This is a genomic window from Streptomyces goshikiensis, assembly GCF_014650555.1.
Lineage (GTDB): Bacteria > Actinomycetota > Actinomycetes > Streptomycetales > Streptomycetaceae > Streptomyces > Streptomyces goshikiensis.
The window spans coordinates 1,025,848-1,081,051 of sequence record NZ_BMVE01000001.1 but is presented as its reverse complement, the minus strand read 5'-3'; the positions used below and the strand labels follow the sequence as shown (position 1 = coordinate 1,081,051).

Genomic DNA, 55,204 nt, shown 5'->3' with positions numbered 1-55,204 from the left:
GCGACTCAGCCGGCGGCGCGGGGGATGCGGCGTTCCCAGGTGCGGTGGAAGACCACCTCCTCGCCCTCCCGGCAGACGAGTTCGTTCGAGGTCAGGAAGCCGCCCTCGTCGCAGGTGATCTCCGACCGGGTCTCCACCCGGGTGTCCCAGGACAGGTCGGGGCGGTGCAGCCGGATCCGCCACCGCGAGCCGGTCCGGGCCGACAGCGGGTCGGCCTCCTGGATCTCGTAGACCTCCGCCACGTCCTCGCCGCACTCCAGCCCGTCCGGGTACACCCGCGTGCCCCCGTACCGGGGGTCCACCTCCAGCCGCCAGGTCCCGCGCGCGACGTCCCGTACGACGAGCCGCTCCGGGCGCGGCTCGTCCAGGGTCGCCGGGAGCACCACGCCCGGCGGGGCCGACTGCTCCGGGGGCCCGAAGGCGATCTTCGCTCCGGCGGTGGCCGTGCGGACCGGGAGCGTCAGCGCGCTGCCCGCCGGTTCCAGCGTCCAGCCGGCCCCGGATCCGGCCCGCGGCCAGATCCACGGCCAGTAGGCGGAGGACAGCGCCAGCCGGATCCGGTGGCCGGGCGGGAAGGAGTGGCCGATGGCGTTCAGCTCGAACGTCACGTCCTCGTACGCGCCCACCGGCCACCGGGCGGCCCTGTCCCGCCCCAGCCGCGCGGAGAGGTTCAGGGCGCCCCGGGTGACCAGCGTGGAGGCCCCGTCCGGCGCCACGTCGCAGAGCCGCGCCACCACCTGGCCGTACGGGACGTCCATCCGCAGCCGCAGGGTGACCGAAGGGCGCCCCAGGATCTCCACCGCCTCCCCGCCGGCCGCGACCGGGAACTCGAAGCACGCCGACTTCGCGTCCTCCTCCCGCTGGTCCGGCGGCAGGTCCGCCTCGTTGCCGGAGGGGAGGAACCGCCCCGCGTCCAGCCCCGTGTGCTGCGGCGAGGCCACCGGCACCGGCGCCCCCTGGAGCTCGTACGAGAGGGGTACGACCGAGGGCGGGGGCCAGGCCCGGTCGCCGACCCAGCGGCCCTCCATCCGCTCGTACACCGGCGCCGGGCGGTGCGACTCGCAGATCCAGGACCGCAGCAGCGGCTCGGCCATGACCCCGTTGTCCACGCCCTTCAGCCAGTGGTCCCACCAGCGCAGCGTCTCCTGGAGGAAGCCGATCGCCGGGCCCGGCGCGAGCCCGCGGTCCGGGTACTGGTGCGACCAGGGCCCGATCAGCCCGCGCACCCGGTCGGGGGGCAGGTGGGACACCAGCCGCAGCACCGTGTCCCGGTACGGGTCGTGCCAGCCGCCCACCGCCAGCACGGCCGCGCCGATCGCCCCGTAGTCCTCGCTGACGCTGCCGCGGCGCCAGTAGTCGTCCCGCGTCTGGTGCGACAGCCAGGTGTGGACGAGGGGCTCCACCGACTCCAGCCGCGCCAGCCACTGCTCCCGCCAGCCGTCGCCGGCGAACAGCGGGTCCGGCGGCCGCGCGGCGAAGGCCAGCATGGCGGCCGCCCGCGCGTGCATGTCCACGGCCAGCACCGAGCCGCCCATGTAGTGCCCGGCGTTGTCGTACCGGTCGTCCGTCGAGCAGACGGTGACCACGGCCTTCAGCGGCTCCGGCGCGAGCGCCGCGATCTGGAGGGCGTTGCAGCCGCCCCACGCGATGCCGAACATCCCCACCGACCCCGTGCACCACGGCCGCGCCGCCAGCCACTCCACCACCGCCGTGCCGTCGGCGAGTTCCCGCGCGTCGCACTCGTCGCCCGGCGTGCCCCCGCTGCACCCGTGGCCGCGCACGTCCACCCGTACGGAGGCGTAGCCGTGGCCCGCGTACCAGGGGTGGCGCTGCCCGTCGCGCGGCGCGGTCCAGTCCGTCAGCCGGTACGGGAGGTACTCCAGCAGCGCCGGAACGGGTTCGTCCGTCACCGGGCGCCAGATCCGCGCGTACAGCTCGACTCCGTCGGGCAGCGGAATCCGGACATCCTCGTGCGTCGTCGCGTACGGGAAAGCGGTGCGGACGATCATGCGGAAGCCCTCGCGCGGCCCGGGAGGGCGTGGCCGTCGCGGCGGGGCGGCCGGCCGGCCGCCGGATCCGCGGGCAGCTCGTCCATGTCGGTCACAGTTCTGGGCAAAACGCATTCTCCGGTCGATTCGGCTACCGCCGAACATACCGGGGTGGTTCGGGCGCTGCGCGCGTGACGAGGCCGCCGTGGCCGGGAAGGCGCTCTCCGTGATCGAAAACGGACGGGATACGCTGGCTTGAGTGATGGCAGCGACACATCGACAATCCATGTGATCGTCAGCGTGATCGTCAGCAGACAGGAGTACCCCTCGTGACCGTCGTCGGGCCGTTCGGACTGAGCGTGCGGGACCAGGCTCTTGAAACCGATGTCCAGGCCGGACTGGCCGCCGTCGAGGCGGGTCTGCTGGAAGCCACCAAGAGCGAAGTCCCCTTCATCACCGAGGCAGCGCAGCACCTGGTGCGCGCCGGAGGAAAGCGGTTCCGCCCGCTGCTGGTCATGCTCGCCTCGCGCTTCGGTGATCCCTACGCGCCGGGCATCGTGCCGTCCGCCGTGGTCGTGGAGCTCACCCACCTGGCGACGCTCTACCACGACGACGTCATGGACGAGGCGGACGTGCGCCGCGGCGTGGCCAGCGCCAACGCCCGCTGGGGCAACTCGGTGGCCGTCCTGACGGGTGACTTCCTGTTCGCCCGCGCCTCGCACATCCTGGCGGACCTCGGGCCCGAGGCCGTCCGGATCCAGGCCGAGGCCTTCGAGCGGCTCGTGACCGGCCAGATCCTGGAGACGGCCGGTCCGCGCGACGGGCGCGACCCCGTCGAGCACTACCTGGACGTCATCGCCGGCAAGACCGGCTCGCTGATCGCGGTCTCCGGCCGCTTCGGCGCGCTGATGTCCGGCGCCGACGAGTCCGTCGTGGACATCCTGACCCAGTACGGCGAGCGCCTCGGCACCGCCTTCCAGCTCGCGGACGACGTCCTCGACATCGCCTCCGACTCGCACGAGTCCGGCAAGACCCCGGGCACCGACCTGCGCGAGGGCATCCCGACGCTGCCCGTGCTGCGGCTGCGCGAGACGGCCGCCCGCGACGGGAACCCGGACGACCTGGAACTCGTACGGCTCCTGGACGGCGACCTGACGGACGACGCCGTGCTCGCCGACGTGCTGGCCCGGCTGCGGGTGCACCCCGCGCTGGAGCAGGCCCGCCGCGACACGATCCGGTACGCGCAGGACGCGCGGGCCACGCTCGCGCCGCTGCCGGAGTGCTTCGCGAAGTCGGCGCTGGAGGAGCTGTGCGACGCGGTGGTGCACCGCGCCGGATAGCGGCGCCCGCGGGGCGCCGCGCAAAGACGACAGCAGGGGCCCGGGCCCGGCATCCCCTACGGGTGGGGGAGGCCGGGCCCGGGTTTTGTCATCCCTGGGGCGTACGCGGAGTTGATTCCGGGGAGTGACGCCTTACCCCCCTCTCCTTTGGTCAGATAGAGGCACATCCCCACCAGATCGGGTGAGATTGGCGCCGCGGGGTGGACGTGACGCATCTACGGAGGCAGGGCATACAGATGGCAACGAACTCGAAGACCCGCAAGGCCGCTCGGTACGCCGTACCGGTGGCGGTGCTCGGCGTCGCCGCGGCGACCATCGCGATTCCGGCGTTCGCCAACGGCGGCGGCCCGGACCTGCCGAAGGTCACCGCACAGCAGCTCGTCGAGAAGATCGCGGCTTCGGACGTGGAGCAGCTGTCCGGCACCGCGAAGATCACCACGGACCTGGGCCTGCCGACCGTGGCGAGCGGCCTCCTCGGCGGCGGCGGTGTCGCGGGCGGCTCGGCCGACCCGCAGGACAAGGTCGCCCAGCTGGCGAACGGGACGCACACCTTCCGCGTCGCGGCCGACGGCGAGGACCGCCAGAAGCTGACCTTCCTCGACGGCAAGGACGAGTACACCCTCGTCCACAACGGCGCCGACGTGTGGGGATACGACTCCCAGTCGAACGAGGCCTTCCACGAGAAGGACGCCGACGCGGCCGAGGGCGGCCAGCGCAAGGGCGAGCGCCTTCCCGCCTCGCCCCAGCAGATCGCCCAGGACGTCCTGAAGGCCGCCGGCCCGACCACGGACGTCACCGTCGGCGAAACCGCCCAGGTCGCCGGCCGGGACGCCTACCAGCTGGTGCTGAAGCCCAAGCAGAGCGGCTCGACGATCGGCTCCGTCCAGATCGCCGTGGACGCCAAGAACGGCGTGCCGCTGCGCGTGCAGGTGCTGTCCAGCCAGGGCGGCAAGCCCATCGTGGACGCGGGCTTCACCAAGGTGGACTTCGCCAAGCCGGCCGCCGACACCTTCACCTTCACCCCGCCCAAGGGCGCGAAGGTGACCGAGGGCGCTCCCGGCAAGGGCGAGGGCCCCGGCGGTCACGACAAGGGCTTCAAGGCCCTGGAGTCCTTCCCGGGCCTGGAGGGCCTGACCGGCGGCGGTGAGCACGGCGAGCCGAAGGTGCTCGGCGAGGGCTGGTCGACGGTCGCGCGCATCGACACCGGCGCCGGCCAGGGGCTCAAGGCGCTGGAGAGCGACAAGAACGCGCCCAAGGAGGCCAAGCAGCTCCTCGACTCGCTCGGCGACAAGGTCAAGGGCGGCTTTGGCGAGGGCCGGATTCTCTCGACCCGCGTGGTCAACGCCCTGATCACCGACGACGGCAAGGTCTACGTCGGAGCGGTCACCAAGGACGCGCTGGTGAAGACGGCGAACGCCGACAAGTAACCACCGCAGGCTGCCACATGGTGCGAAGGGTGGGCGGGGACTGTGTCCCCGCCCACCCTTCGGCCGTTCCGGTCCCCGGTACAGCGGCCCCGCTGTACGGTGAAAAGCATGTCGAGACACGTCACCATCCGCCTGAACGAAGAGTTCCACGAACGCCTCAAGGCGCGCGCGGCGGCACTGGGGACGACGGTCACCGCGTTGATCACCGAGGTCACCGAACGCGAACTGGACGAGGACCGGAGCAACTTCCTCTCCGGCATCGAGGAGTTCGCCGACCACTGGGGCTACTTCCAGGAGCGGTTCGGCAATTGAAAATCACCATGGAGTGGGCCTGGACCGCGCTGGCCCATCATCTGCCCTCGGATCCCGCCGTGTGGGATCCCTCCGGCGTGGCCGCGGCCGTCGCCCGCCACCAGAACGACCTCGTCCTGGTCCCCGAACAGCCCGCCCCGGACACCGCGTGGCGGGCCGCCGCGTTTCTGCACACCCTCGCGGTGTGCCCGGCGCTGGAATCGCCGATGAACGAGTTCTACGCGGCCGCCGCCACCCGCTCGTACCTGCGGGTGGCGGGGGCCGGGCAGCTGCCCTCGCCCGAGGAGCTGGGCGACCTGGTCGAGGCGGCGAAGCTGGGGCTCGCGGACGTCGCCGCGGTCGCCCGGGAGCTGCGGGCCCGGATCCAGGCGCCGCAGCCCTCCTCCTTACGGGCGGGGCCGGAGGACTAGAAGGTGATCTTCCAGCTGTTGATGTAGCCGACGTCCTGCGCGGCCGCGTCCTTGACCTGGAGCTTCCAGACCCCGTTGGCGACCTCGCTGGAGGCGTTGACGGTGTACGTCTGGACGAGGTTGTCCGCGCTGCCGCCGCTGCGGTTGTGGAGGTTGTAGACCGTGCCGTCGGGGGCGACCAGGTCGACCACCAGGTCACCGCGGTAGGTGTGGACGATGTTCACGTCCACCTTGGTGGTGGCCGGGGCGTTGCCCGTGACGCCCGAGACCGTGATCGGCGAGTTCACCGCGGCCCCCGGGGAGTCCGGGATGCTGACGTCCGCGGTGTTCTCGAAGGACTGGCCGGGCGGCACCGGGGTGGCCGCGCCGAGGGTCCAGACCGCGTAGGCGATGGCGTCGGCGTTGCGGTCGAGGGCGGTGTCGTTGATGTTCGCCGAGGTGTCGCAGGAGGAGTGGTAGCAGCGGTCGAAGGCCTGACCGGAGGTGCCGCCCCACTTCTGCGCCTGGGCCGCCGTCTTGGTGTAGTCGGCGCCGGAGAACAGGCCGCCGACGGGTATGCCCGCGCTCTTGAACGGCGCGTGGTCGGAGCGGCCGTCGCCCTCGGTCTCTATCTCCGTCGGGACGCCGAGCCCGGCGTAGTAGTTCTTGAAGGTCTGCTCGATGGTCGGGTCGTCGTCGTAGACGAAGTAGCCCGGGTTCGGCGAGCCGATCATGTCGAAGTTCAGGTAGCCGGAGATCTTCGTCTTCTCGGCGGCCGGCAGGTTGTTGACGTAGTACTTCGAGCCGACCATGCCCAGTTCCTCGGCGCCCCACCAGCCGAAGCGCAGGTGCTTCGTCGGCTGGAGCCCGGCCCGCGAGACCGCCAGCGCGGTTTCCAGGATGGCGGCCGAACCGGAGCCGTTGTCGTTGATGCCGGGGCCCGCGGTCACCGAGTCCAGGTGGGAGCCGGACATCAGGACCGAGTTCGGGTCGCCGCCCGGCCAGTCGGCGATCAGGTTGTAGCCGGTGGCTCCGCTGGAGGTGAAGGTCTGCAGCGTGGTCGTGAAGCCCGCCGCGTCCAGCTTGGCCTTCACGTAGTCGATCGAGGCCTTGTAGCCGGCCCGGCCGTGGGCGCGGTTGCCGCCGTTGGCGGTGGCGATGGACTGCAGCTGCGTCAGGTGCGCCTTGACGTTGGCCAGCGGGATGTCGGGCGGCGTCGGCGCCGCGGCGTGGGCCGGGGGCGCGGCGAGCGCGGCGGGAGCGGTGGAGGCGAACAGCCCCGCGACCGCGATCGCGGTCACGGCGGCGAGGCGCCGGGAGACGGACATGCTCATGTGGGGGCTCCGGGATTCCGTTTGGGGATGTGAACGGAACGTGCGGGGATGGCGCGGGTGAGCGTTCGTGCGTCAGTGCGAGCCCGATGGTCAGCGAGCGGGTGACTATCCGTCAAGACCAGAAATTGGACAGGGGAGTTCGGAAAACGGACGATCCCCGCCGCGGAAGTTCCGCAGCGGGGATCGAGGGGTTCGTGGGTGGGGTGTTACGCGGGCCCGCGCGCCGGGGTGGCGACCGTGGGGGGCGGCTCAGGAGCACCGTGGACCGCTCCGGCCACCTCGGCCCCTCCGGCAACTTCGGCGGCCACGGCCACGGCCGCTTCGCTCGCGGTGGTCGCGGGGGCGGTCGCGGCGGTGGTGGTGGCGGCGGTCGCGGCGCTCGCCCCGGCCTCGGCCAGCCGGGCCCGGGAGCGGCGCGCCGTCCGCAGCGCGTCCCAGGTCAGCAGCGCGAGCGCGACCCAGACCAGGGAGAAGCCGGCCCAGCGCTCCGGCGGCATCGCCTCGTGGAAGTAGACGACGCCCAGCCCGAACTGGAACACCGGCGCCAGGTACTGGAGCAGCCCCAGCGTGGACAGCGGGACCCGGATCGCGGCCGCCCCGAAGCAGATCAGCGGGATCGCCGTGACCAGCCCGGTCGCGGCCAGCAGCCAGGAGTGCCCGGGGTCGTCGAGGGCGAAGGTGGACCGCCCCTGGGCGCCCAGCCGCAGCAGGTAGCCGAGGGCCGGCAGGAACAGCAGCGCGGTCTCGGCGGCCAGCGACTCCACCCCGCCCATGTTGAGCTTCTTCTTGATCAGCCCGTAGGCGGCGAAGGAGAAGGCCAGCACCAGCGAGATCCACGGCGGCCGCCCGTACCCGATGGCGAGCACCAGGACGGCGGCGACACCGATGCCGACCGCCGCCCACTGCGCGCGGCGCAGCCGCTCGCCGAGCACCAGCACCCCGATCGCGATGGTGACCAGGGGATTGATGAAGTAGCCGAGGCTGGCCTCGACCACCGCGCCGTTGTTGACGGCCCAGATGTACAGGCCCCAGTTCACGGAGATCACCGAGGCGGCCAGCGTGGTCAGGGCGAGCTTGCGGGGCTGCCGGAGCAGCTCCCGTATCCAGCCCCAGCGGCGCATGGCCAGCAGTGCCACGCCGACCACGGCCAGCGACCACACCATGCGGTGCGCGAGGATCTCGATGGCGCCGGAGGGCTTGAGGAGCGGCCAGAACAGGGGCACGAGGCCCCACATTCCGTACGCGCCGAATCCGTAGAGCAAACCCGTGCGCTGCTCGGTCTGTGCCTTCACGGGGCCTCCAGTGCGAAATCCAGCCAACCTCTCGACGACGGTAGCGTCGCGCGGTCCGGATGTCATGCCCGTTACCGCGAGATACTCATGACATCGCCGGTGGCTTGCGCACCGGGGGCTCCGGAGGCGGTCAGGCCAGGGCGCCCGCGATCGCCTCGGACACCGGGGTCGTCGGCCGGCCGATCAGCCGGGACAGGTCGCCGCCCGTGGCGGCGAGGCGGCCGCGCGAGATCGCCGCGTCCACGTCGACCAGGAGCGCCGCGAAGCCCTCCGGGAGGCCGGCTCCCGTCAGGATCGACAGGTGCGCCTCGGCCGGGACCTCGGTGTACTCGACCGCGCGGCCCGCCTGCGCGGCGACCTCGGCGGCGTACTCCGCCAGGCTCCAGGCGGTGTCGCCGGACAGCTCGTAGACCCGGCCGAGGTGGCCCTCCCCGGTCAGCACCACGGCCGCGGCGGCCGCGTAGTCCGCCCGCGCCGCCGAGGCGACCCGGCCCGCGCCCGCGCTGCCCACGACCGCGCCGTGCTCCAGGACGGTGCCCAGGTTGCCGGTGTAGTTCTCGTGGTACCAGCCGTTGCGCAGGAAGGTGTACGGCAGCCCGGAGTCGAGGATCGCCTGCTCGGTGACCTTGTGCTCGGCGGCCAGCTCGAAGTCCGCCTCGGGGCCGCCCAGGATGCCGGTGTACGCCAGCTGCGCCACGCCCGCCGACTTCGCGGCCTCGATCACGGCGGTGTGCTGCGGCACGCGGCGCCCGACCTCGCTGCCGGAGATCAGCAGGACGCGGTCGCCCGCGCGGAAGGCGCCGGCCAGGCTCTCCGCGTCGTCGTAGTCGGCGATCCGTACGTCGATGCCGCGCTCGGCGAGGTCGGCGGCCTTCTCCTTGTTCCGGACGACGACGGCGAGGCGGTCGGCGGGGACCCGGCCCAGCAGCTCTTCGACGACGAGTCGGCCGAGGGCTCCGGTGGCTCCGGTGACGACGATGCTCATGGTGCTCTCCTGCTTTCCTTGCGGGGTGATGTCACTACCGTAGGGAGAGCGCTAACTTTTCGGTAGTACCCACTTCAAAGTAAGGTACTGGTATGGGAGTAAGCAGCGAAGTCACCGTGAAGGCCCCGATGTGCCCCTCCCGGGGGGTGCTGGAACACGTCACCAGCCGCTGGGGCGTGCTGGTCCTGGCCGCCCTCGTCGAGCGCTCGTACCGCTTCAGCGAACTGCGCCGGGAGGTGGGCGGCGTCAGCGAGAAGATGCTGGCCCAGACCCTCCAGACGCTGGAGCGCGACGGGTTCGTGCTCCGCGACGCCAAGCCGGTCATCCCGCCGAGGGTGGACTACTCGCTCACCGGGCTGGGGCGCGAGGCCGCCGATCAGGTGTGGGCCCTGGCGCGCTGGACCGAGCGGCGCACCGCCGACGTACAGGCGGCGCGGCTCGCCTACGACGCGGCCCGGACCCCCTAGACGAGGGTCCGGGCCGGCCGGGAGATCGCGCCGGCTCAGCCGACGACGGTCCAGGTGTCGTTCCCGGTGAGCAGCGAGGCGAGGTCCCCCTTGCCGTGCTGGTCGACGGCCGTCTCCAGCTGCTCGGCCATGAGGGTGTCGTACACCGGCCGCCCGACGCTGCGGAACACCCCGATCGGGGTCTGGTGCAGGGTGTCGGGGTCGGCGAGCCGGGAGAGCGCGAAGGCGGTGGTCGGGGAGGCGCCGTTCGCGTCGTGGACCAGGATCCGCGACTCGTTCTCCGGCGTCACCGTCACCACCTCCAGGTCGCCGGTGCGCTGGTTGCGCACCACGCCCTTGCTGCCCTCGGCGCCGAAGCGGATCGGCTGCCCGTGCTCCAGCCGGATCACCGCCTCCTGCGCCTGGTCCTTGTCCTTGAGGACCTCGAAGGCGCCGTCGTTGAAGATGTTGCAGTTCTGGTAGATCTCCACCAGCGCGGTGCCCTGGTGGTCGGCGGCCGCCCGCAGCACCTCGGTGAGGTGCTTGCGGTCGGAGTCCACCGTGCGCGCCACGAAGCCGGCTTCGGCGCCCAGCGCCAGGGACACCGGGTTGAACGGCGCGTCCAGCGAACCCATCGGGGTGGACTTGGTGACCTTGCCCAGCTCGGAGGTGGGCGAGTACTGGCCCTTGGTGAGCCCGTAGATCCGGTTGTTGAACAGCAGGATCTTGAGGTTGACGTTCCGGCGCAGCGCGTGGATCAGGTGGTTGCCGCCGATGGACAGCGCGTCGCCGTCCCCGGTCACCACCCACACCGACAGATCGCGCCGCGAGGTGGCGAGCCCGGTCGCGATCGCCGGGGCGCGGCCGTGGATGGAGTGCATCCCGTAGGTGTTCATGTAGTAGGGGAAGCGGGAGGAGCAGCCGATTCCGGAGACGAAGACGATGTTCTCCTTCGCCAGGCCGAGCTCGGGCATGAAGCCCTGTACGGCGGCGAGGACGGCGTAGTCGCCGCAGCCGGGGCACCAGCGCACTTCCTGGTCGGACTTGAAGTCCTTCATGGACTGCTTGGCCTCGGCCTTGGGCACCAGGGACAGCAGGGTGGGTGCCTCAGTCATCGGTGGCCTCCTTGAGAACCGTGGCGAGCTGCTCGGCCTTGAACGGCATTCCGTTCACCTGGTTGTACGACTGCGCGTCGACCAGGTACTTCGCCCGGATCAGGGTGGCGAGCTGCCCGAGGTTCATCTCCGGCACCACTACCTTGTCGTAACGCTTCAGGACCTCACCCAGATTCCCCGGGAAGGGGTTGAGGTGGCGCAGATGGGCCTGCGCGATCGGGACCCCGGCGAGCCGCAGCCGGCGCACGGCGGCGGTGATCGGTCCGTACGTGGAGCCCCAGCCGATGACGAGCGTGCGGGCCCCGCACGGGTCGTCGACCGTCAGCTCCGGCACGGTGATGTTGTCGATCTTGGCTTGCCGGGTGCGGACCATCAGGTCGTGGTTGGCCGGGTCGTACGAGATGTTGCCCGAGCCGTCCTGCTTCTCGATGCCGCCGATCCGGTGCTCCAGACCCGGGGTGCCCGGGACCGCCCACGGCCGGGCCAGCGTCCGCGGATCGCGCTTGTACGGCCAGAAGACCTCGGTGCCGTCGGCCAGCTCGTGGTTCGGGCCCGCCGCGAACGGGGTCTTCAGGTCCGGGAGGTCCGCCACGTCCGGGATCCGCCACGGCTCGGAGCCGTTCGCGAGGTACCCGTCGGAGAGCAGGAACACCGGAGTCCGGTACGTCAGCGCGATCCGGGCGGCGTCCAGGGCCGCATCGAAGCAGTCCGCCGGGGTCCGCGGCGCCACGATCGGGACCGGGGCCTCGCCGTTGCGCCCGTACATGGCCTGGAGCAGGTCCGCCTGCTCCGTCTTGGTCGGCAGCCCCGTGGAGGGCCCGCCGCGCTGGATGTCGACGATCAGCAGCGGCAGCTCCAGGGAGACCGCGAGGCCGATCGTCTCCGACTTCAGCGCCACGCCCGGCCCGGAGGTGGTGGTCACCGCGAGGGACCCGCCGAAGGCCGCGCCCAGCGCCGCCCCGATGCCGGCGATCTCGTCCTCGGCCTGGAAGGTCCGTACGCCGAAGTTCTTGTGCTTGCTCAGCTCGTGCAGGATGTCGGAGGCCGGGGTGATCGGGTACGAGCCCAGGTAGAGCGGCAGCTCGGCCTGCCGGCCCGCCGCGATCAGCCCGTACGACAGCGCCAGGTTCCCCGAGATGTTGCGGTAGGTCCCGGTGGGGAAGTCGCGGGTGGCGGGGGCGACCTCGTAGGAGACGGCGAAGTCCTCGGTCGTCTCGCCGAAGTTCCAGCCCGCCCGGAACGCGGCGACGTTCGCCTCGGCGATCTGCGGCTTCTTCGCGAACTTCTGTCGCAGGAAGGCCTCCGTCCCCTCGGTGGGCCGGTGGTACATCCAGGACAGCAGGCCCAGCGCGAACATGTTCTTGCTGCGCTCGGCCTCCTTGCGCGGCAGCCCGAAGTCCTTCAGGGCCTCGACGGTGAGCGTCGTCAGCGGGACCGGGTGGATGCTGTAGGCGTCCAGCGTGCCGTCTTCCAGCGGCGAGGTCGCGTAGCCGACCTTCGCCATCGGGCGCTTGGTGAACTCGTCGGTGTTGATGATGATCTCCGCGCCGCGCGGCACGTCCCCGATGTTCGCCTTCAGCGCCGCCGGGTTCATCGCCACCAGGACGTTCGGGGCGTCGCCCGGCGTCAGGATGTCGTGATCGGCGAAGTGCAGCTGGAAGGAGGAGACGCCCGGCAGGGTGCCGGCGGGTGCCCGGATCTCGGCGGGGAAGTTCGGCAGGGTCGAGAGGTCGTTCCCGAACGACGCCGTTTCCGAGGTGAACCGGTCACCGGTCAACTGCATGCCGTCACCCGAGTCACCCGCGAACCGGATGATCACCCGATCGAGACGGCGGACCTCCTTGCCGTTCCCGTTCCCACCCGGATGGCCGGCCGTCCGTTGCTCGCCGACCACAGTCCCTTCGGCCCCTTCGGCCCCGTCGGCCTGCTCGGCTGGGCTACTGACCTGGCTGGTCACTGAACTGGACCTCCTTCGAGGCGGGCGCTCGCTCCCGAGGTCAACCCTACGTCCGTGAGGGTTTGCATCCTCGGGGCGCCCGAATTCTGGACCGCCCCGGAGGGCGGCCTGTCCGACAGACGCCGTGCTGCATACCTGACAGAGTGTCAGTTGATCAAGACCGGAGATAGGTGAGAACCGCCAGGACGCGCCGGTGATCCCCGTCACTCGGGGACAGGCCGAGCTTCATGAAGATATTGCTGACGTGCTTCTCCACCGCCCCGTCGCTCACCACGAGCTGCTTCGCGACCGCCGAATTCGTGCGGCCCTCGGCCATCAGGCCCAGCACCTCGCGCTCGCGGGGCGTCAGGCCCGCCAGCACGTCCTGCTTGCGGCTGCGGCCCAGCAGCTGGGCGACGACCTCCGGGTCCAGGGCCGTACCGCCCCTGGCCACCCGGACCACCGCGTCCAGGAACTCCCGGACCTCGGCCACCCGGTCCTTCAGCAGGTACCCCACCCCGGTGCTGGAACCGGCCAGCAGTTCGGTGGCGTACTGCTCCTCCACGTACTGCGACAGCACGAGCACGCCTATGCCCGGGTGATCGCGCCGCAGCCGCACCGCCGCCCGGACGCCCTCGTCGGTGTGGGTCGGCGGCATCCGTACGTCCGCCACCACCACGTCGGGCAGCGCGTCCTCCGCGGCGAGCTCCGAAACCGTCTTGATCAGGGCCTCCGCGTCACCGACGCCCGCGACGACGTCATGCCCCCGGTCGGTCAGCAACCGGGTCAGGCCCTCGCGCAGCAGCACTGAGTCCTCGGCGATGACCACACGCACCCTGTCTTCCACGATTCAGCAGCTCCCGCATCCACAACGCGTCCGGTAATGCCTGGCACAGCCAAGCATCCCAGCCTTGAGGCTCGATCAAGGGCGGTTCCGGGCCAACACGTCGCGCACGGACGGCGATTTCCGCTACGGGGCGGCAGGGGGCGGGGCGTTTCGAGGGGCTCGCGGGCCCGGCGCGGGGGCTCGCGCGGGCCCGGCGCGGGGGCTCGTGCGGTGCTCGGCGCGTGGGCCCGTGCGGGGGCCCGGCGCCGTTCGGCCTACGCCCGCCAGGGGAGCTCGGCGGTGACGGTCGTGCCGCCCGCGTCGGGGGAGTCGACCACCAGCACCCCGTCCACGGCGTCCAGCCGCTCGGTGAGCCCGGCCAGCCCGCCGCCCTGCCGGGCATCGGCCCCGCCGCGGCCGTCGTCGGTGACCTGTATCAGCAGCCGGTCCCCGGACTTCCAGACGTCCACGCTCGCGCTCCGGGCCCCCGCGTGCTTGCTGATGTTCTGCAGCAGCTCCGAGACGGTGAAGTACGCGATCCCCTCGATCGCCGCCGCCGGGCGGCCCGGCAGCTCCACCGCCACCCGTACCGGCACGGCGCACCGGGAAGCCACCGACGACAGCGCCGCGTCCAGCCCCCGGTCCGTGAGCACCGCCGGGTGGATGCCGCGGGCCAGGTCGCGCAGCTCCTGGAGGGCGATCTTCACCTCGCCGTGCGCCTCGTCGACCATCCGGGCGGCCGCCCGCGGGTCCTCGGTCAGCTTCTCCTTCGCCAGCCCCAGGTCCATGGCCAGCGCCACCAGCCGGGCCTGCGCCCCGTCGTGCAGGTCCCGCTCGATGCGCCGCAGGTCGGCCGCCGCGGTGTCGACGACGACGCCCCGGTCGGACTCCAGCTCGCTGACGCGGTGGGCGAGCCGGGAGGGCCCGAGCAGCCCCGCGACGAGCACCCGGTCGACGGTGGTCAGCGCCCGCACCACCCACGGCGTGATCAGCGTGAACGCCAGTCCGATCAGGCAGGCCGCGGCGATCTCGGCGGGGCCGTCGAGGTAGAAGGAGCGGTCGTCGTTCTCGAAGAGCTCCAGCCCCGGCTGGTCGGTGTAGGTGGGGAAGACCCAGTACCAGAGCGGGTACAGGAGCATGGCCCACCCGTACACCCAGAACACCAGCGCCAGCGAGAAGGTGAACACCGCCCACGGGAAGTGGATCACCGAGTACAGCGCGTGCCGCCAGGCGCTCCCGCTCTTCAGTACCGCCCCCATCGCGGCGAGCGGCCCCGGCTTGACGGCCCGGACCGGCTCCGGATCCGCCACCTCCACGCGCAGCAGCCCGCGCACCCGGGCCCGCTCCAGGTGACCGAAGCCGCGGCACATCGCGAGTACGCCGGCCAGCACCGGGATCCCGAGGAAGGTGACCAGCAGCCCGGCGCCGAGGCTGATCCCCGTGATGGCGAGCGAGAAGTACACCGTGCTCAGCGGCAGCCCGAGCATCAGGTACCCGAACTCCCGCCAGGCCCAACCCGACACCGGCGCCCGCAGCACCCGGCCGATACCCGTCCCGTTCGCCATGACCCCGCCCCGTCCTTCCACGATCCTGTCCACCCCCCAACCCTCGCCGCCGCCGGCCCCACCAACCATCCGGCCCGTAGGCGTCCCCACCCGGGGGATAACCCCACCCCGATCGCCCCGGCCGCCTGATTCCAGCCCCGCCGACTACATCCCCCGGTCACGCCACGGCAGCTCCGCCGTGACCACCGTCCCCGCCCCCTCCGGGGAATCCACCAGGAACACCCCGTCCACCGCCCCCAGCCGCTCCGCGAGCCCCGCCATCCCCGACCCGGCCAGGGCACTGGCTCCGCCCCGCCCGTCGTCCGACACCCGGATCAGCAGCCGCGCCCCCGACCGCCACACCTCGACCCCCGCACCCCGGGCCTGCGCGTGCTTGCTGACGTTCTGCAGCAGCTCCGACACCACGAAGTACGCGATCCCCTCGATCGCGGCCGCCGGCCGCGCCGGCAGATCCACCGCCACCTTCACCGGCACCACGCACCGCGACGCCACCGACGACAGCGCCGCGTCCAGCCCCCGGTCCGTCAACACGGCCGGGTGGATCCCCCGCGCCAGGTCCCGCAGCTCCTGGAGGGCAAGCTTCACCTCGCCGTGCGCCTCGTCCACCATCGCCGCCGCCCCCTCGGGGTCCTCCAGCAGCTTCTCCTTGGCCAGGCCCAGCCCCATCGCCAGCGCCACCAGCCGCGCCTGCGCCCCGTCGTGCAGGTCCCGCTCGATGCGCCGCAGGTCGGCGGCCGCGGTGTCGACGACGACCCCCCGGTCGGACTCCAGCTCCGCGATCCGCCGCTCCAGCTCGTCCGACGGGGACAGCAGGCCCCGTACCATCGCCCGGTCCACGTTGGTCAGCCCGCGCGCCACGTACGGCAGTACCGGCCACAGCACGAACAGCCCGGTCAGCGTCACCGTGAAGGTCAGCACCCCCCACGGCAGCCGCACCAGCTCGAACAGCACGTTCCGCCAGGCCACCGGGTCCTTGACCGTCGCCCACAGCCACGGGAAGAACCCGCCGGCCCGCGTCGGCCCCGGCAGCGGAGTCGGCTCGTCCACCCGGACGCCCAGCAGCGCCCGTGCCCGCGCCCGCTCCAGCCGTCCCAGCCGGCGGGACACGAAGAGACCGCAGGCGAGCAACGGAATGCCGATCGCGGTAACGGACAAACCGCCCGCCGTCACTACCATGGTGAGGGTGTAGACGAAGCCGATCAGAGCCGCCGGCAGATTGGCCAGCAGGTACGCGATTTCCTTCCAGGTACCGGCACTCAGGGCCGGACGTACCCGGGGCGGCCGGTCTTGGTCGGAGGCTTGAACGATCACGGTCATGCGGCACAGCCTGCCAAGCGCGGGCCGCCGATGCCATGGGGTGGCCGGGTGCTGTGAACGGGGGATAACCCCACCCCGTGAGAGGCAGGCCCTAGACTCCCGTCCGTACCAGATCATGCGACAGCGCAGCATCAACAGCGTCAACGATGTCGACAGTGGCCGAGGAGCGAGGAACGGACGTGCCAAACCCGACGGTATCGACCGGGGCCGTGCTCGCGGCGGACTACTTCCGGAGTTATTCGGTCGTCGGCCTGCTCGCCGTCCTCGGTGTGCTCTTCGTCGCCGTGGCCTTCGGCGCCGGCCGTCTGCTGCGGCCCGTCGTCCCGACGCCCGAGAAGCTGCTGACGTACGAATGCGGAGTGGACCCGGTCGGCGAGGGCTGGGCCCACACCCAGGTCCGCTACTACGTCTACGCGTTCCTCTACGTCATCTTCGCCGTCGACTCGATCTTCCTCTTCCCGTGGGCGACGGTGTTCGCCGCCGCCGGTTACGGCGCCACGACGCTCGTGGAGATGTTCATCTTCCTGGGCTTCCTGGCCGTCGGCCTGCTCTACGCGTACAAGAAGGGCGTCCTCGAATGGACGTGACACCGGTGGGGACACCGGCCGAGCCCCAGCTGCTTCCGGAGCCCAAGCGCCTGGGAGTCCTCTCCCGGCTGGCCCCGGAACCCATGAAGGTGGTCCTGAACTGGGGCCGCCGGTACAGCCTGTGGGTCTTCAACTTCGGCCTCGCCTGCTGTGCGATCGAGTTCATCGCCGCGTCGATGGCCCGCCACGACTTCATCCGCCTCGGGGTGATCCCGTTCGCGCCCGGCCCGCGCCAGGCCGACCTGATGATCGTCTCGGGTACCGTCACCGACAAGATGGCCCCGGCCGTCAAGCGGCTGTACGAGCAGATGCCGGAGCCGAAGTACGTCATCTCCTTCGGCGCCTGCTCCAACTGCGGCGGCCCGTACTGGGACTCGTACTCGGTGACGAAGGGCGTCGACCAGATCATCCCGGTCGACGTCTACGTCCCCGGCTGCCCGCCCCGCCCGGAGGCCCTCCTCCAGGGCATCCTCAAGCTCCAGGAGAAGATCGCCCGGGAGTCCCTCGCGGAGCGCTACGCCACGGATCCGTCGGTCGCCCAGCTCACCAGCGGCCTGGTCAGCCCGCCGCCCGCACCGGGGGCCGGCGCATGAACCTGTACGACACCCTTCCCGACGCGGCGGCCACGGTCTTCGGCGCGGAGGCCACCGGCTCCTCCGCCTACGACGTCCTGACCGTGGACGTGCCCGTCGGCTCCTGGATCCCCTCCCTCGAAATCGCCCGCGACAAGCTGGGCTGCACCTACTTCGACTGGCTGAGCGCGGTCGACGAGCCGGGCACCGGCTTCCGGATCTGCGCGCATGTGGTCTCCCTCGAAAACCACCGCGTACGCCGTCTCCTGCTGCGCACGACGGTCCCGCACTCGGCGCCCTCGCTGCCGTCCGCCATCGCGGTGTACGCGGGCGCGGAATGGCACGAGCGCGAGACGTTCGAGATGTTCGGCGTGACCTTCACCGACCACCCGCACCTGGTCCCCCTGCTCCTCCCGGAGAACTTCGAGGGCCACCCGCTGCGCAAGGACTTCGTCCTGGCGGCGCGCGTAGCGAAGGCCTGGCCGGGCGCGAAGGAGCCGGGCGAGACCCACGACCCGGACGCCCCGAAGCGCCGCCAGATGCTCCCGCCGGGCGTCCCGGACCCCAACGACTGGGGCCCCCTCAAGGGACAGCTCCCCCCGGCCCCCACCCGCCCCACCCGAGCCCCCCGCCGCGACGGCGCGACCCCTCCGCCCCGCCGCACCCGCTCGGCAGCGACCGACCCCACCGCCCCGGCGACCGCCCCGGACACCACCGCCCCGGCGGAGGCCCCGTCCCGCCCGCCGCGCCGCACCCGCTCGGTCACCGAAGGCTCCGCCAGTCAGGCGCCCGCGCCCGGTGTAGACGTCGCCCCGGTCCCCGGCGAAGCCGAGCCCCCGGCCCGGCCGCCGCGCCGTACCCGCTCCGCGTCGGACGGCTCGGCCAGCCAGGCGCCCGCGCCCGAGCCGGCCCCCGGCGAAGCCGAGCCCCCGGCCCGGCCCCCGCGCCGTACCCGCTCGGCGGCCGACGGCTCGGCCAGCCAGGCGGCGGCCGGGGCCGGCCCGGACGCCGAGGGGGGTCCCGGTCAACCCGGCGGAGCCGACCGGCGACGGGCCGCGCCCCGGAGCGCGGACGCGCCCTGGCACCACGCGAAGCCCGCCTTCGAGGAGCCGACGGCAGAGCCGAAGGCCAAGCCCGACACCGACACCGACACCGAAAACGGAGGCGACGCGTGAACGACGTCCTCGACGTCGCCCTGCGACTGATCGTCGTCTTCGCCGTGTTCCTCGTGCTCCCGCTCGTCGTCGGGCAGACGGAGCACAAGGTCATGGCCCACATGCAGGGCCGTCTCGGCCCCATGTACGCCGGCGGCTTCCACGGCTGGGCCCAGCTCGTCGCCGACGGAGTCAAGTTCGCGCAGAAGGAAGACATCGTCCCGGCGGGCGCCGACCGGCGGATCTTCCAGCTCGCGCCCGCCGTCGCCCTGCTCCCGTACCTGCTCGTCCTCGTCGCCGTCCCCATCGGCCCCGGCGAAGGCGCCGTCGGGCAGGTCATCGACGCCGGGCTGTTCTTCGTACTCGCCGTCATGGGCGTCGGAGTCCTCGGCTCCCTCATGGCCGGCTGGGCCTCGGCCAACAAGTTCTCCCTCCTCGGAGGCCTCCGCACCGCCGCACAGCTGCTCGCCTACGAGCTCCCCATGCTGCTCGCGGCCGCCTCGGTCGCCATGGCCGCCGGGACCGTGTCCCTCCCCGGCATCGTCGAGGCCTTCGAGTGGTGGTGGCTGCCCTGGCAGATCGTCGGCGGGCTCGTCTTCTTCACCGCCGGCCTCGCAGAACTCCAGCGGCCCCCCTTCGACATGCCCGTCGCCGACTCCGAGATCATCTTCGGCGCGTACACCGAGTACACCGGACTCCGCTTCGCGCTGTTCCTGCTCGCCGAGTACGCCGGCATCGTCGTCCTGTGCGCCCTCACCACCGTCCTCTTCCTCGGCGGCTGGCACGGCCCCTTCGGCGCCGACGGCCTCGGCTGGGTCTGGACCCTGCTCAAGACCGCGATCCTCGCCTTCGTCGTGATCTGGCTCCGCGTGAGCTACCCGCGGCTGCGCGAGGACCAGCTCCAGAAGCTCGCCTGGACCACGCTCATCCCGCTCGCGCTCGCCCAGATCGCGCTCACCGGCATCGTGAAGGTGGCGATCCAGTAATGCCCATCCCCGGATCCGGCCTCGCCAAGGGCCTGGCCGTCACGCTGCGCACGATGACGAAGCGCTCGCACACCGCCCAGTACCCCGAGGTGCAGCCCGAACTCCCGCCGCGCTCGCGCGGGGTGATCGGCCTGTTCGAGGAGAACTGCACGGTCTGCATGCTCTGCGCGCGCGAGTGCCCCGACTGGTGCATCTACATCGACTCCCACAAGGAGACCGTCCCCGCCGCCGCCCCCGGCGGCCGCGAGCGCAGCCGGAACGTCCTCGACCGCTTCGCCATCGACTTCTCCCTCTGCATGTACTGCGGCATCTGCATCGAGGTGTGCCCCTTCGACGCCCTCTTCTGGTCGCCGGAGTTCGAGTACGCGGAGACCGACATCCACGAACTCACCCACGAGCGCGACAAGCTGCGCGAGTGGATGTGGACCGTGCCGGCCCCGCCCGCGCTGGACCCGGCCGCCGAGGAGCCGAAGGAGATCGCCGCCGCCCGCAAGGCCGTCGAGAAGGCCGAAGCCGCCGCGGCGGCCCGGGCGGCGGCCGCGGCCGCCCCGGCCGCCGACGCGGAACCGGGCACCGGCCCGGGCGCGCCCGGCCCCGGCAGCGGTACCCCCGACACCCCGGCCGGAGGCCCCGCCTGATGCTCACCGCCCACCTCGCGGCCGCCGCCCAGGGCCCCGGATTCCTCTCCCCGACCGGCGTCGAGATCGCGTTCGTCCTCGTCGGCCTCGCCACCCTCGGCGCGGCCGTCATCACCGTCAACACCAAGCAGCTCGTGCACGCCGCCCTGTGGCTGGTCGTCGCGCTCGGCGGCATCGCCGTCGAGTACCTGCTGCTGACGGCCGAGTTCATCGCCTGGGTGCAGGTCCTGATCTACCTCGGTTCCGTGGTCGTCCTCCTCCTCTTCGGGCTGATGCTCACCAAGGCCCCCATCGGCCGCTCCCCGGATGCCGACTCGAACAACCGCTGGGTCGCGCTCGGCGTCGCCTCCGTCGCGGCCGCCGCGCTCGTCTGGGTCGTCGTCGACGCCTTCCGCACCACCTGGATCGACCTCGACGGCCCCGCCCAGGGCTCCACCAAGGTCTCCGGCGAGATCCTCTTCCAGCACTGGGTGCTGCCCTTCGAGGCGCTCTCCGTCCTCCTCCTCGCGGCCCTGATCGGCGCCATCGTGCTGTCCCGCAAGGACGACGCGCCCACCGCCGACGGGGCTGCCCCGGCCGGCCAGGCCGCCACCGCCGCCACCGCCGCCCCCGACGAAAGCAAGGGGCAGCGCTGATGCACCTCGCCTACCCCGCCGTGCTCGCGGCGCTGCTCTTCTGCACGGGCCTGTACGGAGTACTGGCCCGCCGCAACGCCATCCTGGTCCTGATGTCCGTCGAGCTGATGCTCAACGCCGTCAACCTCAACCTGGTGGCCTTCGACGTCTGGCTGCGCGACACCCTGCACGCCGGCCAGGCCCTCACCCTCTTCACCATCGCCATCGCCGCCGCCGAGATCGGCATCGGCCTCGCGATCGTGCTGATGGTGTACCGCAACCGGGGCACCTCGGACGTCGACCGGCTCCGCGACACCGCCGAGGGCCACGAACCCGACCAGAACGCAGCCCGGCCGGAGGTCGCCGCGTGAGCACCACGACCCTCGCCGTCCTCGTCCCCCTCCTCCCCTTCCTGGGCGCGCTGGCGGGACTCCTCCTGGGCCGCACCGCACCCGGGTTCGTCCGCCCCCTCGCGGTACTGCCGACGCTGGCCGCCGCCGTACTGGCCGTGGTCGTCGCCGTCCGCCAGGGCGGCGGCAAGCCCATCAGCGCGGCGACCGAGCTGACCCCGACCGGCTCCGTGCCGATCGACCTGTCGCTGTACCTGGACGGCTTCGCCGTCCTGGTCGCCGTCCTGGTCGGAGTCGTCGCCACCTGCGTACAGGTCTACTCGACGGCGTACCTCCGCGAGGACCCGCGCTACCCGTCGTACGCCGCTCTGGTCTCACTGTTCACCTCCGCCATGCTGCTCGTCGTCTACTCCGGCGACCTGATGGTGCTGCTGGTCGGCTGGGAGATCATGGGCATCTGCTCGTACTTCCTGGTCGGCCACTACTGGGAGACCGAGGCGGCCCGCTCCGCCTCCCTGAAGGCCTTCCTCGTCACCAAGCTCGGCGACGTCCCCTTCCTGTTCGGCCTGTTCGCGCTCGCCGCCGACGCAGGCTCCTTCCAGATCACCAAGATCCTCGGCACCGTCGCCGCCGGCGGACTCGACCACCCGACGCTGATCGCCCTGCTCCTGCTCGCCGGCGTCGCGGGCAAGTCCGCACAGTTCCCCCTGCACACCTGGCTCCCGGACGCCATGGCGGGCCCCACCCCGGTCTCCGCCCTGATCCACGCCGCGACGATGGTCGCCGCCGGTGTCTACTTCGTCGCCCGCCTCCTCCCCGTCTTCGCCGCCTCCCAGGCAGCGCTGGTGGTCATGGCCGTCATGGCGGCCGTCACGATGATCGGCTCGGGCCTGGCCGCCCTGGCCCAGGACGACATCAAGCGCGTGCTCGCCTACTCCACGATCGGCCAGCTCGGCTACATGACCGGGGCCCTGGCCGTCGGCGACCGCGAGGCCGCCGTCTTCCACCTCCTGTCCCACGGCGCCTTCAAGGCGCTCCTGTTCCTCGGCGCGGGCGTGATCATCCACGCCGCCGGCACGAACTCCCTGGCCGCCATGTCCCGCATGGACGGCCTGGCCAAGCGCATCCCCGACGCCTTCTGGACGATGACGATCGCGCTGCTCGCGCTCGCCGCGATCCCGCCGTTCGCCGGCTTCTTCTCCAAGGAAGCCGTCCTCGTCGCCGCCGAGCAGACCGCGACCGGCCACTCCGACCTCGCCCCCGCCACCGCCGGCTGGGTCGTCCTGGTCGCCGGCGTGCTGACCGCCCTGCTCACCGCCGCCTACGCCGCCCGACTGTGGCTGATGGCCTTCCGCGGCCACGGCGCCGCCGCCCCCGACCACGGCAAGGAGCCCCTCGCCATGACCGGCGTGCTGTGGCTGCTCGCCGTCCCGTCGATCGCGTTCGGCCTCGCCTTCGGCCCCCTCACCGACTGGCTCGACGGCAGCGGGCTCACCCCGACACTAGCCACCTCGCTCCTCGGCACCGGCGCCGCCGTCATCGGCGGACTGCTCACCTACGGCCTCTGGCAGCGCGCCACCGCGAAGGCCGCCGCGGCTCCCGCCGCGATCGGCGCCGCGGCCGCGGCTGCCGCCGGAGCCGCCACCGAGCAGCCCGCCGCCATGGCCGCCTCCACGTCCGCCGCCACCGCCGCCGCGGTATCCGCCGCCGAGACCCCCGAGGTGGACGAGGTGACCCACGAGCACCCCGCCGTCCCGGCCGGACCCGCCCCCGACCCCGGGCGCGCGCTCCTCGGCCCCCTGCACCGCCACGCGGCCGCCGGATTCCACCTCGACGCCGTCTACGACCGGCTGTTCGTCCGCCCCGTCCAGGCCTCGGCCGGCCTCGTCCGCTTCCTCGACCGCGAGGTCGTCGACACGTACGTCCGCGGCGCCGGCCTCGGCCCCCGGCTGCTCGGCGCCCTCGTCCGCCGCGCCCAGACCGGCAACGTACAGACCTACCTGAGCGCCCTGCTCGCCGGAGCCGTGGTCCTGGCGATCGCCACCGCCGTCCTCGCCAACGTCAACGCCGGATCGTGAGCCGTGAGTCAGCCGTGATTGATATCAGCCCGTCCGTGATGCAGTTCCTTCTGGCGTTCATCCTGGCCGCACCGCTCATCGGCGCCGCCGCGGCCCTCCTGCCGGCCCCGCCCGGACTGAAGGGCAAGAGCCCCGAACAGGCCGTGCTCCGCCACGGCGTGACCGTCACCGCAGTGATCCTCGCCGCGGCGATCGCCCTCACCCTGGGCTTCGACCACGACACCCCCGCCCGCTTCCAGGCGACGACGGACATCAGCTGGATCCAGGCGCTGAACGTCCGCATCCACCTCGGCATCGACGGCATCTCGCTCCCCCTCCTCCTGATGACCGCGCTGCTGTTCTTCCTCTGCGCGCTCTACAGCTACTACAAGCTCCCCCAAGGCCCCTCCCCGAAGGCCTTCGTCGCGCTGCTCCTCGTCCTCGAAGCCGGCACCCTCGCGACCTTCGCCGTCCTCGACCTGCTGCTGTTCTTCCTCGCCTTCGAGATGGTCCTCATCCCGATGTACTTCCTCATCGCCCGCTGGGGCGGTGCTCAGCGGCAGGCCGCCGCCTGGAAGTTCATCCTCTTCACGGTCCTCGGCTCCGTGGTCATGCTGCTCGGTCTGCTGCTGATCGGACTGAACAGCGGCACTTTCGACATGGTGGCACTCGCCTCTGACAACGGCCGCGAACTGACCCACACCACCCAGATCCTGGCCGTCCTGGCCATCGGCATCGGCCTCGCCGTGAAGACTCCGATGTGGCCCCTGCACAGCTGGCTCCCCGACGCCCACACCGCCGCCCCCACCGTCGGCTCCGTCCTCCTCGCGGGCGTCCTGCTGAAGATGGGCACGTACGGGTTCGTGCGCATCCTGCTCCCCATCACCCCCGGCGGGATGCAGACCTTCGCCCCCTACCTGGGCGCCTTCGCCGCCATCGGCATCGTCTACGGATCCCTCGCCTGCCTCGCCCTCGCGCGCAAGGGCAACAAGGGCGACCTCAAGCGCCTCATCGCGTACTCCTCCGTCGGCCACATGGGCTTCGTCCTCCTCGGCATCGCGACCATGACGCCCACCGGCGTCAACGGCGCGCTCTTCGCCAACATCGCCCACGGCCTGATCACCGGCCTCCTCTTCTTCCTGGTCGGCGCCCTCAAGGACCGCTACGGCACCGCCGACCTCGACACCCTCGCCGGGGCCACCGGCGCGGCCCTCTACGGCCGCGCCCCCCGCCTCGGCGCGTTCCTCGCCTTCGCCGCCGTCGCCTCCCTCGGCCTGCCCGGACTCGCCGGCTTCTGGGGCGAGATGCTCGCCCTGTTCGGCGCGTTCGACCCGGCCGAGGGCCTGTCCCGGCCCGCGTTCCTCACGTACATGGCCATCGGCGGCCTCGGCACCCTGCTCACCGCCGGCTACCTGCTGATCGTCGTACGGCGCGTCTGCATGGGCGACCCGAAGGCCAAGAGCGCCGCCCCCGCGGCCCTCCCGGACATCCAGCACTACGAGTTCGCGGCCTGGACCCCGCTCGTCGCCCTCACCGTCCTCGCCGGCCTGTGGCCCGCCGTCCTCCTCGGCCTCACCGACCCGGCCGTCCAGAAGCTCCTCGCCGGAGGCAACTCATGACGGTCCTGTCCGCCCTTCCCGCCCTCGCCGCGGGCCCCGCGCAGACCCCCAGCCTGGTCCAGTCCGTCGACTGGCTCGCCCTGGCGCCCGTGGTGATCACCGCCGCCGTCGGCCTCGTCGTACTCGTCGCCGACCTCTTCACGGGCGAGGAGCGGGGGCCGCTGCTCGGCTGGATCTCCGTGGCCGGCCTGGCCGCCGCCATCCTCACCCTGCTGCCGCTGCGCGCCGGGGACCGCACCACCTTCTGCCTGACCGGCGACCCCGACGCCTGCAGTTACACCGCCGACCACTTCACGCTGGTCATCCAGTTCCTGGTGCTGGCCGGCGCGCTCGTCACGGCCCTGCTGTCGGTGACCGCCGTCCGCGACGCGCGGATGCCGGCCGGCGAGTACTGGTTCCTGCTGCTCTCCTCGGCGGCCGGTGCGGCCCTGCTGCCCGCCTCGCGCGACCTCGCCACCCTGATCGTCGCCCTCGAAGTCGCCTCGCTGCCCGCCTTCGCCCTCGTCGGCATGCGCCGCGGCGACCGGCTCTCCTCCGAAGCCGCCCTGAAGTTCTTCCTGTCCTCCGTCACCGCCACCGCCGTGTCGCTGATGGGCGTCAGCTTCGTCTACGCCGCCACCGGCTCCCTGCACCTCACCCAGGTCGCCGACCGCCTCGAACACGTCCCCGGACAGCTCGACACCCTCGCCATGGCGGGCGTCGCGCTCACCCTCGTCGGCTTCGCCTTCAAGACCGCGGCCGTCCCCTTCCACTTCTGGGTCCCGGACACCTACGTCGGCGCGCCCCTGCCCATCGCCGGTTACCTGTCCGTGGTCGGCAAGGCCGTCGGCTTCACCGGCCTCATCCTCGTCACGGTGATCGCCTTCCCGGCGTACTCCGACATCTGGGGCCCGGCCCTCGCCGTCCTCGCCGCGCTCACCATGACGCTCGGCAACGCCGCCGCCCTGCGCCAGTCCGCGGACCGCGTGAACGGCGCCGTCCGGCTGCTCGCCTGGTCCTCGGTCGGCCAGGCCGGCTACCTGCTGGTCCCGATCGCGGCCGCCGCGTACTCCGACCGCGACCAGATCGGCTCCACCGTCGCCTACGCGCTGATGTACGCCGCCGTGAACCTCGGCGCCTTCGCCGTGGCCGCGCTGGTCGCCCGTACGAAGCCGCTCCAGCGCCTCGCCGACTACCGGGGCCTGTACGCGCGGCGCCCGCTCGCCGCCCTCTCGCTGGCCTTCTTCCTGCTCTGCCTGGCCGGACTGCCGCCGGGCATCATCGGGCTCTTCGCCAAGGTCACCGTCTTCCAGTCCGCCGTAGACGCGGGCCTGGGCTGGCTGGCCGTGGTCATGGCGGTCAACGTCGTGATCGCCCTGTACTACTACCTGCGCTGGACGGCGCTGCTCTTCCGCACCCCGGAGGAGGGCGGGGCCGCCCCGGACCCGGCCGCCGCCGCCCGTACGAGGGCTCCGCTGCCGGTCACGGCCGCGATCGTGCTCACCGTCGTCACCGCTCTGGTGCTCTCGGGCGCCCCGCAGCTGGTGCTGCGCTTCGCCTCGGGCAGCCTCTTCCCGCAGTAGGCCGCGCCGGGCCCGTACGCGGCCGTACGAGGCTCCGTACGCGGTCGTGGCGGCTCCCGTACGCGCCCGGGCCGGGGGCCTCACCCGTACGGCCCAACCCGCGCCACCGCCCCCGCCGCCCCGCTCCGGGGGCGGCGGGCGCCGGCCTGCCCTGGGAACCTGCCGCGCTCACCTCGCGTTGTCCATGAAGGGAGGGTCCACTGGACCGTAGACCCTCAAATCCATGACGGGGCTCCCCTGCCGCACCATTTGGAGGGCGTACCGTGCACCGCCGGCACAACGGGCTGAAGACCGCCGTACTCCTCGGCGGGCTGTCCGCACTCATCATCGTCATCGGGAGCTTCTTCGGACGGACCGGCCTCATCGTGGCCGTCCTGATCGCCCTCGGGACCAACGCCTACGCGTACTGGAACAGCGACAAGCTGGCTCTACGCGCGATGCGCGCCCGTCCCGTCAGCGAGTTCGAGGCCCCCGCCCTCTACCGCATGGTGCGCGAACTCTCCACCTCCGCGCGCCAGCCCATGCCCCGGCTCTACATCTCGCCGACCGAAGCCCCCAACGCCTTCGCCACCGGCCGCAACCCGCGCAACGCCGCGGTCTGCTGCACCGAGGGGATCCTGCGCATCCTCGACGAACGCGAGCTGCGCGGGGTCATCGGACACGAGCTGAGCCACGTCTACAACCGGGACATCCTCATCTCGTCCGTCGCCGGAGCGCTCGCCTCCGTGATCATGTTCCTGGTGAACTTCGCCTGGCTGATCCCGGTCGGCCGCTCCAGCGACGACGAGGGCCCGGGCCTCCTGGGTATGCTCCTGATCATGATCCTGGGGCCCATCGCGGCGTCCGTGATCCAGCTCGCGATCAGCCGCTCGCGCGAGTACGAGGCCGACGCGTCCGGCGCCCAGCTCACGGGCGACCCGCTCGCCCTGGCCAGCGCCCTGCGGAAGCTGGACGCGGGCACCAAGCAGCTCCCGCTGCCGCCGGAGCCCCGTCTGGAGACCGCGAGCCACATGATGATCGCGAACCCGTTCCGGCCGGGCGAGGGCCTCTCCCGGATGTTCGCGACCCACCCCCCGATGGCCGAGCGGATCGCCCGGCTCGAACAGATGGCAGGACACCGGCAGTGAAGACAATCCTGAACGTCATTTGGCTCGTACTCAGCGGAGTCTGGCTGTTCCTGGCGTACTGCCTGGCGGGCGTGCTCCTCTGCATCACCATCATCGGCATCCCCTTCGGGATCGCCGCCTTCCGCATCGCCGTGTACGCGCTCTGGCCCTTCGGCTACACCACGGTCGAGCGCCACGACGCGGGCGCCGCGTCCTGCGTCGGCAACGTCCTGTGGCTGGTCCTGGCCGGCTGGTGGCTCGCCCTGAGCCACATCGTCACCGGCATCGCCCTCTGCGTCACGATCATCGGCATCCCGTTCGGCATCGCCAACTTCAAGATGGTCCCGCTGTCCCTGCTCCCGCTGGGCCGCGAAATCGTCCCCACGGACGCCCCGTTCGCCGCCCGCTGACCGGGAGAGGCGCAGGTCAGGGCGATTGTCAGTGGCGTCGGTCACACTGAACGCATGACCGAGACCGAGCAGTTGCCGAAGCAAGCCGCCCGCCGCCTGCGCAACTCCGCGCGCCACCAGGCGAACCGGCCGCCGGGACCACCCGGCGCCGGTACGCCGAGGGCGGCCGAAGAGATATCCGGCCGGGCGTCCGCGCCCCGCGCCTGAGACCCGCCCTTACCTCGCAGGTCACCGCCCCCGCCCCCGCCGAGGCGGCCGACAGCGCGCAAGCCGTCACCACACGGCCGGACAGCCCGACCGCTGCCACGGCCCGCTCCGAACCGAGAGTCCACGCGGAGGCGTTCGCGATCGCGCATGAGGGCGGCCCGCCCGGCGCGGTCAGGCGACGCCCTCGCGGCCGGGCAGCGGGGCCGCCCGCTTGCGCTCCCACCCGTCGAGCGCGGTCAGGCAGGCGTGGTCGAGGTGGCGCAGCCCGCTCAGGTCGAGCCGCACCGACGGCGCGGGCGGCAGTGCGTCCAGGGCGTCGAGCAGCTTCGGCAACCGCAGGAAGCTGGCGTTCCCCAGGATCCGGACGCAGAGCTCGTCGCCCTCCCACACCTCCTCGACGTGTACGTGGGAGGTCTCCCAGGCGGCCTTGGCGACCGCCAGCCCCAGGCCGACGAGCACCCCCTCGAAGAGATTGGTGGCCACGATCGCGGCGGCCGTCGCCACCAGCACCACAGCCTCGCCCCGGTGCGTGCGCCACAGCGCGGCCACCGCCCGGGCCGGCAGGAGCTTCCAGCCGGCGTGCAGCAGCACCCCGGCGAGCGCGGCGAGCGGCACCACCTCCAGCGCCCGGGGGAGTGCCACGGCGAACAGCAGCAGCCAGCCGCCATGCATGATCCGGGCCGCCCGAGTGCGCGCCCCGGCCTCCACGTTGGCGGCGCTGCGCACGATGACGGCGGTCATCGGCAGCGCCCCGAGCAGCCCGCAGACGGTGTTGCCGAAGCCTTGGGCGACGAGTTCCCGGTCGTAGTCGGTGCGGTCCCCGTCATGCATCCGGTCCACGGCGGCCGCGCTGAACAGCGTCTCGGCCGAAGCGATCAGCGCGAGCGCGACCACGGTCCCGGCGACCCCGAAGGAGGCCAGCACCCCGAAGTCCCCCCAGGCGGGCGGGGACACCGCGTCCAGGACCCCCGTGACCCGCACCTTCGCCACCGACAGCTCCAGCAGCGCGGTCGCGGCGGTCGCGGCCGCCACCCCGACCAGCGCGCCCGGTACGAGCCGCATCCGGGCCGGCAGCCGCCGCCACGCCACCAGGACGGCCACGGTCCCGGCGCCCAGCGCCACCGCGGCCCAGTCGGCCCGCCCGCCGAGCTCGGCCATGCCGCCGAGCTTCCCCAGGGTGTCCCCGGGCGCCGGGACACCGCCCAGCGCGTACAACTGCCCGGCGATCAGGACGAGCCCGATCCCGGCCAGCATCCCGTGCACGACGGCGACGGAGATCGCCCGGAACCACCGCCCGAGCCCGAGCGCCCCCATGCCCAGCTGGAGCACTCCGGCGGCCAGCACCAGCATCCCGAGCGCGGCCAGGCCGTACGCCGACACCGCCTCGTAGACGAGTACGGTCAGCCCCGCCGCCGGGCCGCTGACCTGGAGCGAGCTGCCCCGGAACCAGCCGGTGACCAGCCCGCCGACCACCCCGGTGACGATCCCCAGCTCGGCCGGCACCCCGGATGCGACGGCGATGCCCACACAGAGCGGGAGCGCCACCAGGGCGACGACCACGGACGCCCCGAAGTCTTCGCGGAAACTGCCGGCCCCAGGCATGCGAGAACCCCCTGCCACACGGTGATGGATGCCACCCAGCGTGCTGGGCGCAACCGCCCACGCCTAGTGACCACAGGGGGTCCACAAAGGGGCGTGCGCCGCGCACGCCCCGCACACGCCCTTCCGAGCGCCGATCCTTAGCGGTAGTTCACGAACTGGATCGCGAAGTCCAGGTCCTTGCCCTTGAGGAGCTGCTGGATGGCCTGGAGGTCGTCGCGGCTCTTGGAGCTGACGCGCAGCTCCTCGCCCTGGACCTGGGCCTTGACGCCCTTGGGACCCTCGTCACGGATGATCTTCGCGACCTTCTTGGCGTTCTCCTGGGAGATGCCCTCCTCGATGGTGGCGAAGATCTTGTACTCCTTGCCGGACAGCTGCGGCTCACCGGCGTCGAGCGCCTTCAGCGAGATCCCGCGCTTGACCAGCTTGGTCTCGAAGACGTCGAGAACGGCCTTCACGCGCTCCTCGGAGTTCGCCTCCATCAGGATCTTCTCGCCGGACCAGGCGATCGACGCGCCGGTGCCCTTGAAGTCGTAGCGCTGGGAGAGTTCCTTGGCGGCCTGGTTGAGGGCGTTGTCGACCTCCTGCCGCTCGACCTTCGAGACGATGTCGAAACTGGAGTCGGCCATGTGCTGTGGCTCCTTGAAGTCGGCTGTGATGTGCCCCGTGGGGCGCGGCCGGACATCCCCGGCCCGCTCGGCAAAGCCTAGCCACCGCGCCCGCCGGGAGCGCTGATCAATCAGGTGGCGGAGCACCCCCGCACATCAGGTATCGTTTACGTCGTTGCCACGGAGCGCCGCCGAAAGGCGGAAAGACGGCAACGATCTTGGCGGTGTGCCCGAGTGGCCAAAGGGAGCAGACTGTAAATCTGCCGGCTCAGCCTACCCAGGTTCGAACCCTGGCGCCGCCACGCGAGTGGAACCCCCGTTCATCTGCGGAAATGCAGTGAGCGGGGGTTCTTTCGTTTTCGAACACGGACAGTCGACTGTCTCGCTCTGTCTCGTTGACGCACGCTCTCTACCAGCCTCTGTGGACGGAGCGTGGACGGGAATCCGGGATCTGACCTGCGGTTTGGCCGTGTTGCTACCTGCGGTCCAGACGGGCGGAGATCTTGGCGTTCGCTGCCTCCTCCCCGTCCTTCAGGAACTTCGCGTACACGCGGAAGAGCACCGCCAGGCTGTGACCGGCGCGCTCGGCGACGATCTGCGGCTCTACCCCCGCGCTCAGCCAGGTTGACACCGCTGTGTGGCGAAGGTCATACGGGCGTTTCGCCAGTTTGGAGGCCTGATCCTGCGGGCTGAGAACCTTGGCCCTGGCCTCCGCCCACACCTCCCCGTACCCGCTCTCCTGCACCATGCCGCCGCGAGCCGTTCGGAAGAGCCGCCCGTCCGCCGCGACACCGTGGACCGTGATGTGCCACCGCAGCAGTGACACGAGCTGCGGCGGGATCGGGACCTGCCGTACGGCCCTGCGCGGCCGGTGCTTGAGCCCCTTCCGATCGTGCGCCTCGCCGGAGTCCGTCCAGGACCGGCCGGCACGCGGCCGGCTTTCCCGCAGCCACACCGTCCCCCATCCGCGCCGGGGCAAGTGGAAGTCCGACGCCTGCAGTCCGACCGTTTCCCCGGGGCGCGCGGCGGCGTAGAGGATGCAGGCAAAGAACGCCTCCAGGTGGCGCCCCCGCGGCCCCTGCGATCGAACCCCTGCCAGTAGCTGCTCGGCTAGCTCCGGACCGGGCACACACGCGCGGTCCAGTTCATCGTCGACTTTCTCGGGAGAGGTCCACTGGAGGGAGTGGAGGGGGTTTTCCGAGAGCAGCTCCGCGTCCACGGCGTACTCGAGCGCCTGGTGGAAGATGGCCCGCTTCCGGGTGATGACGGTCCCCGCGGACATCGTCCCGTCCAACTTCTTGGTGCAGGCGTTAAGGGCCTTCCGCGCAACCATCCGTTCGGAGAGGGCTGACACCGGCAGGGACTTCCGCTCGAACCATGCCAGCACGGCCTTCACCTCGTCCGGCTGCTCCTCGTCCCACCGGTGCACATTGAACGCCCAGCTGTAGAGCACTCGCCGCGCGACTTTCGTTTCGGCCATGCCCTTTGTGTCCTTCACCAAGGCCATGGTGACCGTGGCCATCGCCTCGGCCAGCGTCTTCCGCGTGGTGGCGGGGGAGGGATCCCATTTCAGCTCGATGTAGTTCCGGGCGTGCTGGTACCACGGGATGTCTTTATCCCGCTGCATCAGCGACCGGGGGAGCCCGCTGTCGACGTCGAAGGGCTCCCCGGCCCGGGCGGCGGTAATCAGCTGCGCGCGCCGACTCTCCGCGAGCCCGAGAGTCAGGAACGACTCGGAGTGCGGCCGAATCCCTACCTGCCAACGGAGTTGGTACGGCTTGCGGTAGGGCCGCTTACGGATAGCCCACATCTTGACCGTGTAACTCCACTCGGTCACGCGGCCTCCAGGCCGTTGTTGAAGGCGTCCAGAGTGCTGCGGCGAACCCTCAGATGGCCGTTGGGAAGGCGGTGTGCCTCGGGGCCGTACCCGCGATTCCGCCAGCGGTACCAGGTGGCTCGGGTGATGCCGAGTTCTTCAAGTACTTCGGTCAGGGGCAGCCATTCGTCGACCGGCGGTCGCCGGCGTCGAGACGTAGCCAAGGTCTAGCTCCTCATCGGTGGCGTTGGCCGACAGCGCAGATGCCTCTCATGAGGCGGTGCCTGTCCGAGGCTGGGATTTCTGCGTCACCGCGTCACTTGTGTCATCCGTGCGTCTGACCTGCGGTTTTGGGTGACACAGGGGGTGGGCGTGCGTCACCGTCCTGCGTCACCTGTGTCATTGGGTGACGCAGGACGGTGACGCAGGTGACGCCGGGTGACGCAGGCGTGGGCCGTCTGCGTCACCCGTATATCGGCAGGTCAGCGGTGCTTTTCAGGGCGTCAGTGACGCGGGTGACGCAACATCTCCTCTCTTAGGAAAGAGAGAGGGGTTTCTGTTGTGGTGCGGTGCGTCTTCAAGCGAAGTGAGGGGCCGCTGCGCGGCGCGTCCTTTGCAGCGGCGGCAAGCCGCCGGACAGGCAAGAGGAGCACGGCGTTGCCCCGGGGGCGGGGTGCTCTTTTTGCTTGTGCAGGGGCTGGGTGGTCGCTTGGGTTAGAACGCTGCTTCCTGCTCGTGGGGCGTCGGGGCGCCGGGGCGGGTCATCTCGATGTAGCGGGCGGCTTTGGTGCGGCCCCAGTCGACGATGACGCCGCGGGCGGCGAGGGTGGGCTGTAGGCGCTTGAGGCGGTCGGAGAGGACTTTCCCGGTGGTGGGCCACCCCTTGGGCAGGGGCCGGAAGTCCTCGCCGGCGTAGAGCTGGGTGAGGGCGTGGAGCCACTCCGCGGAGGCCATCCGCACTTCCTCGCCCGCTTCGAGGGTGGCGGCGTGCTTGAGGACGGTCTGGGCGAGGAGGTCGCCTTCGATGACGTCGTCGTTGAGGTCGTCGAGGCTGGCCCGGTAGGCGGTCAGCGCGCTGAGGCCGGTGGCGGTGTCGAGTTGGGCGCAGAGGTGGGCGAAGTCGGCCATACGCAGGTCGGTGGGGGTGTCGGCTTCGGTGGCTCGGACCTTGACGGTGAGGTCGAGGAGTGAGCCAAGGATGACGGGCAGGGCCGGCTTGTACTCCGCCCACAGCTCAGCCTCTGTCCGGCGCACCTGGGGCCGCACGAGGCGCAGGGGCAGGAGTCGTTCGGCGAGGTCGGGGCGGATGACGCCCACGTCGATGCCGGTCAGGAGCAGCGGGCGGCGGTAGCGGGAGCGGACGACGTCGCCGTCGGTGAACAGGGCGCGTTTGATGCTTTCGGCGCCAGTGACGATGCAGCACATCAGGTCGGACAGATCCGGCGGCAGGTGGGAGAGGTTGTCCAGGGCGGTGACCCATCCTGCGGCCACGGCCGTGATCAGGTTCTCCTCGTCCTTCGGCGCCCGGCGAAGGTCACCGGTCATGCCCTCGATGATCCGCACCAGCATCCGCCCGGCGGTCGACTTCCCCGCGCCCTGGGGGCCGGTGAGGAAAGGTGCGGGGACGGGTACTGACGGCTCCAGGCAGCCGATCAGCCACGCGATGGCGAGGCACTCGCTCTCGGCGTTGGCGAAGTTGCACAGCCGCAGCAGAGCGTCGATGCCCTTGCCGTTGGTGTCCTTCTCGGGGAGGGGGAGTTCGCCGGTGAGTTGGGTGCGCCGCCAGCACACCTCTTGCGGGTCAGGGACGCGGATGTCCCAGCCGGTGGGGTGGATGCGTACGGACTGGCCGTCGTCGCGGCCGAGGTCGAGCCAGGTGGCGCCGTCGAATCCGGGGGCTACGCGGATGTGGGTGGGCTGTACGTCCTGGCTGAGGGCGAGTGCTTCGATCAAGTCGAGTGCCTCCTTGAGTGCGCTGCCGTTGAATGAGCCGCGGCCGTCGTTGTAGAGGCCGACCATGAGTTCCTGCCGGTGGCTGCCGGTCGTGCCCTGGGAGCGGATCGGGCGGGCGACGGGGTGGCCGTTCTTCTGCGCGTAGACGGTGCCTTCGGTGGTGCGGAAGTACCGAAAATGGTCCTGCGCGTATTCGGTGATGATCTGGCGGGCCGGGTTCTTCTCTTCCTCAGGCATCGCTACATCCCCAGCGTCATGAGGGCATTGGTCCAGGCGTCCTCGCAGTTGCGCAGGGATTCGCCCTTGGCCTGCGCAGCGGTGAACAGCCGCTTGATGTGAGCCTCGGTGAGGCAGCCGCACCGACCGTGGGTGGACAGCACCGCGAGGAACGTCCGGTACACGGTCGTGTGGATGACTTCGGCTGCCTCTTCGATGCGCTGCTCGGCCATGGCGATACCGCGCTCCAGATAGGCGGGTGACCGGTGGCGGCACTCCCCACCCCCGGCCGGCGCGGACGCGGTGACGATGCCGGGCGCGGGCCGGGCTGTGGTGGGCTCCTTCACGGCGAGCGCGCGCACGACGTCGGGGAGGAGCTGCATCGTGCCGGTTCCGGGGCCGAGCCAGCGGGCGTAGGACATCGTGGACTTGATGTCCACACCGGGTCGTACGCCGTTGGGGGAGGCCATGGTGCCGAGGTAAAGCCAGTGCTCCCCGCGCGTCGTGGGCACGGTCTTGGTCTCCGGGAGGGTCTGGCGGGCCCACGCGACGGCCTCTTCATTGTCGAGGTCGACGACGGTGAGCGCTGCGCCGCCGGGGTGGTAGGCGACGGCCTGAGCCTGCCTCCAGGCCCTAGCCCACGCGGGTGAGGTGAGGATATTCAGGTCGATGGTGGCGGCGGCCCAGGCATGGCAGGGCGCCGGGCACTCGCAGGGGCCGGGGGTCTTCATGTTCGGTCGGCCCCCGCAGGCGTTCTTGCGGCAGGCATGGCAGTTACCCATGGGGCCCTTGCCTTCCCGGAGCGGCATTACGGGGAGTCCGAAGTCGGCGAGCCAGAGCGCGGTGCGGAGGTGTTCGGGTAAGGCCGGGCGGGCGGGGTCTCGCGGGAAGTCGGTCGGGTGGGTCATGCTGGTCTCTCCAGTTCTTGAGGGTTCTGGACGAGAGCGGCCCCGCTTCATTGGCGTGAGAGGGGGCCGCTCTCGGCGTCTCGGACGGGTGATGCGGAATCCCTGCCGCAGGCGGGGCAGGGAGGCTTGGGCACCCCCTGTCGGGGTGCGCGTGGAGGGGGTTTCGGGGGTCTGACCTGCGGCGCCTCCCTGCCTCCCTGGCAGAACATTTCCGCAGGTCAGGGTGAGGGATGCGGGTCAGGGAGGCGGTCAGGGAGTTCTCCCTGCCTCCCTGACCGTTCGGGGCTCGGCTCCCTCTACTCGGCGGCGGAAGCGGAACCGGCATCCGGGCGGTTGGTGAGGGCGCGGGCGACGCGGTCGCGGCCGATGACCATGCGGCCGTCGGACTTGTACGGCTCGGCGCCGGTGCCGTCCAGGACACGCTTGAGGTCGATGAAAGACCAGCCGCCGTAGGCCTTCTCGTTCAGCGCGGTCAGCCGCTTGAGGACGTCCTGGGTGAGCACGCGCGCGTCGGTGCCGAGGACGGTGAGGATGTCGGCGAGCGGGTCGCGCTGCTCCTGCGGCTCGGCGGCAGAGGTGGTGGTGATGCCGGCGCGCAGGGCCTTGGCTCGCTGGGCGACCTCGGCGGCCTGGTCTGTGTCGATGTAGTGCGTGCGGACCGTGATGGAGGCCTGGCCGGCGGGGATGGTGATGCCGTCGGAGGCGACCACGACGGTGCCCTTGTCGAGGCCCTGCCGCAGCAGGTGCGGGGCGGCGCCGCCGTCGACGGCCTTGTCGCCCAGGGCCATGCGGGCCTGGGACTCGGTGCCGAGCACGAGGGAGATGCGGGTGTGGGCACCCTCCCGAACGAGCTTGGGGAGGTTCTGATCGGTGGGGTCCTGCGTGCCCTCCCACAGCAGCACGTCCACGGCCCGGCCCTGGTTGTGGATCTTCCGGACCGCCATGAAGTACCGCGATGTCGCTTTGGATCCGCCGTAGGGCCGCTTCTTGTCGTCGATGGCCGGGCACATGAACGCGACCTGCGCTTCGTCGACGATCCCGATGAGCGGGGTGAAGACGGTGCCGGGCGGGGCCTGGATCCGGCGTTCCATCTCCGCGACGAGGCCTTCGACCATTTCGGTCGCCTTGATGACGTGGTCGTCGGTCGGGCCTTGGATGAGGGTGGTGGCGAGGCCACCATCGAACATGTCCCAGTCGCCAACGCCCTTGAGGTCGGCGATGCGGAACTCGACGGTGCGGTCGAGGGCCAGCCACAGGGCCAGCGCGCGCAGGGCGGCGGTCTTGCCCTGGTTGGACAGACCCGTGATCAGCAGCATGCGCTGGAACACGCTCAGCGTCGCGGCGTCGCCGCGCAGGTCCTGGCCCCACGGGGCCTTGCCGGTCTTGTAGTTCGCGGTCATCGTCGCGTCGGTGACCAGCGGGGACGGCCCGATCGGCTCATCCAGCGCGCCGGAATCGGCGATCCACAGCCGCACGGTGCGGGCGGCGGTCGGGATGGTGATGAACACCTCGTGCTCATGGCGGGCGAGGTTTTCGGCGAGCTTGCGGCGCCGACCCTGAACCTCGGCGGTCGAGACGCCGGAAGGCAAGGTGACGTCGACTTCCACGCCGCATCCGGCGATGCGGATCGGGCCGAGCATGGCCGCGCCGACGTCGCCCATCTCCTTGATGGCCTTGCGGAGCGGGGCGATACCGAGGTCGCGCAGGGCGGTGACGACGATCGAGGGGGTGATCGGGGCGCCGGCGTCGTCGCGCTGCTGAGCGGGGAGCGTCCACTGGGGTGCGGTCTGCTGGTGGCGTCCGACTCCCCACAGAGCCAGTAAGCCCAGCCACGGCCCGAGGATGACGGCCGGTCCCCACACGACGGAGGCGATGTAGACGATCCAGCCGATCGCGTCGATCACTGCCGCGATCGGGGCGATCACGTCGGTGATGTCCTTGTTAGCGATGGCCAGCACGATCCCCAACGCCAGCAGACTCCCGACCGTGAGCCCGGTGCCGACGGCGGCGCTCTTGGCGAGGTCGAGGGGGGCCTTGAGGAGATCCATGCGGCGGTGATGGCGGGCCGCGCGGAAGCGGGTGAGGCGGTCCTCCCACTCCTTGGCTTCCTCCCAGTTCCCGGCCGCTTCGGCGGCGCGGAGCATCCGCTCGTAGCGGGATCCGGTCCGCCCGTCCCACGTCCGCTTGGCCATGACGCGGGTGCCACCGATGACATACATGCCGTGCCGGGCCACCAGCCGGACCGCCGTGCGGGTCCGCTCGTGAGCCACGACCGCCCGAAGTTCCCGGACGGTCCGTCGCCACACGCGCACCCGCTCCGCAGGCGCGCTGGGGGCCGGCGGGGAAGCCGCGGGGGCCGTGTCGGGGGGACTCTGGGGGTTTTTGAACAGGGGGACGACGTTGTCAGTCATGCTGGAAACTCCTGCTCTCGCTGACAAGCGGGTGGGTAGGGCCCGGGGCGGCCGGCGTTCTTTGGCGAGAGAGGCGGCCGCCCCGGGGCACAGCTACGGCTTGGCGTTCTTGGCGCGGGCCTTGCGGGCGGCCTTCTCGGCCGCCACCGCGTCCAGGGCCTCGCGCTCCTCGCGCTCACGGGCACCGTCCACGATCTTGGTGAACTTCTTCTCCAGGTCGCCCTGGTAGACGGTCTCGCTGGCGATCCCGCGCTTGGCCATGCGGGCGGTCAGCCACGCCATCTTCGCGATCTCGCCGGTGGTGAACTTCGGGTCCTTCGCCATCACTGGGCTCCCTCCGGGGCCGGTCTGTCCGGCTCCCCTCACCACCCGCCGCGTGGGCGGGTGGATCGGGCAACTGTCAGAGGTCAGCGGGGGCGGCGCGGGCACACGTGCTTGATGGTCCTGGCGGCCACCTGGGAGGCAGAGGTACGCACGGTGCGCTTGCAGGTGGTGCAGATGTAGTCCCAGTAGACGTTGTGGCCGCTGCGGCGGATCTCGACGTGGTAACTCACGGTCGGCTCCTTCTCCGGGCCGGTCTGTCCGGCTCCCCTCACCACCCACCAGGGGGTGGGTGGATCGGGCAGCTGTCAGCGACGGCGCGGGAGCAGGATCCGGATGACGAGCGCGGTTTCAACGGCAAGGAACGCGGTCCAGCCGATCTGCTGGCCCCAGGTCCGGGACATCCACAGCAGCGCCATTCCCAGGCCGAGGCCTACGGCGACGATGAGCAGGTAGCGACTGATGGTCGTGAGCATGCGAGCACTCCTTGAGGAGGTCGACGGCAGGGGTCAGCCGCGCTTGCGGCGGGCCTTACGCACGTTCTTCGCGGCCGCCGCACCGTCCGGGCTACCGATCGACTTCACGACGGTGTGGACACCCCAGCCGAGCATCAGCGCCAAGAACGCCAGGAACGCGAAGTTGGCCGCGATGGCGGTCAGGGCGGAGATCAGGAGCGGCCCGAAGTAGACGCCGGCGGCGACCGCTCCGGCGCCGACCCCGGAGCCAAGCGCGAGCCGCTGAACAGTGCGGTCGGGCGGGGCCTGGTGGATGTGCTGGTGCACGACCTGCGGCCCGGCATAGGTGGCGGGGAGCTGGTCGGTGTAGGCGTGGGTGCCGTCCGGGAGCCGGACGACGTGGACGGGTTCGGGCAGGTGGTTCATCCGAGGTGACTCCTCTCGGATCGGTGTGTCAGCGGCGGGGAAGGGCGCGGCACTTCTCGGCGTGCTTCTCGGCCCACTTGCGACGGTTGCTGTAGTCGCTGTAGTTCTCGGCGCCGCAACCGGCGCACTCGGCGTAGAGGTTCTCGACGGTCACGATCGCGCCGCCCTCGGAGCGGTAGCGGATGGGGCCGGTGAAGTAGCTGGGCATGATGGATCCCTTCGAGGTCAGACGGAGAGGGCGAGCGCGGCGAGGGTCAGGGCCAGGACGTGCGCGGTCTGGTCAACGTGCGCGGCGCCGCCGTGGGCGGCCCAGCCGCTCTGGCGGGCGATCCGCATCCACGCCGCGACGGGCCACCGGCGGTCGATGAACCCGTGACTGACGCCGATCCACAACACGGCCAGAACGGCCGCCCAGAGCGGCAGGTCCCAGCCCAGAGCGACGGACCCGATCGTGAGGAGGAGTCCGCAGGTCAGGACGTGGGTGGTGGCGTGGGCGACGTTGGCGGTCCAGCCCGTGCGACCGCATCCGGCCTTGTGGGCGGCCTGGTGGTCGGTCTGGAACGGGTAGTCGGCCAGCAGGTGACCGACGTAGAGCAGGAACGCGATCTCAGCGAACACGGAAGCCCCTTTCGGGCGGTCAGGTCATGCACCAGCCGGAGTCACATCCGGGGTCGGTGTCGTCGAAGGGCAGGGTGTCGACGCCGTCGGGGATCGCGGCCCGCAAGGGCCGGCCGAACCGGGTCAGGTAGACGTGGTCCTTGCCGAGGTTGTCGCGACGCTGGTTGAGGAGGTCTTCGAGCTGACAGGCCTTCTCGAAGAGTTCGGGCTGCTCCCGGCGCATGTCGTGCCAGGCCTCGGGCCGGTGGAACGGGCAGAACCAGCACGAGGACTTGGGCGGGACGGGTAGGCCGGCGGAGCGGATGATGCGGGCGCAGTCGATGCGGCGGATCCCGCGTTCCAGCAGTGGGTACTCGATCTGCTCGTATGGCTCGCAGCGGCGCTTGTTGGCCCGGCCGATCTCATCGAGGCTGATGCCGATCCCGACCGTGGCCGGCAGGTCCTTGGTGGCGCCGCGGCGCTTCAGCTCGCGGCCGATGGTCTTGATTTTGTAGTCGGCGGTGCAGGAGCGGGTGCCGGGGGCCCCGTTGCTCATGCGCACCGGGATCTTCAAGGACTTCGAGCCCGGCCTGGTGAGCTCCCCGTAGAGGGTGCGGGTCTCCTTGGAGCGGACCATGACCCGGTCCAGGAGAACCAGCTCCAGGCCGTGTTCGGCGGCGTAGGGGCGGGCGTAGCGGTCGAGGTAGGCCATGGTGGCTGGGTTCTCGGAGTCGCCTCCGACGTTGGCCATCAGGAACGTCCGGTAGTCGATCTCACCGGTCGCGGCGAGGACCATGGCGGCCATGGACTGCCAGCCACCCCCGAAACTGAACGCCTTCACCTGGGGTGCGTCGACGGTGGTCAAGAGACCACCGCCGGCGCCGTGGCGTGTGCGGTTCGCTCGGCCTTCAACGTCTCGCGCAGGACCCGGGCCTTGGCCGGGGACGTGCGCAGGGCCTTGCGGATCGCCTCGCCGGTCAGATCCTCGATCGGCCACGCCTCGGTGATGCTCCGAGCCTCGGAAAGAAGTTCCTCCGGGGTGCGGACCGGGCGGGCCGATCGGGCGGCCACGGGCACTCGACCGGTGGCTCGACGAGGACGGGTCACCTCGGCCGCGGCAATCGGTACCCGCGCCTCCACCACGTCGATCAGATCGGCCGGCACCGGCCCCAGTGCGGGCACCGAGACGGGCGGCTCGACGGTCTCTTCGACCACAGGTTCACCCAGCTCACCACTCGACCGATTTGCATCGATCTGCGTTGATTCGGGTTCGATCGGGTCGACTGTCGGACGGTGGTGGAGGACCTTGGCCACGAGGTCGGAGCCGAAGTAGATCGACCCGACTGGAAGCGACGTCGCGAGCAGGACGAGGGCCCAGTTCGTCAGGTTCCCATCGGCCAGTCGACTCCAGCCGATCGACTCGGCGTGCAGTTCGGGCAGGAGTCCGTGAACGTAGTTCAGGACCAGTGACGCGAGCGTGTACGCGGCCAGTACCCGCAGGGCGAACCGGCGGGCGTCGCCGGTCAGTGTGAGCGCGGCGACCAGGGCCAGGGCCATCAGGCCGTCGACCACGAACGGGTAGAGCGTTGCCGCTGTCCCGTCCGCGCCGATGGCCTTGGCTACGTCCCGCAGCGCGTTCCACGAGACCCGGAAGGCCATGGCGACCACGACGACCAGGGCCAGGACGAGCGCGGCTTTCGCCTTGCGGTTCATGCCGCGCCACCCGAGGACGGAAGGTGGGCAGCCCGGTTCTCCAGCGCGGTCCGAGCCGCGAGCACCTGCCGGCGGGCCCGCCGCAGCCGCTGCTCGTCCACCTCGGTGGGCATCCGGTCCAGCGTCATGATCTGCGCGTCCAGCAGATCGCGTTCCGCCAGGATGAGCGGCAGCTCTTGCTCGATCGCGTTCAGCTCCCTGTCCGTCGGCTCCAGGCCGTCGGACCACGGGGTAACGCGGTTCTGAAGTGCGGCGATGGACTTCACGGGTCTTGCTCCTTCGGTAGAGGAACGGGACCCAACAGCAGCCCCGGCGTTCCAGCGCCGGGGCTGCACTGCGTTGGGGTGAAGCAGGAAAGAACTCCGGCTCCCCTCAACCCCGTCCGTACGAGACGGGCGGAGGAGGCAACCGGCCCGCGCCGAGGGCGACACGGAAGGTTGAGCAGTACGCATGTCTCCTTCAGGTCTGGGACCTGGCGTAGGCGTATGGAGACGTGACCTTTCGGTCTAAGCCCTCCGGTGAATGACAAGGACCCGGGCGCCCTCGGCCCGATCTGTCCCGGGCCCCTTGTGGATCGTTCGGGCAGGCCAAGTAGGCCCCCCAAGAGCGCCTCCTGTCCTAGGACTGGCTGCGCCCAGGAAGACCATGACACTTCAGTCCTAGGACTGTCAATGTCCTAGGACTGTGGGAAACTGACTCTGTCGAGAGGAGTGCCTGGTGGCACCGAAGTGGCGAGAGCTGGCCGACAGGCTGGCCGAACAGATCAAGAACGGCGACTACACCCCTGGCCAACTGCTGCCGCAGATTCGGGACCTGGTCGAGGCCGGAGAAGGCTCCAAGGCAACCGTCAACGCTGCCTACAAGGCCCTGGAGGCCGAGGGACTCGTCACGTCGTCGCGCGGTGTGGGGACGATGGTTCGCGCGCAGACGCCGCTGAAACGCATCGGAATCAGCCGCTACGACAAGGCGAAGTGGCGCGACGGGGACGAGGTCGCGTTCATCGCGGACCGCGTCGCCTCCGGCCGTACCTACCGGCGCGGCGAGCAGACCCAGTCCGTCAGCCTCATCGACGCACCCGCTCCTGCGGCTGAGGCGCACGGGCTACCCGCAGGCGCCCAGGTGTACGCGCGCGCTCGCCTCGTGAAGGAGGGTGAGCAGCCAACGCATACCCTCACCAGCTACTACCGCCCCGAGCACGTCGAGGGCACGCGCATCGTGGACCCCACCCCGGGGCCGGCAGGCCGCGGTGGAGGCTTCCGGGTCCTCTACGACGCCGGGTACGAAATCGACCACATGAAGGAGCGCATCTTCGCGCGCGTCCCCACAGCCGACGAGGTCAAGCTGCTCAAGCTGCCGACGGGCGAGCCCGTAGTGGAGCTACACCGCACGACGTACACCGCAGACGGAACGGTCGTTGAGTTCGCCATAGGGGTACACGCCGCGTCGCGCTTCGCCTGGGAGTATGAGTTCAAAGTCCCGGACTCGGCCGAGGGTGGCGAACAGAAGTGATCTCTGAGCAGGTGCGGGCGGACGCGGAACTCATCTGGGAGTTCCACCAGATGCACCACGAGCCGCGCCCCTGCTCAGTCGCGGTCGGCCTCGGCAGCCACGACCTCGGCGTGGCCGACACGACGGTCGACCTGTACCGGCGCGGCATGGCGCCCCTGATCGTGTTCACGGGCGCCACCAGCCCGACGACCCGCGCGCGGATGCCGCGCGGGGAGGCGGTGCACTACCGCGAGCGGGCGTTGGAGCTGGGCGTCCCGCCTGAGGACGTCCTCGTGGAGCCCAACGCCCGCAACACCGGGGAGAACATCCGGCTCACCCGGGCCCTGCTGGAGGACGCCGGCCGCCCCATCGAATCCGTACTGCTGATCAGCAAGCCGTACGAAGAGCGGCGCGCGTACGCCACTGCGCGGAAGCTCTGGCCGGAGGTGGAGGTCATCAGTGCATCCACCCCGATGACGTTCACGGAATACGTCGATTCCATCGGCGATCCTAAGCTCGTCATCGACATGCTTGTTGGCGCCCTCCAGCGGCTCCAGCTCTACCCGGATCAGGGGTTCATGCTTCAAATGCAGGTGCCGGCCCCGGTGCTCGCCGCGTATCAGCGCCTGTGCGACAAGGGCTTCACGAGCAGGCTGGCAGCCGCTCCAGCGCCATAGTCGACAGGGACCCAGACGACTGCCCCGCCATCATTCCGCGTGAGCCGACGGCAGGCGGGATGAGGAGGACAGCAGGGGCACACTGTGGCTGAGCACCGGATGATCAGCGACCCACGAGCCTGAGACCGGGTCGGACTGGTGGGCTGGTCATCTCTCCGCCGTCCACAACCGTGGGGACAAGGCCGAACACATGCAGATTTAGCTCATCGATCGTCAAGTTAAGATCATCGGCCATTTCAGAGATGGGAATCTTCTGTGATCGTAGAGCTGAGAATACTTTGCCGAGTAGCTGGGAACTCTCTCGAATGATTCCGCCAGGCTCTCCGCTTCGAAATCCCATCTGCGACAGCTGCTTAACGGCCGTCCTGTAATTCCATTCGGACAGGAGGTCCAAATCCTTCAAGCGGTAAGCTAGCGCTACGGCAGCCACTTGCCACTTTTGCTTAGCGCTCAAAATCCGTCGCGAATCAGCTGCATAAAGCTGCTGGGCCAAGATTCCGGACCTCGGCATGAGGAAGGCGGAGGCGAACTGCTGAGCCTCCTGCTCGGCGTCAGGGCCGTGGGGGATTCGATGCTCCGAATGCATAATGAGGTGGCCGAGCTCGTGAGCAGCATCGAACCGACCGCGTTCGCCGCTCTTTTCTAGATTCAAGACAATGAAAGGCTTGGTTCGCTTCCATCGGAACGAAAAAGCGTCGACAGACGAACAATCGGACGCCAGGGAGAACACTCGGACGCCGTGCGATTCCAGCAAGTGAACCATATTGGGAATCGGGGCCTCGCCGAGTCCCCACAGGGCTCGGACTCGTTCGGCCGCTTCCTCTGGTTTCAGGTGCGGGAGCGTAGGGACGTTCGATTCCGGAAGTCCGAATCTCTGCTCAATCCAGTCGTTGATCTCGACAACAATGCGGCCGGCTCCCCGCGCAGAGTCCCGATCGAGGGCGCTCATCTTGGAAAGCGCCCGGAAGCTGATTGCATCAAGGGCAAGCTCTTCGACCTCCGCCGCCACAAAGAAGGAGGTTGGAAGATCCAGGGCCAGAGCCAGAGTCCCTAGCGTCTCTGGCGACGGAATCTTATGGCCGTTCTCGAAGGCCGTAAGGCTGCGCACGGAGATGCCTGAAGTCTTGGCCAAGCCGGAAAGAGTCATGCGCCTCCTCTTTCGCGCCAGAACCAATCGCGAAGCAGTGAGCATGACTCTCTCCTGAGCTCAAAGGGATTTACAGAGCTCCCTTGAATTCGACCGGGACTTCAACAGGTGACATCGCCGGAATTTCATCCAGACGCTTGATGTCGAACTCGGCTCCGAGGAACGGGTTGTCATCCAGGATGATGCGCTCTCGCCACGTATCAACATGCTTCCCGTGCATCTCCACAGGAAGTGACAACTCGAAACTCAGACCTTCCTTGCTTGACTTGTAAAGGAGGAACCATGTCGGCAGCTCATTTACTTCTACCTCGTCGCGCACATCGGGACGCGCAACGGGGAAGAGGGGAAGCTGTACATAATTTCGCTCTACGAGCTTCGCTACCGCGGGCCCCTTCGGGTTCTTCGTCCGAACGTCCCCAGAGAAGTTCGCAGCCTCTTCGCCAACCATACCTGAGCCGCTAACGGCGGTGATCGTGAAGGAGCCGGAGGGGTGAATGGTGCGGAGGATCGACTGAGCGTTACTGAAGGCCCAGCCCTTGGGTGCCATTCGCTCCCGAAACGTGCGGTTGCTCCGGGACCAGAAGGCGTATCCCGCCATGCCCGGTGCGTCCATTTCTGTGCACAGGCGGGCTTCAGCGGAGCCGCCCGCGATTGCCTTGTGCAGATCGTCAGGCGTAAGCCCAAGCTCGTGCAGCCGCTGTACAGCCGCAACACCAACGTGACACACGGGTTCCACGGAGCCTCCAGCACGGGTAGGTTCCAAAAATGCTACCTCATCTGAGGTCGAATTTTTGGAACCCTCGTTGATCGAACACTAGTTCCCTGACTTCCTGTGCGTCAACTGATCGGCTGCGCGGCCTAGTTGCAGCGGGCGGCTGCAGCAACCTCCATGCCACCCCCGTCCCATGGCCTGTGCTGACCGATGTCGCTAGAGCCATGGAGCAGAAGGAAGTACGCGCAAGCTGAGTGTCTAGCTGCGTGACGATGCGCCGTACGGCGGCGGACGCCCACGGGTGATCACGGAACTCCGTCGCAGGTCAGCACCGTGGAAGGGGCAGCTCGCCCGTTGGCCCGGAATGCTTCGGGGCGAATGGGTAGCGGCTTCAAATCCCGCCACCCCGACCTCGAGATACAGGAAGGGCCTGATCTGCATTGTGGATCAGGCCCTGCCTGGCGGTTCCGGCCGTCGGGTGTCCGCTTCGCGTGTTTGGGCTTTTCGTACGCGGTCATCGCATCTCAGCGAGGGAGGTGAGGGTGGGGAGGTTCCGGGCCGCTGAGGCGAAGGGTGCGTTCGCGTCGCCAGCGACGCCGGCGGGGGTGCCGAGGTGCCGTCCCCGCGCAGCGTTCCTGCGGTCAGCCCTGCCTCTTCGTCCAGACGAAGAGGCGACCCTCGCCCAGATCTATGGAGACTTGGCCTGGCATCAGTGTCGGATGGCTCTGCCGCGGTTCAGGAGCTGGGCCCGTCCTCACCGTGGTCTGCTGTGCGTAGAGGGGCTCGGGGCCGCACTCCTCGCCCGTGGCCTCAGCGCGCGCGAGTGCCCACAAGCGGTTGAAGAAGAGGATCTCCTCCTCGATCCGCACGGCAGCGTCGAAGGCCGCCAGCGCCGAAACGACCTCCTGTAGGCGCTGCCGCCTGTGCGCGTGCGGAGCGCTCATGACCCGCTGCACGGTCGTGAGCGACAGGTGGCTCTGCTCGGCGATCTCGCGGAGCGAGGGTTCGCCGCAACGCCGGGAGAGCCAGCGGAGGGCCTGTCGTAGCTCCATTTGCGCCTCACCTACAGGCACTTCTGACACGGATGGACTGTCCACTCCGTCCGGCTCCTCTCGCGATTACGTCGACTCCGTTCCCGGATCGTTTCAGGTTTCCCCGCTGTCGTGGCGACGTTGTCCCGGACTTGCCCCATCGCACCCACAGCGGGCTGGGGCAGTCGGAGGATGCCGAGGCGGGAACTCGCCTGCCGCTCTCATCCGTTGAGGAGGAACGCATCGAGTCTCAACTGTCGCTAGGGTATAGTTTTAGGCATCAGACTCGACCTAAATGGGAGCTGGAGAGAGTGGGGGCACCGATCGAAGGGGACTGGGACATCGCCGTGGGCGAGGTCGTCAAGCGGGCGGATCTCCACGCGAAGTACGGAGGCAGGCGGCAGGGCGGAATCGGACCGTCACGCGTGACCCCGAACGTGTTCGCGTTCAGCAACCCCGGTGAGGGGCGCAAGCACGGGTACTTCGACGGCTGGGGTGAGGATGGCTGCTATCACTACGCCGGCGAGGGCCAGCGCGGCGACCAGAAGATGACGCAGGGCAACTTGGCGATCCTGACCCACGAGCGTGAAGGCAGAGCCCTTCGCCTGTTCCAGGGTGTCTCGTCCGGGCACTGCCGCTATGTGGGCGAGTTCATGCTGGCCAAGGATCGGCCGTGGTACCTCACGGAAGCTCCCGAAACGAATGGCGGCCCTGTCCGTAGCGTGATCATGTTCCGGTTCGCGCCGATTGCCACGGAGCCGCCCCCGAGGTCACAGCTTCCGCACACCCCTTCGTCAGCCCCGATGATCGAAGCGATCGACGTGGAAGCTCAATACACCGAGCGCACGCTCGTCGATCCTGCGCGCGAACCGCATGAGGCGGAGAGAGTCGAGGCCAAGCTAGTTCGCGAGTTTGCCGAGCATCTCCGACTGCAGGGGCACGAGATCACGCGCCAGCGGATCGCTCCGAGCGAGGTCGCGAAGTGGCTGTTCACCGACCTGTACGACGCCACGACGAACTGCCTTTACGAGGCCAAGGGCTCCGTAGCGCGCGTTGCCGTACGCATGGCCATCGGACAGCTCCTCGACTACGCGCGCTTCCTGCCGCAACCCAAGCTTGCTCTTTTGGTGCCCTCGCGCCCAGAGCCAGACCTGCTCGACCTGTGTGCTCATGTACAGGTCACCGTCGTATGGCCGGAAGGGGACGGCTACGTAGCCACGGACGCGGCGTGAACCGCGGACACCACAGATTGGTGTCGAAGTAGCGAGCAGGCCACCCGCGGCGCCTGGTAACGATGCGGGTGGCCCGTGCTCACAGCCCTTGCAGACAGGAGCAAGTTCAGTATGTCCGAAAGCATGGAGGGGCGCGTAGCCCTGCTCGTGTGGGCCACGATGTTCGTCAGCGTGCTGAGCGCGGGTGTCACACTCGTGCTCTTCGGGGGGCAGACCCCCACCGAAGCGTCCCTCTTCGTCGCCCCTTTCTTGATGGCGGTACAGCACTTCAACCGCGGACCGGCCCTGCCGCCCGCGGTCAAGCGGCGGGCTGACCGCCAGTAACCGTCAAACCCGACGGCCCGACTGCTGGTGGGATTCGTTCAGGTCTTCTCGGCCGGTCCCCACCTGCTCGCTTCGGTCGACAACGCTGCATGTGCCGGAGCGGGGCCGTCTGTGGGCCGTCGGGAGGCGGCCCAGGACGGCCAGCGACCACCGGTAACAACCACGACGGGCCCGGCACCAGGAGGTGCCGGGCCCGTCGTTTTGGCTGCTAGACCCAGGTGTCCAGCCACATGCGGCCGCGCCAGGAGTCCATCGGCAACGTCTGGCCCGTGTAGATCGGCCAGAAGTAGATGCTGCTCCTCATCCGAGGGCCACTACAGGCGGTCTGCGAGGGCACTCAAGATGTCCACGGCCCCTGCGGGGCGGTTCGTGAACGGGCCCTCAAGCCGCGCCGCGTTGATGTACACACCGATGCGCGAGTCAGGCTTGTAGAGCATGACTTCGGCGGTTTCACGCGAGGGCAAGGGGCTAGGCAGGTGTCGGATGTCGCGTCGAGTGAGCCACGCGCTGATCTCGGCAGCCCGCGCTGTGCTCAGCCGGCCCCAATCCGAGTCATAGTGCTCCCGAAGCCAGCCCATCGAGACCGCTGTCACCCCTTGACCTGCGTCGAGTCGATCAATGATCGCGTCCCGTGAATCTCCCACCGATGCCCCCTACTGCCATCGCGTCGCAGGGGATCATTCTTCACAAGATCAGGACGACGTGCGGACGGTCTACCTGAGAAGGTTCCGGGTGAGTGCTTCATCCGCAGGTCAGCGCCTGTGGTGGCTGAGCGACGGGAGGAGTCTGTAAATCTGCCGGCTCAGCCTACCCAGGTTCGAACCCTGGCGCCGCCACGCGAGTGAGACCCCCGTTACTGCGGAAACGCAGTGGCGGGGGTCTTCTCGTACACGCCCTCCCCACCGCCGAGGCGGCCGAAAACCCGTGGGCCCGGGCGGGGCGGTGCGGCATGCTGGGCGCGTGATCAGCATCCGAAAGGCCCGTGCCGCGTAAGGCACCCTCGCAGGTCAGACTGGACCTGCCGCGCGCGCCCTCCCGCCGGGACAGCCGCGCCGTCATCCCCGGCATCTCCGGCAAGACCCTCGCCGCGATCGCCCGCCTCGAACGCCACCGCTACGCGCCCGGCGCCGCCTGGCACGCGCTGAGCCACTGGCGGGAAATCGTCCACAGCCGCGGCACGTGGGTGATGTACCCGAGGTTCTCCAGCGACTACCCGTGCTGCGACCCGCCGTGGGGCGGCGAGCACCGCCAGGTGCTGGAGGAGCTCCTCGCCGCGCTGCCGCGCCGGGCCCGGCGCGAGCTCCACGCCGTACTCGCGCCGCTCGACGCCCGGTTCCTCGCGCGCACGCTCAGCGATCCGTACGCGGCGCCCGGCGATCCGTGGTGGCGCCGGCGGCTGGAAAGCCCGTGAGCCGCCCCGGCTACTCCACCGTCAGGTGGTACGTCGTATCGACCCAGAACCCGTCCGCCGCCGCGGCCCTGATCTCCAGGACGAACTGCCCCGCCGGCAACGGGCCGAGCCCGCACCACAGCCCCCACGCCCGCCGCGGCACCCCCAGCACCGCGAACCGCTTCGAGGAGAACTCGCTCAGCTCCAGCGGCGAGCCGTTCAGATACGCCTCGGCGCGCTTCACCTCCAGCCGCGGCGGCCCGCCCGCGAACGGCACCGCCACCGCCTGGGTGTTGAGGACCGGGAAGAACACCGGCACACCCGAGGGGATCGGGCACCGCCGTACCACCCGCCCCCCGTACGTGCCCGCGAGGAACCACACGTCCTGAGGCTGGCGCCAGTCGGCGTACCTCCCCGTGGTGTCACTGACCGGGCTGCGGTCCTCCGGGGCCGACAGTGCCCACTGCCACCACCGGGCAGCCAGCCGGCCGCCCTCCGCCTCGCCGATGCGTCCGTCCCCGCCGCCCATGCCCCACCCCGGCACCTCGTACGACCACCCCCTGCGGTCGAATTCCGAGTGACCCTATCGGGCGCCCCGGCCGCACCGATGCGGGCGTCCGGTCGTTCTCCCGGCGTGAAATGGACTTCGGACGCGGGTGGCAAAGTCGGCGGCGGGCTACTCCTCGCCCTGCTCGGCGCCGGGATCCCGGCCCTGGTGGGAGCGGCCCTGGACAGCCGTGTGGGGGAGCCGTACCAGGAGACCCGGCTCTACTTCGGCACCGCCCGCCCCGGCGGCCTGCCCCCGGTCGGAGAAGCGGAGTTCACCCGGTTCCTGGACCGGGAGGTCACCCCCGCCTTCCCCGAGGGGCTCACCCTCCAGGACGGCCGCGGCCAGTGGCGCGGCCCGGACGGCAAGACCGTCCACGAGACCTCGTACGAGGTGGTGCTCCTCTACCCCGAGAAGGAGGCCGAGAGCCGGGGCGTACGCATCGAGCGGATCCGGCGGGCCTACGAGGGCCGGTACCGGCAGGACTCGGTCGGCCGGTCGGACGACAAGGTCAGCGCCGGGTTCTGACGGGCGGACGGACCGGCGGAGGGGCAGGCGGGCGGAGGGGCCGACCGGCCGGCGCCTGTCAGTTGCCCGCCACGTCCTTCACGGCCACCTCGACCGGCGTCGAACCGGAGACCAGCTCCAGCGTCAGACCGGCCGTCGCCGGAGTCTCGATCAGCTCGGCCAGCACCGCCGCCACGTCGTCGCGCGGGACCGACCCGCGCCCCGTCCGCGCCTCCAGCCGGACCAGGCCCCGGCCCGCGTCGTCCACCAGGGCGCCGGGGCGCAGCACCGTCCACTCCAGCCCCAGCCGGGTACGGACGTGGTCGTCGGCCTCGCCCTTGGCCCGCAGATAGAAGTCGAAGACGTCGTCGCCCCCGTGCCAGGCGTCCGCCCCCATCGAAGAGACCATCAGGAACCGCCGCACCCGCGCCCGTTCGGCGGCGTCGGAGAACAGCACCGCCGCGCCCCGGTCCACGGTGTCCTTGCGCTCCACCCCACTGCCCGGGCCGGCGCCGGCCGCGAACACCGCCACGTCCGCGCCCTGCAGGATCCCCGCCACGTGCTCCACCGAAGCCGACTCCAGGTCACAGAGCACCGGCTCGGCGCCCGCCTCCCTCAGGTCGTCGCCCTGTGCCGGATCGCGGATGATGCCCGCGACCTCGTACCCGCGTGCGGAGAGCAGCCGCTCCAGCCGCAGCGCGATCTGACCGTGTCCACCCGCGATGACGATGCGCATGCCCCGACCGTACGACGAGCCGGGCGACCACGCCCGCGAACCGCGGGCGGACGCTCAGGGCCCGGGCTCCATCCGGCCCTGCCGGGGCAGGTCCAGGGCCACCGCGACGGCGGAGTCGCAGTACTCCCGCACCGCACTCGTACGGGCTACCACCCGCCCCCGGTGGATCACGATCCGGCTGTACGCCAGGGACAGCACCCCCGCGATCCGGTCCCCGCGCACGGCGAGCAGCTCCGCCGGGAAACCGGCCTCCACCCGCACCTCCGGCAGCCCCATCGCCTCGCGGGCGGCGGCGCTGACCGACGCGTACGCCTCGGTGGGGCGCAGCCCGCCCTGGGAGGCCAGCAGGTACGCGGCTTCCAGCGGGTCCCCGCGGCCGACCGGGTTCCCGGCGTCCCGCAGCGCCCCGCTCCCGGCCGCGACCCGGACCCCGGCGGCGCGCAGCAGCCGTACGGGCGCGGTCCGCAGGCCCCGGCGCTCCAGGGCCGCGCAGTCGCCCTGGGGCAGGCAGGTCACCCGTACTCCGGCGGCGGCCAGCTGGTCGGCGGCCCGGTGCGCCGCCTCCAGCGGGAGCCGGGACAGACCGCCGCAGGGGCCGATGGTGACCCCGGGGCGCAGTCCGCCGGACATCGCCGCGAGCCGCGCCAGGCGGGCGGGATCGTCACCGTCCGTGTGCAGGTCCACGGGGCAGCCGTGCTCGGCGGCGAGCTCCAGGACGGCTTCGAGGAAGCCCGTCGGGTCGGGGTCCAGGTCCGGGCAGCCGCCGATCACGGCGGCGCCCATCTTCACGGCGTCGCGCAGCCGGGCGAGCCCGTCGGCCCCGGCCACGCCGGTGAGGAGGCGGGGCACGGCGACGGCGGTGAGGTCGGCGAGGCCGCGCAGCGAACGGCGGGCCTGGAGCACGGCCTCCATGGGGCCGAGGCCGTGCACGTCGCCGATCCGGACGTGGGACCGTACGGCCGTCGCGCCGTGGCCGAGCTGGAGCAGGGCGGCCTCGGTGGCGCGGCGCTGGACCTCGTCGGGCGTGTAGGAGACCGGGCCCTCGCCGTCGGCGGTCAGCGCGGTGTCCCCGTGGGCGTGCGGCTCGGCGGGGGCGGGGAGCAGCAGATAGCCGCCGAGGTCCACGCGGGAGAGGCCGGGGGCGGCGAGGCTGCCCGCGGTGCCGACGGCCTGGATCCGGCCGCCGCCGAGCCGGACGTCGACGGTGCGGCCGTCGGTGAGGCGGGCCCCGGCGAGCAGCAGGCCGGTGGACTCGGCTGCGGCCGCGTTCCCGCCGCAGCCCTCGCCGCCGCGGCCGCTGCGCGGGGAGTGGGACGGCTGCTGCGGCTGGCTGTCGGACATCGCGCTCCTGCGGTGGCTCGGGCGGTTCCTGGGCGGGGTTGTGGCCCGTGGCCCGCGGCCCAAGATCACGCAGCGTGGTCAGAGCCTAGGGGGCCGGGGTGCCCGCTTCACGGAGGAGCGCAATAGTCGTACCGGTGTGGTGCACACCCCGGCGCCCGGGCGGAGGCGCCGGTTCGGGCGGGTGGGCCGGAGGGGTGGGTCGGGGGTGGGGCGAGCGCGGCGCGTGGCGCTCGGGGCGGATGCGGAACCGGAGACGGGGAGGGCCGGTGGTGAGCCCGGTCACAAAAGGGGCCGAAATCGGCTCGGGAGCCCTCTCGTCCTTGATCGGAAAAGCCGGCCGGACCCCCTCGGAGCCCGGTCCCCCCAAAGGATTTGGGCGATGGGCGCGCAACCGTGTAATGTCTTCCTCGCTCGCCCCAATAGCTCAGTCGGTAGAGCGTCTCCATGGTAAGGAGAAGGTCTGCGGTTCGATTCCGCATTGGGGCTCTGGTGAGAGAGGTTCCCTGCCCTCGGGTGGGGAGCTGATCACATCAAAGCGGCGTAGCTCAGTCGGTAGAGCAAGCGGCTCATAATCGCTGTGTCACCGGTTCAAGTCCGGTCGCCGCTACACACAGTAGCCGATTGCGGGGTCGGTCTCCCGGTCGGCTACTCTTGTATGCGTTCATCCGTCCCAATTGTCCGTCAAGGAGCACTCACGTGGCTGCCACCGACGTCCGCCCGAAGATCACGCTGGCCTGCGTGGAGTGCAAGGAGCGGAACTACATCACCAAGAAGAACCGGCGTAACAACCCGGACCGCATGGAGATGAAGAAGCACTGCCCGCGCTGCAACTCGCACACCGCGCACCGCGAGACCCGCTGACCCCAGCGAAGTCTCGAATACAGGCACCGTCATGAGGTCGTCCCCTTCATTGGGGGCGGCCTTGTGTCGTTTCCGCAGCCGTCTTTGTTGTTCCGGTTGTTTTCGAGTCCCTTCAATCAGGAGGTAGTGAGCCATGGCTCTCGACCAGTCCTTCGTGGGGCGGAGCTACCCGCCCACCGATCCGTACGAGGTCGGCAGGGAGAAGATCCGTGAATTCGCGGTGGCGGTGGGTGACGCCAATCCCGTCTACACCGACCCCGATGCGGCCAAGGCGTTCGGGCACATGGACGTGATCGCCCCCCCGACCTTTGTGTTTGCCATCACATTCACGGCGGCGAGCCAGGTCATCGAGGACCCGCAACTGGGTCTGGACTACAGCCGGGTCGTGCACGGCGACCAGAAGTTCGCGTACACCCGCCCGGTGCGCGCCGGCGACCGCCTCTCGGTGACCTCCACGATCGAGGCCGTGAAGTCGATGGCGGGCAACGACATCATCGACATCCGCGGCGAGGTCCACGACGAGACCGGCGAGCACGTGGTGACGGCGTGGACGAAGCTCGTGTCCCGCGCCCCCGAGGAGGCCTGAGATGACCGCGCAGATCCAGTACGCCGACGTCGAGGTCGGCACCGAACTGCCGTCGGGGTCCTTCCCCGTGACGCGCGCCACGCTCGTGCGGTACGCGGGGGCCTCGGGCGACTTCAACCCGATCCACTGGAACGAGAAGTTCGCCAAGGAGGTCGGACTGCCGGACGTGATCGCGCACGGCATGTTCACGATGGCCGAGGCGATCCGCGTCGTCACCGACTGGGTCGGCGACCCGGGTGCGGTGGTCGAGTACGGCGTGCGGTTCACCAAGCCGGTCGCGGTCCCCAACGACGAGCGCGGCGCGGTGATCGAGGTCTCGGCGAAGGTGGCCGTGAAGCTGGACGACAACCGCGTCCGCGTGGACCTGACGGCGATGAGCGCGGACCAGAAGGTCCTGGGCATGTCCCGCGCGGTCGTACAGCTGGGCTGAGGTCGGAGCCGAGGCGGTGCCGGGGGGTGCCTGGGGGCGCCCGGGGTGCTGGGCCGGCGCCTGGCCGGTGTCGGAGCGGTGCCCGGGGTGGTGCTGGGCTGGTGCCTGGCCGGTGTTGGAGCGGTGCCCGGGGTGGTGCTGGGCTGGTGCCCGGCCGGGGGTGCCACCGGTGCCCGGGGTGGTGCAGGGCCGGTGCTCGGCCGGGGGTGCACCGGAGCCCGGGGTGGTGCTGGGCTGGTGCCCGGCCGGTGCCGGAGCGGTGCCCGGGTGGCTTCGGGTGGGTTCGTTGCGCTGAGGTCCCGGGACCGGGTCGGGCCCGGTGCGGGGCCGGTTGTGCGAGGCCGGGACGGGCCGGGGCCGGGCTGGCTCGGGGCGGGCCGTCGTCCGGCCCGGCCGGGTTGCGGAGAGGGTCCGGCCTTGGTGGCGGTGTGTGGGCGGCCATCAGGTGTGTGGTGGGCTGAGCTACAAGCGTGACCTGCAAGAAGAGGGCCGCCCGGGGCTGGCGCCGGCCGTTACCCGCCGGTGCGATCCCGCGAGCGATCAGACGCCCCTGTCGTGGTCCGGTTGAAGCCGGAGGTCCGCGCGCGGGCCGGAGCGCGCCCTGGTCGCACCAGTTGGTGGTCCTCGTGGTCGTACCGGTCGGTGGGGCCCTCTGTGAGGGATCACCTCCAGGCACCCGGCCCACCGGGGGGCCGGGGGTCGACGGCCCCTCCGCGCACCGAGGGACCACCTCCGGGCCCCGGTGGGCCGGGTGCTGCCTCTCCCTCCGCGCACCGAGGGACCCTCCGGGCCCCCGGTGGGTCGGCCAGACCCCGACGAACCCACCGCACACCGTCGCCATCACCCGTTGCCCCATCGGGTCGTCCGCTCGCAGGAGGCCGTCCGTGCGCCAGGGGCCGTCCGGGCGTAAGGGGCCGTCTGGGCATCGGCGTCCCGTCGGAGCCCAGAGGGCCCGCCGGGCCCTCTGGGCCCCAGCGGGTCGTGCGGGCCCTGGCGGGTCGTGCGGCCCCGGGGCGGCGTGTGGGCATTAAGGGGACC

58 protein-coding genes and 3 tRNA genes are annotated in these 55,204 nt (G+C 70.7%); 30 read left to right on the top strand and 31 right to left on the bottom strand.

The window, feature by feature from the left end:
• Positions 1-5 precede the first annotated feature (5 nt).
• Positions 6-2,009, bottom strand: coding sequence for a CocE/NonD family hydrolase (locus IE248_RS05020; RefSeq protein WP_190030014.1), 2,004 nt, complete (start codon positions 2,007-2,009; stop codon positions 6-8).
• Positions 2,010-2,317: 308 nt separating this feature from the next.
• Here IE248_RS05020 and IE248_RS05015 point away from each other — a divergent pair, with 308 nt between their 5' ends.
• From IE248_RS05015 to IE248_RS05000, 4 genes are all read left to right on the top strand, one after another.
• A complete protein-coding gene (locus IE248_RS05015; RefSeq protein ID WP_073773822.1) occupies positions 2,318-3,328 on the top strand; it encodes a polyprenyl synthetase family protein in 1,011 nt (336 codons plus the stop codon).
• Between the two features lie 236 nt (positions 3,329-3,564).
• Positions 3,565-4,755: a LolA family protein gene (locus IE248_RS05010; RefSeq protein WP_190030013.1), complete on the top strand. Its 1,191-nt coding sequence runs from the start codon at positions 3,565-3,567 to the stop codon at positions 4,753-4,755.
• A 108-nt stretch (positions 4,756-4,863) separates the two neighbouring features.
• Positions 4,864-5,067 carry a YlcI/YnfO family protein gene (locus IE248_RS05005; protein WP_229895123.1) on the top strand — a complete coding sequence of 68 codons (204 nt, stop codon included), beginning with the start codon at positions 4,864-4,866 and terminating at the stop codon, positions 5,065-5,067.
• Positions 5,064-5,477 carry a hypothetical protein gene (locus IE248_RS05000; RefSeq protein WP_008738400.1) on the top strand — a complete coding sequence of 138 codons (414 nt, stop codon included), beginning with the start codon at positions 5,064-5,066 and terminating at the stop codon, positions 5,475-5,477. The genes IE248_RS05005 and IE248_RS05000 overlap by 4 nt, the downstream gene beginning before the upstream one ends.
• On the opposite strand, the gene IE248_RS04995 is transcribed toward IE248_RS05000, so the two are convergent.
• The 3 genes from IE248_RS04995 to IE248_RS04985 all read right to left on the bottom strand — a co-directional run bounded on the left by IE248_RS04995 (position 5,474) and on the right by IE248_RS04985 (position 9,067).
• Positions 5,474-6,790: a M28 family metallopeptidase gene (locus IE248_RS04995; protein ID WP_008738399.1), complete on the bottom strand. Its 1,317-nt coding sequence runs from the start codon at positions 6,788-6,790 to the stop codon at positions 5,474-5,476. The genes IE248_RS05000 and IE248_RS04995 overlap by 4 nt on opposite strands.
• A gap of 206 nt (positions 6,791-6,996) precedes the next feature.
• The gene (rarD, locus tag IE248_RS04990) at positions 6,997-8,082 is read right to left on the bottom strand and encodes an EamA family transporter RarD (RefSeq protein WP_190030012.1); all 1,086 of its coding nucleotides are present in this window, start codon (positions 8,080-8,082) and stop codon (positions 6,997-6,999) included.
• Positions 8,083-8,212: 130 nt separating this feature from the next.
• Entirely contained in the window at positions 8,213-9,067 is an 855-nt protein-coding gene (locus tag IE248_RS04985) for an SDR family oxidoreductase (RefSeq protein WP_008738397.1), read from the bottom strand.
• 92 nt (positions 9,068-9,159) lie between these two features.
• On the opposite strand from IE248_RS04985, the gene IE248_RS04980 reads away from it, so the two are divergent.
• Entirely contained in the window at positions 9,160-9,534 is a 375-nt protein-coding gene (locus IE248_RS04980; RefSeq protein WP_008738396.1) for a winged helix-turn-helix transcriptional regulator, read from the top strand.
• A gap of 35 nt (positions 9,535-9,569) precedes the next feature.
• Here IE248_RS04980 and IE248_RS04975 read toward each other — a convergent pair whose 3' ends face one another.
• The 5 genes from IE248_RS04975 to IE248_RS04955 form a co-directional block, all read right to left on the bottom strand.
• The gene (locus IE248_RS04975) at positions 9,570-10,628 is read right to left on the bottom strand and encodes a 2-oxoacid:ferredoxin oxidoreductase subunit beta (RefSeq protein WP_190030011.1); all 1,059 of its coding nucleotides are present in this window, start codon (positions 10,626-10,628) and stop codon (positions 9,570-9,572) included.
• Positions 10,621-12,585 (bottom strand): 2-oxoacid:acceptor oxidoreductase subunit alpha, encoded by a 1,965-nt coding sequence (locus tag IE248_RS04970; RefSeq protein WP_190030010.1) that lies wholly within the window; start codon positions 12,583-12,585, stop codon positions 10,621-10,623. Before IE248_RS04970 ends, IE248_RS04975 begins: the two co-directional genes overlap by 8 nt.
• Positions 12,586-12,739: 154 nt before the next feature.
• Positions 12,740-13,399, bottom strand: coding sequence for a response regulator transcription factor (locus tag IE248_RS04965; RefSeq protein ID WP_008738392.1), 660 nt, complete (start codon positions 13,397-13,399; stop codon positions 12,740-12,742).
• A 266-nt stretch (positions 13,400-13,665) separates the two neighbouring features.
• Positions 13,666-14,955: a sensor histidine kinase gene (locus IE248_RS04960; RefSeq protein ID WP_229895122.1), complete on the bottom strand. Its 1,290-nt coding sequence runs from the start codon at positions 14,953-14,955 to the stop codon at positions 13,666-13,668.
• Between the two features lie 144 nt (positions 14,956-15,099).
• Entirely contained in the window at positions 15,100-16,272 is a 1,173-nt protein-coding gene (locus tag IE248_RS04955; protein ID WP_037798006.1) for a sensor histidine kinase, read from the bottom strand.
• A gap of 179 nt (positions 16,273-16,451) precedes the next feature.
• Between IE248_RS04955 and IE248_RS04950 the strand changes: the two genes are divergently transcribed.
• The 13 genes from IE248_RS04950 (at position 16,452) to IE248_RS04890 (ending at position 28,134) form a co-directional block, all read left to right on the top strand.
• Entirely contained in the window at positions 16,452-16,859 is a 408-nt protein-coding gene (locus IE248_RS04950; protein WP_037798009.1) for an NADH-quinone oxidoreductase subunit A, read from the top strand.
• Positions 16,850-17,452: an NADH-quinone oxidoreductase subunit B gene (locus IE248_RS04945; RefSeq protein ID WP_190030009.1), complete on the top strand. Its 603-nt coding sequence runs from the start codon at positions 16,850-16,852 to the stop codon at positions 17,450-17,452. Before IE248_RS04950 ends, IE248_RS04945 begins: the two co-directional genes overlap by 10 nt.
• Positions 17,449-18,606, top strand: a complete 1,158-nt coding sequence (locus IE248_RS04940; RefSeq protein WP_190030008.1) for an NADH-quinone oxidoreductase subunit C — start codon at positions 17,449-17,451, stop codon at positions 18,604-18,606. The genes IE248_RS04945 and IE248_RS04940 overlap by 4 nt, the downstream gene beginning before the upstream one ends.
• Positions 18,603-19,571: a complex I subunit 1/NuoH family protein gene (locus IE248_RS04935; RefSeq protein ID WP_073794625.1), complete on the top strand. Its 969-nt coding sequence runs from the start codon at positions 18,603-18,605 to the stop codon at positions 19,569-19,571. The genes IE248_RS04940 and IE248_RS04935 overlap by 4 nt, the downstream gene beginning before the upstream one ends.
• Complete coding sequence (locus tag IE248_RS04930; protein WP_037798014.1) at positions 19,571-20,209, top strand: NuoI/complex I 23 kDa subunit family protein; 639 nt, start codon at positions 19,571-19,573, stop codon at positions 20,207-20,209. Before IE248_RS04935 ends, IE248_RS04930 begins: the two co-directional genes overlap by 1 nt.
• A complete protein-coding gene (locus tag IE248_RS04925; protein ID WP_073794628.1) occupies positions 20,209-20,844 on the top strand; it encodes an NADH-quinone oxidoreductase subunit J family protein in 636 nt (211 codons plus the stop codon). Before IE248_RS04930 ends, IE248_RS04925 begins: the two co-directional genes overlap by 1 nt.
• Positions 20,844-21,194: an NADH-quinone oxidoreductase subunit NuoK gene (gene nuoK / locus IE248_RS04920; RefSeq protein ID WP_037798018.1), complete on the top strand. Its 351-nt coding sequence runs from the start codon at positions 20,844-20,846 to the stop codon at positions 21,192-21,194. Before IE248_RS04925 ends, nuoK begins: the two co-directional genes overlap by 1 nt.
• A complete protein-coding gene (locus IE248_RS04915) occupies positions 21,191-23,251 on the top strand; it encodes an NADH-quinone oxidoreductase subunit 5 family protein (protein WP_073794630.1) in 2,061 nt (686 codons plus the stop codon). The genes nuoK and IE248_RS04915 overlap by 4 nt, the downstream gene beginning before the upstream one ends.
• Before the next feature lie 14 nt (positions 23,252-23,265).
• The gene (locus tag IE248_RS04910) at positions 23,266-24,849 is read left to right on the top strand and encodes a complex I subunit 4 family protein (RefSeq protein WP_190030007.1); all 1,584 of its coding nucleotides are present in this window, start codon (positions 23,266-23,268) and stop codon (positions 24,847-24,849) included.
• Positions 24,846-26,411, top strand: coding sequence for an NADH-quinone oxidoreductase subunit N (locus tag IE248_RS04905; protein WP_073794633.1), 1,566 nt, complete (start codon positions 24,846-24,848; stop codon positions 26,409-26,411). The genes IE248_RS04910 and IE248_RS04905 overlap by 4 nt, the downstream gene beginning before the upstream one ends.
• 263 nt (positions 26,412-26,674) lie before the next feature.
• Entirely contained in the window at positions 26,675-27,538 is an 864-nt protein-coding gene (htpX, locus tag IE248_RS04900; protein WP_037798025.1) for a zinc metalloprotease HtpX, read from the top strand.
• The gene (locus IE248_RS04895) at positions 27,535-27,927 is read left to right on the top strand and encodes a YccF domain-containing protein (RefSeq protein ID WP_037798026.1); all 393 of its coding nucleotides are present in this window, start codon (positions 27,535-27,537) and stop codon (positions 27,925-27,927) included. The genes htpX and IE248_RS04895 overlap by 4 nt, the downstream gene beginning before the upstream one ends.
• 54 nt (positions 27,928-27,981) lie before the next feature.
• A complete protein-coding gene (locus IE248_RS04890) occupies positions 27,982-28,134 on the top strand; it encodes a hypothetical protein (protein ID WP_190030006.1) in 153 nt (50 codons plus the stop codon).
• A gap of 171 nt (positions 28,135-28,305) precedes the next feature.
• Here IE248_RS04890 and IE248_RS04885 read toward each other — a convergent pair whose 3' ends face one another.
• Both IE248_RS04885 and IE248_RS04880 read right to left on the bottom strand, forming a co-directional pair.
• Positions 28,306-29,736, bottom strand: coding sequence for a SulP family inorganic anion transporter (locus tag IE248_RS04885; RefSeq protein WP_190030005.1), 1,431 nt, complete (start codon positions 29,734-29,736; stop codon positions 28,306-28,308).
• Between the two features lie 137 nt (positions 29,737-29,873).
• Entirely contained in the window at positions 29,874-30,362 is a 489-nt protein-coding gene (locus IE248_RS04880; RefSeq protein WP_037798029.1) for a YajQ family cyclic di-GMP-binding protein, read from the bottom strand.
• A 199-nt stretch (positions 30,363-30,561) separates the two neighbouring features.
• On the opposite strand from IE248_RS04880, the gene IE248_RS04875 reads away from it, so the two are divergent.
• Positions 30,562-30,643 (top strand) — tRNA-Tyr (locus IE248_RS04875).
• A 173-nt stretch (positions 30,644-30,816) separates the two neighbouring features.
• On the opposite strand, the gene IE248_RS04870 is transcribed toward IE248_RS04875, so the two are convergent.
• The 14 genes from IE248_RS04870 to IE248_RS04805 form a co-directional block, all read right to left on the bottom strand.
• Positions 30,817-32,178 (bottom strand): tyrosine-type recombinase/integrase, encoded by a 1,362-nt coding sequence (locus tag IE248_RS04870; protein ID WP_229895121.1) that lies wholly within the window; start codon positions 32,176-32,178, stop codon positions 30,817-30,819.
• A complete protein-coding gene (locus tag IE248_RS04865; protein WP_308438124.1) occupies positions 32,175-32,381 on the bottom strand; it encodes a helix-turn-helix transcriptional regulator in 207 nt (68 codons plus the stop codon). Before IE248_RS04865 ends, IE248_RS04870 begins: the two co-directional genes overlap by 4 nt.
• A 490-nt stretch (positions 32,382-32,871) precedes the next feature.
• Entirely contained in the window at positions 32,872-34,347 is a 1,476-nt protein-coding gene (locus tag IE248_RS04860; protein ID WP_190030004.1) for an AICE element replication initiation protein, read from the bottom strand.
• Positions 34,348-34,349: 2 nt separating this feature from the next.
• Entirely contained in the window at positions 34,350-35,234 is an 885-nt protein-coding gene (locus tag IE248_RS04855) for a bifunctional DNA primase/polymerase (RefSeq protein WP_190030003.1), read from the bottom strand.
• Positions 35,235-35,530: 296 nt separating this feature from the next.
• A complete protein-coding gene (locus tag IE248_RS04850) occupies positions 35,531-37,645 on the bottom strand; it encodes an ATP-binding protein (protein ID WP_190030002.1) in 2,115 nt (704 codons plus the stop codon).
• A gap of 93 nt (positions 37,646-37,738) precedes the next feature.
• Positions 37,739-37,969, bottom strand: a complete 231-nt coding sequence (locus IE248_RS04845; protein WP_190030088.1) for a DUF6257 family protein — start codon at positions 37,967-37,969, stop codon at positions 37,739-37,741.
• A gap of 83 nt (positions 37,970-38,052) precedes the next feature.
• Positions 38,053-38,199: a hypothetical protein gene (locus tag IE248_RS04840; protein ID WP_159032077.1), complete on the bottom strand. Its 147-nt coding sequence runs from the start codon at positions 38,197-38,199 to the stop codon at positions 38,053-38,055.
• Between the two features lie 75 nt (positions 38,200-38,274).
• Positions 38,275-38,442 carry a hypothetical protein gene (locus IE248_RS04835; protein ID WP_190030001.1) on the bottom strand — a complete coding sequence of 56 codons (168 nt, stop codon included), beginning with the start codon at positions 38,440-38,442 and terminating at the stop codon, positions 38,275-38,277.
• 33 nt (positions 38,443-38,475) lie between these two features.
• A complete protein-coding gene (locus tag IE248_RS04830; protein WP_100582546.1) occupies positions 38,476-38,847 on the bottom strand; it encodes a DUF6251 family protein in 372 nt (123 codons plus the stop codon).
• Positions 38,848-38,875: 28 nt separating this feature from the next.
• Positions 38,876-39,055: a hypothetical protein gene (locus tag IE248_RS04825; RefSeq protein WP_190030000.1), complete on the bottom strand. Its 180-nt coding sequence runs from the start codon at positions 39,053-39,055 to the stop codon at positions 38,876-38,878.
• 17 nt (positions 39,056-39,072) lie between these two features.
• A complete protein-coding gene (locus tag IE248_RS04820; protein ID WP_190029999.1) occupies positions 39,073-39,465 on the bottom strand; it encodes a DUF3307 domain-containing protein in 393 nt (130 codons plus the stop codon).
• 19 nt (positions 39,466-39,484) lie between these two features.
• Positions 39,485-40,309, bottom strand: coding sequence for a phosphoadenosine phosphosulfate reductase (locus tag IE248_RS04815; RefSeq protein WP_229895120.1), 825 nt, complete (start codon positions 40,307-40,309; stop codon positions 39,485-39,487).
• Positions 40,306-41,157 carry a DUF2637 domain-containing protein gene (locus IE248_RS04810; protein ID WP_190029998.1) on the bottom strand — a complete coding sequence of 284 codons (852 nt, stop codon included), beginning with the start codon at positions 41,155-41,157 and terminating at the stop codon, positions 40,306-40,308. Before IE248_RS04810 ends, IE248_RS04815 begins: the two co-directional genes overlap by 4 nt.
• Positions 41,154-41,423: a DUF6284 family protein gene (locus tag IE248_RS04805; RefSeq protein WP_190029997.1), complete on the bottom strand. Its 270-nt coding sequence runs from the start codon at positions 41,421-41,423 to the stop codon at positions 41,154-41,156. Before IE248_RS04805 ends, IE248_RS04810 begins: the two co-directional genes overlap by 4 nt.
• A 451-nt stretch (positions 41,424-41,874) precedes the next feature.
• Between IE248_RS04805 and IE248_RS04800 the strand changes: the two genes are divergently transcribed.
• Both IE248_RS04800 and IE248_RS04795 read left to right on the top strand, forming a co-directional pair.
• Positions 41,875-42,666, top strand: a complete 792-nt coding sequence (locus IE248_RS04800) for a GntR family transcriptional regulator (RefSeq protein WP_190029996.1) — start codon at positions 41,875-41,877, stop codon at positions 42,664-42,666.
• The gene (locus IE248_RS04795; RefSeq protein ID WP_190029995.1) at positions 42,663-43,322 is read left to right on the top strand and encodes a YdcF family protein; all 660 of its coding nucleotides are present in this window, start codon (positions 42,663-42,665) and stop codon (positions 43,320-43,322) included. Before IE248_RS04800 ends, IE248_RS04795 begins: the two co-directional genes overlap by 4 nt.
• Positions 43,323-43,425: 103 nt before the next feature.
• Here IE248_RS04795 and IE248_RS04790 read toward each other — a convergent pair whose 3' ends face one another.
• From IE248_RS04790 to IE248_RS04780, 3 genes are all read right to left on the bottom strand, one after another.
• Positions 43,426-44,514 (bottom strand): XRE family transcriptional regulator, encoded by a 1,089-nt coding sequence (locus tag IE248_RS04790; RefSeq protein WP_190029994.1) that lies wholly within the window; start codon positions 44,512-44,514, stop codon positions 43,426-43,428.
• Between the two features lie 25 nt (positions 44,515-44,539).
• Positions 44,540-45,205, bottom strand: coding sequence for a hypothetical protein (locus IE248_RS04785; RefSeq protein WP_190029993.1), 666 nt, complete (start codon positions 45,203-45,205; stop codon positions 44,540-44,542).
• A gap of 617 nt (positions 45,206-45,822) precedes the next feature.
• Entirely contained in the window at positions 45,823-46,233 is a 411-nt protein-coding gene (locus IE248_RS04780) for a hypothetical protein (protein WP_190029992.1), read from the bottom strand.
• A gap of 290 nt (positions 46,234-46,523) precedes the next feature.
• Here IE248_RS04780 and IE248_RS04775 point away from each other — a divergent pair, with 290 nt between their 5' ends.
• The 3 genes from IE248_RS04775 (at position 46,524) to IE248_RS04765 (ending at position 49,179) form a co-directional block, all read left to right on the top strand.
• Positions 46,524-47,444, top strand: coding sequence for an SRA domain-containing endonuclease (locus IE248_RS04775; RefSeq protein ID WP_190029991.1), 921 nt, complete (start codon positions 46,524-46,526; stop codon positions 47,442-47,444).
• A 111-nt stretch (positions 47,445-47,555) separates the two neighbouring features.
• Complete coding sequence (locus IE248_RS04770) at positions 47,556-47,768, top strand: hypothetical protein (RefSeq protein ID WP_190029990.1); 213 nt, start codon at positions 47,556-47,558, stop codon at positions 47,766-47,768.
• A gap of 982 nt (positions 47,769-48,750) precedes the next feature.
• Entirely contained in the window at positions 48,751-49,179 is a 429-nt protein-coding gene (locus IE248_RS04765) for a hypothetical protein (protein ID WP_100581853.1), read from the top strand.
• Positions 49,180-49,189: 10 nt separating this feature from the next.
• Here IE248_RS04765 and IE248_RS04760 read toward each other — a convergent pair whose 3' ends face one another.
• Complete coding sequence (locus IE248_RS04760) at positions 49,190-49,687, bottom strand: hypothetical protein (protein ID WP_073794636.1); 498 nt, start codon at positions 49,685-49,687, stop codon at positions 49,190-49,192.
• A gap of 105 nt (positions 49,688-49,792) precedes the next feature.
• Here IE248_RS04760 and IE248_RS04755 point away from each other — a divergent pair, with 105 nt between their 5' ends.
• Positions 49,793-50,233 (top strand): DUF3574 domain-containing protein, encoded by a 441-nt coding sequence (locus tag IE248_RS04755; protein WP_073794638.1) that lies wholly within the window; start codon positions 49,793-49,795, stop codon positions 50,231-50,233.
• A gap of 58 nt (positions 50,234-50,291) precedes the next feature.
• Here the strand turns inward: IE248_RS04755 and IE248_RS04750 are convergent, their stop codons facing one another.
• Both IE248_RS04750 and IE248_RS04745 read right to left on the bottom strand, forming a co-directional pair.
• Positions 50,292-50,948 (bottom strand): SDR family oxidoreductase, encoded by a 657-nt coding sequence (locus IE248_RS04750; protein WP_037798034.1) that lies wholly within the window; start codon positions 50,946-50,948, stop codon positions 50,292-50,294.
• Positions 50,949-51,002: 54 nt separating this feature from the next.
• The gene (locus tag IE248_RS04745; protein ID WP_190029989.1) at positions 51,003-52,289 is read right to left on the bottom strand and encodes an amidohydrolase family protein; all 1,287 of its coding nucleotides are present in this window, start codon (positions 52,287-52,289) and stop codon (positions 51,003-51,005) included.
• 413 nt (positions 52,290-52,702) lie between these two features.
• Here IE248_RS04745 and IE248_RS04740 point away from each other — a divergent pair.
• The 5 genes from IE248_RS04740 (at position 52,703) to IE248_RS04720 (ending at position 54,166) form a co-directional block, all read left to right on the top strand.
• Positions 52,703-52,775: transfer RNA gene (locus tag IE248_RS04740), tRNA-Thr, on the top strand.
• Positions 52,776-52,823: 48 nt separating this feature from the next.
• Positions 52,824-52,896 (top strand) — tRNA-Met (locus IE248_RS04735).
• An 89-nt stretch (positions 52,897-52,985) separates the two neighbouring features.
• Entirely contained in the window at positions 52,986-53,150 is a 165-nt protein-coding gene (rpmG, locus tag IE248_RS04730) for a 50S ribosomal protein L33 (protein WP_007265873.1), read from the top strand.
• 133 nt (positions 53,151-53,283) lie between these two features.
• Entirely contained in the window at positions 53,284-53,736 is a 453-nt protein-coding gene (locus tag IE248_RS04725; protein WP_073794641.1) for a MaoC family dehydratase N-terminal domain-containing protein, read from the top strand.
• A 1-nt stretch (position 53,737) separates the two neighbouring features.
• Positions 53,738-54,166: a MaoC family dehydratase gene (locus IE248_RS04720; RefSeq protein WP_190029988.1), complete on the top strand. Its 429-nt coding sequence runs from the start codon at positions 53,738-53,740 to the stop codon at positions 54,164-54,166.
• The last annotated feature ends 1,038 nt before the right edge of the window (positions 54,167-55,204 follow it).

Excerpts from the sequence above, each read along its gene's own strand:
- IE248_RS04760 (WP_073794636.1), bottom strand. The coding sequence starts at position 49,687 with ATGGGCGGCGGGGACGGACGCATCGGCGAGGCGGAGGGCGGCCGGCTG.
- IE248_RS04855 (WP_190030003.1), bottom strand. The coding sequence starts at position 35,234 with ATGACCCACCCGACCGACTTCCCGCGAGACCCCGCCCGCCCGGCCTTA.
- IE248_RS04975 (WP_190030011.1), bottom strand. The coding sequence starts at position 10,628 with ATGACTGAGGCACCCACCCTGCTGTCCCTGGTGCCCAAGGCCGAGGCC.
- IE248_RS04905 (WP_073794633.1), top strand. The coding sequence starts at position 24,846 with ATGACGGTCCTGTCCGCCCTTCCCGCCCTCGCCGCGGGCCCCGCGCAG.
- IE248_RS04720 (WP_190029988.1), top strand. The coding sequence starts at position 53,738 with ATGACCGCGCAGATCCAGTACGCCGACGTCGAGGTCGGCACCGAACTG.
- IE248_RS04885 (WP_190030005.1), bottom strand. The coding sequence starts at position 29,736 with ATGCCTGGGGCCGGCAGTTTCCGCGAAGACTTCGGGGCGTCCGTGGTC.
- IE248_RS04955 (WP_037798006.1), bottom strand. The coding sequence starts at position 16,272 with ATGACCGTGATCGTTCAAGCCTCCGACCAAGACCGGCCGCCCCGGGTA.
- IE248_RS04945 (WP_190030009.1), top strand. The coding sequence starts at position 16,850 with ATGGACGTGACACCGGTGGGGACACCGGCCGAGCCCCAGCTGCTTCCG.
- IE248_RS04825 (WP_190030000.1), bottom strand. The coding sequence starts at position 39,055 with ATGCCCAGCTACTTCACCGGCCCCATCCGCTACCGCTCCGAGGGCGGC.
- IE248_RS04845 (WP_190030088.1), bottom strand. The coding sequence starts at position 37,969 with ATGGCGAAGGACCCGAAGTTCACCACCGGCGAGATCGCGAAGATGGCG.
- IE248_RS04750 (WP_037798034.1), bottom strand. The coding sequence starts at position 50,948 with ATGCGCATCGTCATCGCGGGTGGACACGGTCAGATCGCGCTGCGGCTG.
- IE248_RS04995 (WP_008738399.1), bottom strand. The coding sequence starts at position 6,790 with ATGAGCATGTCCGTCTCCCGGCGCCTCGCCGCCGTGACCGCGATCGCG.
- IE248_RS04830 (WP_100582546.1), bottom strand. The coding sequence starts at position 38,847 with ATGAACCACCTGCCCGAACCCGTCCACGTCGTCCGGCTCCCGGACGGC.
- IE248_RS04940 (WP_190030008.1), top strand. The coding sequence starts at position 17,449 with ATGAACCTGTACGACACCCTTCCCGACGCGGCGGCCACGGTCTTCGGC.
- IE248_RS05020 (WP_190030014.1), bottom strand. The coding sequence starts at position 2,009 with ATGATCGTCCGCACCGCTTTCCCGTACGCGACGACGCACGAGGATGTC.
- IE248_RS04835 (WP_190030001.1), bottom strand. The coding sequence starts at position 38,442 with ATGCTCACGACCATCAGTCGCTACCTGCTCATCGTCGCCGTAGGCCTC.
- IE248_RS05010 (WP_190030013.1), top strand. The coding sequence starts at position 3,565 with ATGGCAACGAACTCGAAGACCCGCAAGGCCGCTCGGTACGCCGTACCG.
- IE248_RS04780 (WP_190029992.1), bottom strand. The coding sequence starts at position 46,233 with ATGGAGCTACGACAGGCCCTCCGCTGGCTCTCCCGGCGTTGCGGCGAA.
- IE248_RS04850 (WP_190030002.1), bottom strand. The coding sequence starts at position 37,645 with ATGACTGACAACGTCGTCCCCCTGTTCAAAAACCCCCAGAGTCCCCCC.
- IE248_RS04890 (WP_190030006.1), top strand. The coding sequence starts at position 27,982 with ATGACCGAGACCGAGCAGTTGCCGAAGCAAGCCGCCCGCCGCCTGCGC.
- nuoK (WP_037798018.1), top strand. The coding sequence starts at position 20,844 with ATGCACCTCGCCTACCCCGCCGTGCTCGCGGCGCTGCTCTTCTGCACG.
- IE248_RS04770 (WP_190029990.1), top strand. The coding sequence starts at position 47,556 with ATGTCCGAAAGCATGGAGGGGCGCGTAGCCCTGCTCGTGTGGGCCACG.
- IE248_RS04980 (WP_008738396.1), top strand. The coding sequence starts at position 9,160 with ATGGGAGTAAGCAGCGAAGTCACCGTGAAGGCCCCGATGTGCCCCTCC.
- IE248_RS04860 (WP_190030004.1), bottom strand. The coding sequence starts at position 34,347 with ATGCCTGAGGAAGAGAAGAACCCGGCCCGCCAGATCATCACCGAATAC.
- IE248_RS04960 (WP_229895122.1), bottom strand. The coding sequence starts at position 14,955 with ATGGCGAACGGGACGGGTATCGGCCGGGTGCTGCGGGCGCCGGTGTCG.
- IE248_RS04930 (WP_037798014.1), top strand. The coding sequence starts at position 19,571 with ATGCCCATCCCCGGATCCGGCCTCGCCAAGGGCCTGGCCGTCACGCTG.
- IE248_RS04985 (WP_008738397.1), bottom strand. The coding sequence starts at position 9,067 with ATGAGCATCGTCGTCACCGGAGCCACCGGAGCCCTCGGCCGACTCGTC.
- IE248_RS04790 (WP_190029994.1), bottom strand. The coding sequence starts at position 44,514 with ATGCTCACTGCTTCGCGATTGGTTCTGGCGCGAAAGAGGAGGCGCATG.
- IE248_RS04745 (WP_190029989.1), bottom strand. The coding sequence starts at position 52,289 with ATGTCCGACAGCCAGCCGCAGCAGCCGTCCCACTCCCCGCGCAGCGGC.
- IE248_RS04725 (WP_073794641.1), top strand. The coding sequence starts at position 53,284 with ATGGCTCTCGACCAGTCCTTCGTGGGGCGGAGCTACCCGCCCACCGAT.
- IE248_RS04925 (WP_073794628.1), top strand. The coding sequence starts at position 20,209 with ATGCTCACCGCCCACCTCGCGGCCGCCGCCCAGGGCCCCGGATTCCTC.
- IE248_RS04880 (WP_037798029.1), bottom strand. The coding sequence starts at position 30,362 with ATGGCCGACTCCAGTTTCGACATCGTCTCGAAGGTCGAGCGGCAGGAG.
- IE248_RS05005 (WP_229895123.1), top strand. The coding sequence starts at position 4,864 with ATGTCGAGACACGTCACCATCCGCCTGAACGAAGAGTTCCACGAACGC.
- IE248_RS04810 (WP_190029998.1), bottom strand. The coding sequence starts at position 41,157 with ATGAACCGCAAGGCGAAAGCCGCGCTCGTCCTGGCCCTGGTCGTCGTG.